Origin of the sequence: Stenotrophomonas sp. 2619, from assembly GCF_040548725.1 — a bacterium.
Taxonomy (GTDB): Bacteria; Pseudomonadota; Gammaproteobacteria; order Xanthomonadales; family Xanthomonadaceae; genus Stenotrophomonas; species Stenotrophomonas maltophilia_AP.
Genome location: NZ_JBEPSF010000021.1, coordinates 53,740 through 96,402, shown reverse-complemented (window position 1 = coordinate 96,402; position 42,663 = coordinate 53,740). Strand labels below are relative to the sequence as shown.

Here is a 42,663-nt window from a genome sequence, read left to right as displayed (position 1 = left end):
AGTGCCGAGCGAAGCTCGGCACCTCTCAAACCCAAAGCAGGCCGCTGCACCGCTCTTGATCTCCCATGCGCACCAGCCATGTCTGGAAGGGCTGGGGTGGGTGAGGTTGCGGGGCCCTCCACCGCATGGATGCGGTGGCGGAGCTTACACGGACGTACTTGCAGCGTGCCCCGCGGCCTCACCCACCCCAGCCCTCTCCAAGACAGCGACTGACTGCCCCGGCTCCATGCTTGCGCTCAAAAGCGGCCAAAACCCAACCGTCACATACGCGCCAGTACAGACGGAGGGCGGTATTCCCCCTTATCATTCGCCGTTCGATTTTTGCAGGCGGATGACCGCGTGACCGATTCCAATCTCGCATTCGTGTTCCCCGGCCAGGGCTCGCAGTCGCTGGGCATGCTCGCCGAACTGGCCGAGCTGCACCCGCAGGTCCGCGAGGCCTTCACCGAGGCCTCCGATGGCGCCGGCGTCGACCTGTGGGCGCTGTCGCAGGGCGGCCCCGAGGAAATGCTCAACCGCACCGAATTTACCCAGCCCGCCCTGCTGGCCGCCAGCATCGGCGTCTGGCGCGTCTGGAATGCCGTCGGCGGCGCCACCCCGGCCGTGCTGGCCGGCCACAGCCTGGGCGAGTACACCGCCCTCGTTGCCGCCGGCGCCCTGACCCTGCGCGACGGTGCCCACCTGGTGCGCCTGCGTGGCCAGCTCATGCAGGAAGCCGCCCCCGCCGGCGTCGGCGCCATGGCCGCCGTCCTCGGCGCCGAAGACGCCCTGGTCCAGGAAGTCTGCGAACAGGCCGCCGGCAGCCAGATCGTCGTGCCCGCCAATTACAACTCGCCCGGCCAGATCGTCATCGGCGGCGATGCCGGTGCCGTCGACCGCGCCCTGGCCCTGCTCGCCGAAAAGGGCGTGCGCAAGGCCGTCAAGCTCGCCGTCAGCGTCCCCTCGCACACCCCGCTCATGCGCGAAGCCGCCAACCGCCTGGCCGAAACCATGGCCGGCCTGGACTGGCGCGCCCCCGCGCTGCCGGTCGTGCAGAACGTCGACGCCCGCATCCACGACGGCGTCGAGGCCATCGCCCAGGCCCTGGTCCAGCAGCTCTACCTGCCCGTCCAGTGGACCGGGTGCGTGCAGGCGCTGGCCGCCCGTGGCGTCACCCGCGTTGCCGAGTGCGGCCCGGGCAAGGTCCTGACCGGATTGATCAAGCGCATCGACAAATCGCTGGACGCGCGCACACTGTCCACGCCCGCCGATTTTGAGGCAGCCCGCGAAACCTGGGCCGCCTGATCCTTTGACTGGCTTCGCGTCGCCCGGCCCCGGCCTGGCGCGTGGACCGGTCCCGTTCGAGGAACTACAGATGAGCAAGCCCCTTCAGGGTGAAATCGCACTGGTGACCGGCGCCAGCCGTGGCATCGGTGCCGCCATTGCCGACGCACTGGCCGCGCAGGGCGCGACCGTCATCGGCACCGCCACCACCGACGCCGGTGCCGCCGCGATCGGCGAACGCCTGGCCGCCGTGGGTGGCCACGGCCGCGCGCTGAACGTCACCGACGCCGCCGCGCTGGACGCCGTGCTGGACGGGATCGCCAAGGAGTTTGGCGCAATCAGCATCCTGGTCAACAACGCCGGCATCACCCGCGACAACCTGCTGCTGCGCATGAAGGACGAGGACTGGCAGGCCATTCTCGACACCAACCTGACCAGCGTGTTCCGCACCTCCAAGGCGGTCATCCGCGGCATGATGAAGGCCCGCAAGGGACGCATCATCAACATCGCCTCGGTGATCGGCGTCACCGGCAATGCCGGCCAGGCCAACTATGCTGCCGCCAAGGCCGGCATCATTGCCTTCTCCAAGTCGCTGGCCAAGGAAATCGGCTCGCGCGGCATTACCGTCAATGTGGTCGCCCCCGGCTTCATCGACACCGACATGACCAAGGCCCTGCCGGAAGAACAGCGCACCGGCCTGGTCAAGACGATCGCCCTGGAACGCCTGGGTGAACCGTCCGACATCGCCAACGCGGTGGCGTTCCTGGCCGGTCCCTCGGCCAGCTACATCACCGGCGAAACCCTCCATGTGAACGGCGGCATGTACATGCCGTAAGCATGTGGCGCACGGATTGCGCCGCAAGTGGTTGATCTGAAAGATGTTTTGTAGCAATGCAAGGCATCGCCGGTTTCCACTACACTATCCCACGGTCATCCGACATCGGATGGCGTCATTTTTGAACCACTACTCCATCTGGAGCGATATCCAATGAGCACCATCGAAGAACGCGTCAAGAAAATCGTCGTCGAACAGCTTGGCGTCAAGGAAGAAGAAGTCACCAACAGCGCATCGTTCGTCGATGACCTGGGCGCTGACTCGCTGGACACCGTTGAACTGGTGATGGCGCTGGAAGAAGAGTTCGAGTGCGAAATCCCGGACGAAGAAGCCGAGAAGATCAGCACCGTCCAGGCTGCAATCGACTACATCAACGCCCACGTCAAGGCTTGATGTCAGGCGGCTTGCGCGCGGCGGTGGCACCTGCCCCGGCCGCGCGCGGCAATCCCATGGGGCCGCACTTGCGGCCCTGTGCATTTGAGCGTTACACCGCGTCATACCCGTGAACCACGGGCCAGGAGAATCAGCAATGAAGCGTCGCGTCGTCGTCACCGGCATGGGCATGGTCTCGCCCCTTGGCAATGATCTGGACACCAGTTGGAAGGGCATCAGCGAAGGCCGTTCGGGCATCGCTGCGCTGACCAACGTTGCCGACAGCTACCTGGAACGGTTCACCACCAAAATTGCAGGTGAGGTCAAAGGATTTGACATCACCGCCGACAATGCACTGTTCGGCAAGTACCGGGTCAGCGGCAAGGATGCCAAGAAGATGGACCCGTTCATCCATTACGGGTTGGGCGCAGCGTTCATGGCCCTGCACGACTCTGGTCTGGAGATCACCGACGCCAATGCCGAGCGCATCGGCGCGATCGTCGGTGCCGGCATCGGCGGCCTGCTCGGCATCGAAGAGCAGACCATCGATTTCCATGAGGGCAAGAAGATCTCGCCCTTCTACGTGCCCAAGACCATCATCAACATGTTGCCCGGCCAGCTGAGCATCATCAGCGGCCTGAAGGGCCCGTCGTTCTCGGCGGTGTCGGCTTGCGCCACCTCCAACCATTCCATCGGCACCGCCATGCGCATGATCCAGTACGGCGATGCGGACGTGATGGTGGCCGGTGGTGCCGAGCGCGGCTCCTCGCCGACCGCCCTGGGCGGCTTCTGCGCGATGAAGGCCATGAGCACCCGCAACGATGATCCCGAAGCGGCCTCGCGGCCGTGGGACAAGGACCGCGACGGCTTCGTGCTGGGCGACGGTGCCGGCATCCTGATCCTGGAAGAGTACGAACACGCCAAGGCCCGTGGCGCCAAGATCTACTGCGAACTGGCCGGTTTCGGCGCCAGCTCCGACGCCTACCACATGACCGCGCCGAGCGAGAACGGTGAAGGCGCCGCGCGCTGCATGGTCATGGCCATGAAGGACGCCGGTGTGACCCCGGAGCAGATCGGCTACCTCAACGCGCATGGCACCTCGACCCCGCTGGGCGACCTCGGCGAGACCATGGCCATGAAGGCCGCCTTCGGCGACCACGCCTACAAGATGATGGTCAGCTCGACCAAGTCGATGACCGGCCACCTGCTCGGTGCCGCCGGCGGCGTCGAAGCGATCTTCTCGGTGCTGGCCCTGCGCGACAACGTGATTCCGCCGACCATCAACCTGCACCAGCCGGGCGAAGGCTGCGACCTGGATTACGTGCCCAACGAAGCACGCCAGGCCAAGGTCGACGTGGTGATGTCCAACGGCTTCGGCTTCGGCGGCACCAACGGCACGCTGGTGTTCAAGCGCGTCTGATCGCCGCGCTGCCGTACCCGCACCCGGGCCGCCATCTTGGCGGCCTTGGTGTATCTGGCCCTCCCGCACCTTCCGGTTCCCCGCCATGCTGCTGACCCATCCGCTGCCCGCCACCACCGACCTGCTCGCGCTGCAGCGCGTGGCGCCGTCGCGCTATCCGCTGCTGATGGAGTCCACCGCCTCGGGCACCGCGCAGGGCCGCTGGGACCTGTTGCTGATGGGTAACGGGCAATCGCTCGCGCTGCACGCCGATGGTGTTGTTCGCGATGCCGCAGGCGTTGCCCACCCGGGCGGCTTCCTCGACGGACTGGACGCGCAGTGGGCGGCGCTGCGCCAGCCGCGCGAAGAGATCCAGCTGCCGTTCCGCGGCGGCTGGGCGCTGATGCTGGATTACGAACTGGCCGGCCAGATCGAAACCGTGCTGCAGTTGCCCGCGCGCGCCGACGGGCTGCCCAGCGCATTGGCCCTGCGCTGCCCCGCGGCGGTGCTGCACGACCGCGTGCTGGGCCAGTACCACGCCGTGTGCGAAACCGACCACGCCGCACTGCTGCAGACCCTGCTGGCCGATCTGGACGCGGCCCGCGAGTTGCCGCCGCTGCCGGCCTGGCAGCCGCCGGCCGACGTGGGCGAGGACGCGCCCGCGCGCTTCACTGACGGCGTGGGCAAGGTCATCGATTACCTCCGCGCCGGCGATGTGTTCCAGGTGAACCTGTCGCGGCGCTGGAATGCCCAGTTCGCCAGCACGCTGTCGCCGCAGGCGCTGTACGCGCAGCTGCGGGTGGCCAACCCGGCGCCGTTCGCCGGGCTGTTCATGGCGCAGGGCAGGGCGGTGGTCAGTTCCTCGCCGGAACGGCTGGTGTCGGTGCATGGCGATGACGTGCAGACCCGCCCGATCGCCGGTACCCGCCCGCGCTTTGCCGGCGACGATGACGCCGCGCGCATCCAGGAGCTGGTCGGCCACCCCAAGGAGCGCGCCGAGCACGTGATGCTCATCGACCTGGAACGCAATGACCTGGGCCGCATCTGCACGCCCGGCAGCGTCGAGGTGGACGAGCTGATGACGGTGGAAAGCTACGCCCACGTGCACCACATCGTGAGCAACGTGCGTGGCCGCCTGCGCGCGGGCGTGAGCCCCGGCCAGGTGATCGCCGCCACCTTCCCGGGCGGCACCATCACCGGCTGTCCGAAGGTGCGCTGCATGCAGATCATCGCCGAGCTGGAGCAGACCGCACGGGGCGCCTACACCGGCGCGTTCGGCTGGCTCAACCGCGATGGCGACCTAGACCTGAACATCCTGATCCGCACCGCCGAAGTGGCCGCCGCCAGCGCCACCTTCCGCACCGGCGCCGGCATCGTGGTCGATTCGGACCCGGACAAGGAACTGGACGAAACCCGCGCCAAGGCGCGCGGCCTGATGCGCGCGCTGGGCCGGCATGACTGAGCCGTTTGGGCGTGTGCAGCGGTCGCGCGGTATGCTGCGCGGCGGCGAAAACCATTCGAGGTGACCATGGCGGGTGCGAAACGGGGATGTCTGGCCGTGCTGGCGGTGCTGCTATTGGGGGCATTGCTGCTGGCTGGTGCAGGGGCGTGGTTCTGGCACAGCCAGCGCGGCTTCGCCGATGCGCCGTTGACCCCGGACCAGCCCAGCGTGGTGATCGCCTCCGGCGACGGCCTGAGCACGGTGCTGGGCAAGCTGCGTGCCGCCGGCGTGGACGAAGGCAGCGACACCCAGTGGCAGCTGCTGGCGCGCCAATTGGATGCGGCGGGCAAGCTCAAGGTGGGTGAATACGCCCTGGACCCCAGCCTGACCCCGCGCGAGCTGCTGCTGCGCATGCGCCAAGGCCGGGTGCTGCAGCACCGGGTGACGATCGTGGAAGGGTGGAACATCCGCCAGGTCCGGGCCGCGCTCAAGCGCGCCGACCCGCTGGTGCACACCACCGACAGCCTCGACGACGCTGCCCTGATGAAGGCCATCGGCTTCCCCGGCGAACATCCGGAAGGCCGCTTCCTGCCCGAAACCTACGTGTACCAGCGCGGCGACAGCGACGTGGACGTGCTCAAGCGCGCGCACGCGGCAATGGAAAAGGAACTCACCGCCGCGTGGGACAGCCGCGCCGACGATCTGCCGCTGAACACGCCGTACGAACTGCTGACCCTGGCCTCGATCATCGAGAAGGAAACCGCGCTGCCCAGCGAGCGGCCGCAGATCGCCGGCGTATTCATGCGCCGGCTGAAGATCGGCATGCGCCTGCAGACCGACCCGACCGTGATCTACGGCATCGGCAGCAGCTACGACGGCAATATCCGCAAGCGCGACCTCACCACCGACACGCCGTACAACACCTACACCCGGGCCGGTCTGACCCCGACCCCGATCGCCATGCCCGGCCGCGACGCGCTGCAGGCCGCCGCACAGCCGGCGGCCGGCGATGCGCTGTACTTCGTGGCGGTGGGCGACGGCAGCGGCGCGCACGTGTTCTCGGCCAACTACACCGACCACAACGCCGCCGTGGCGCGCTACCTGCAGCAGCTGCGCCAGCAGCGCAGCCAGGCGGCACCGCAATGACCGCATCGCTGCTGCGCCACCCGCGTTTGGTCAGCCTGGAAGGCGGCGAAGGCGCGGGCAAGACCACCGCCATCAATGCCATCCGCCAGGCCCTGCACGCGCGCGGCCACGAGGTGCTGTTGACCCGCGAGCCCGGCGGCACGCCGTTGGCCGAGCGCATCCGCGCGCTGGTGCTTACCCCCGATGCGGAGATCGCCGCCGAGCCGCTGTCGGCCGAGGCCGAGCTGCTGCTGGTGTTCGCCGCGCGGGCCCAGCACGTGCGCCAGGTGATCGAGCCGGCGCTGCGCCGCGGCTGCTACGTCATCAGCGACCGCTTCACCGATTCCAGCTATGCCTACCAGGGCGGCGGCCGTGGCCTGGACCCGGCGTGGATCGGCGACCTCGAGCGCCGCGCGGTCGGGCTGCTGCCCGGACTGACCCTGCTGCTGGATGTGGATGTGGCGGTCGGCCGTGCCCGCGCCAATGGCCGCGACCTATGGCCGGACCGCATCGAGAGCGAGCAGGACGACTTCTTCCAGCGCGTGCGCGCGGTATTCCGCCAGCGCGCCAGCGCCGACCCCACCCGTTTCCGCCTGATCGACGCCAGCCAGGACCAGGCCGGCGTCGCCGCCTCGGTGGTGGCGGCCGTGGATGCCTGGCTGGCACCGGAGTCTGCTCATGAGTGACACCTTTTCCCCGTGGCAGCAGCGCGCCTATGACAAGACCGTGGCCGCGCTGGACGCCGGACGCCTGGGCCACGGCCTGCTGATCTGCGGCCCGGCCGGGCTGGGCAAGCGCGCCGTGGCACTGCGCATGGCCCAGCACATCCTGTGCGGGGGTGAGCCGGCGGCTGCCCAGCGCAGCGCGCAGCTGATCACCGCCGGCACCCACCCGGACCTGCAGCTGATCTCGTTCGTTCCAAACAAGTCCGGCGACAAGCTGCGTACCGAGATCGTGATCGAGCAGATCCGCGAGATCTCCCAGAAGCTGGCGCTGACCCCGCAGTACGGCATTGCCCAGGTGGTGATCGTCGACCCGGCCGACGCGATCAACCGCGCGGCCTGCAACGCGCTGCTCAAGACCCTGGAAGAGCCGCAGCCGGGTCGCTACCTGTGGCTGATCAGCAGCGACCCGGCGCGCCTGCCGGCGACCGTGCGCAGCCGCTGCCAGCGGCTGGAGTTCAAGCTGCCCCCGCGCGAAGAGGCACTGGCGTGGCTGCAGGCCCAGGGCCACAGCCCGCGCAGCGCTGAAGAGGCGCTGGACGCTGCGCGCGGCCACCCCGGGCAGGCCGACGACTGGCTGCGCGAGGATGGCCTGGCGCTGCGCAAGCAGGTCGCCACCGACCTGGACGCGCTGGTGGCCGGTCGCGCCGGCGCGGTGGAGCTGGCCCAGCGCTGGACCGCGGACGACAACGCGGCGCTGCGCCTGCGCCACGCCGCCGATCTGGCGCTGGCCCAGGCCAGTACGGGCGGCTTGACCGATCCGGACCGATTGCACAAGCTGGCGGCGTGGTTCGACGCCGCCAACCGTACCCGCGATCTGCTGCGCACCACCGTGCGCGCCGACCTTGCGGTGGTGGAATTGTTGTTGGCCTGGAACAAGGTCAACGAGCGGCAAGCAAAGGGGAATAGAGCATGAGTGCCACCAACGCCCGCCAGGGCATCCTGTCGCTGGCGGTCAAGGACAAGGCCGCGCTGTACAGCGCGTACATGCCGTTCGTGAAGAACGGCGGCGTCTTCGTCCCCACCCCCAAGCGCTACTTCCTGGGCGACGAGGTGTTCCTGCTGCTGACCCTGCCGGACTCCAGCGAGCGCCTGCCGGTGGCCGGCAAGGTGATCTGGGTGACCCCCGCCGGCGCCCAGGGCAACCGTGCGGCCGGCATCGGCGTGCAGCTGGCAGAAGGGGCTGAGGGCGAGAACGTGCGCAACAAGATCGAGACGCTGCTGGCCGGCATCCTGACCTCGGACAAGCCCACGCACACGATGTGAAGAAATTTCGGCGAAACCGTTGACGCCGAAAATTGCCGCCCTATAATGAGCGGCTCAGCAGCATCGGGCGGTTAGCTCAGCGGTAGAGCATTGCCTTCACACGGCAAGGGTCGCAGGTTCGAACCCTGCACCGCCCACCACGATTCAGTCAAAAAAGCCTCCGGAAACGGGGGCTTTTTTGTTGGCCGTTGCATGCGCCTCGGCTCCCGCGGGCCGGCCGACGTCGCCCGCGCTATCGTGCAGGTGCAGCGCCGCCCGCTGTCCCACCTACCGAGGAAGATGGCATGGACCCCAGTGGCACCGATCCCGCCGTTGGCACACCGGCCGATTACGGCGACACGCTGTACCGGGTGTACTTCGAAGTAGGCGAGTGGCAGGGCATCGCGCGCGACGCGATCACCGCCTTCCTGTTCGAGCGCCGCCAGGCCCATGCGAGCTTCAACGGCGCGCCTGCGGAACTACGGCTCCGACCTCATGGCTACGAGGTGGACCTGCCGATGCAGTTGATCCCGGAAGTGGTCCGCGTTCTGGCTGCGCACAACATCGCCGTCTATCAAGTGGTCCGAACCGAGCGGCGTTGAGGGCTGCAGTGCAGGACGGGCTCAACCCTGCGCGCACGCGACGCGTTCGGGGAGCGCCGATGGCATCGAACGAGGTCATCGACAGTGCCGCATGCGACAGCGCTCGCCGGTCACCCGTGGTGCCCTGCATGGCTTTCGGCGCACGCGACGTGGATCACCCCATGCGTGCTCGATGCTCCTTTATGATGCGGCCTACGCAGGGAAAGCCCGGGAACGGATATGGATGCGCGTCTCACGCGTGAGCAGGTGCTCGCGCTGGCGCCGGATGCGTCTTCAAGCAAGGCGGCCGGCGGGTTGGCAACGGATGGCAAATGGGGCCTGCTGGGCGCCGACGATGAAGCGGTGTGGGGCGAGTGCCAGGGCAGCGGCGCAAAGCCTTACCAGGCGCAGGTCGATCTGTCCGCGCTGGTCAGTCGTTGCTCCTGCCCCAGCCGCAAATTCCCCTGCAAGCACGGCCTTGCCCTGCTGCTGTTGTACGCGCAGGGCAACCCGCGCTTTTCGCCGCTGCCGCAGTCCCGGCCCGCTTGGGTGGACGAATGGCTGCGCGGTCGTCGCGAGCGCGCCGCGCGCCATGGACCGGCGGGTGAGGGCGCTGCCGCCGCACCCGTGGTTGCACCCGAGGCGGCCGCCGCAGCGGCGGCCAAGCGCGAAGCTACGCGCTGGAAGCGCATCACCCAAGGCTGCGCCGAGCTGGAGCGCTGGATCGCCGACACCTTCCGCCATGGGCTGGCCAACCTGGGGGACAGCCAGCGCGAGGATGCGATGACCATGGCTGCGCGCATGGTGGATGCGCAGGCCCCGGCGCTGGCCGGGCAGCTGCAGCTCGCGATGGACGCTGAACAGGTCGGCATGGCCGGCCTGTCCGACATGGGGGAGCGACTGGGCCTGCTGCAACTGCTGAACCAGGCCGTGCAGCGGCGTAGCACGCTCTCCCCGGCGCGGGTTGCGGACCTGCGCGCGGCACTGGGCTGGCCGCTGGACAAGGACGAGGTGTTGGCCACCGGCGAAACGCTGCACGATCGCTGGCACGTGCTGGGCCAGTGTGTCGTGGAGCTGCCGGGGCGACTGACCGAACGCCGGGTGTGGCTGCACGGGCTGGACAGCGGGCGCCCGGCCCTGCTGCAGGAATTCGCGCATGGCGGGCGCGGCTGGGATCGCGCCTGGCCCGCCAACCACGCGCTGGCTGCCACCCTGCATTTCTTCCCGGGCACCGTGCCGCTGCGCGCGCTGGCACCGGCTGCGACCGCGCTGGCAGACCGGCCCGCTGTACCGCTGTGCGATAGCAGCGTCGGCATCGACCAGGCCTCGGCACACTTCGCGACAAATCCCTGGTTGGCACAGGTTCCAATGCGTCTGCAGGGGCGTGTGCAGGTGACCGACGACACGTGGTTCCTGCATACCGACGCAGGCAGCCTGCCATTGCAGCTGGACACCGACGATGGCTGGGCCCTGATGGCCTTCGCCGGCGGTCATCCGTTATCCGTGATGGGGGAATGGGACGGCCGCGCGCTGCTCCCGTTGTCAGCCTGGACCACGCACGGGCAGTACTGGCAGAGGAGTGCGGCATGAGCGATGCGTGGTTGAAACCGGCCCTGCTCGGCATCGACCGCCCGCAGGTGATCCAGGCGGACGGCGCGCTTGGCACACTGCTGGAGCAGATCGGGTCGGGCGATGATGCCGCGCTGACCTACAGCCGCGGGGTCGGTGCCATCGCCGCCTGTGGCTTGGCCGCTGTGCGGGTGGGCGCCGTGGACGACGTGCTGCTCCCCGCGCCGGCGGCAGACGATGCGCAGGTAGTGCCCGATGCGCACCCGTGGACCGCGCTGTTGGCCGCCGTCTTCGCGCGCAGCGTGGTTGCCCAGGGACACGAGGTTCGGCTGCGCCACGAGGCCTGCCTGCGTCTTGCGGCACACCAGCGCACGCTGCCGCACGCCATTCTGCCGCAGGCGCTGGACGCAGGCGCCCGCAGCGTACCGCTGCGCACGCGCCTGCTACCGGTGCTGGGTGTGCGAGGCCATTGGCTGGCGAACTGCAATCCGGCGTGGGCGTTCGCCCATGCCGATGCCGTTGGCGAGGCCGCTATGCCGGCGCAGGAAACGGTGTTGGCGTGGGACGACGCGCGGCATGACACGCGTCTGGCCTGGTTCGCACACACCCGCCAGAGCGATCCGGCGCTGGCCCGCGAGCATTTGCAGGGCCACCTGAAAGCGATGTCGGCGCGCGAGCGTGCCGATTTCGTGGCCGCAATGAGCGCGCAGCTGGAACCGGCCGATGCGCCGCTGCTGGAGTCACTGCTGAAGGACCGCAGCCGCGAGGTACGCGCGCTGGTGGGGCCGTTGCTGGCGCAGTTGCCAGCGTCGACGCATGCGCAACGCATGGCCGGATGGATGCAGCCGCTGCTGGTCAAACGCAGTGGTCTGCTTCGCAGGACGAGCTGGGAATGCGAGGCACCCACGGCGGCTGCTCCGGAATGGGCCGACGCCGGTATCGAAACCAAGCGCCCGCAGTACGACGATCTGGGCGAGCGCGCGTGGTGGCTGTACCAGTTGGTGCGGCAGCTGCCGCTGGCCTGGTGGACCGGCCACACCTCGATGACCCCGGTGCAGCTGTTGGCCTTTGCACGGGGCACCGACTGGGAAGCCGCCCTGCAGCGCGGTTGGCTTGAACGCGTGGACGCCACGCAGCCGGCGTGGCTCGCGGCCATGCTGGACGACCGCAGCCTGCATGCACACACCCCCCGCCTGCTGGCGATGCTGCCGGTACAGCAGCGCGAACAGTACTGGCCAGGCACCCTGGACGAGCTGGCTGGCGAAGGCATGCTCAGCGACGTGCTGGGCTCCTGCGCACCTGGCGAAACCCTCACCGCGCATTACTCCGCGCGCCTGGTGCCGGGTGTGTGCGCGTGTTTCGCCACTGGCCGCCTGCGCCATGACTACGTACTGCGCCAGCAGCTGCTGGAGCTGGCCAGTCTGCTGCATCCCAGCGTGTTGTCCCACGTTGTGTTGCCGGCACAGCCCGATGACGCCACCGACAACATGCGCGCCTGCGCGCACGACCTGCTGCGCATCGTTGAAGTGCGCCACGCCCTGCATTCTTCCTTCTGACCTTTACCTGGAGCCACGATGAGCACTGCCGTCCTGCGCCAACACGCTGAACACCAATACGCCGAAGAACTGGATCAGCTGCGCCGCCTCGACCAGCGTCAACGACCTGCCAACTGGCAGCTCTCGCCCTGGGCGGTGGTGACCTACCTGATCGGTGGCACGCTCGACAACGGCTTCGTGGTCAGCCCCAAGTACATTGGTGAGCGGCGCCTGATGGAAATCGCGGTGGCCACCATCGCCACCGACCGCGCGCTGCTGCTGTTCGGTGTGCCGGGCACGGCCAAGTCGTGGGTATCGGAGCACATGACCGCGGCCATCAGCGGTGACTCCACCCTGCTGGTGCAGGGCACGGCCGGTACCAGCGAAGAACAGATCCGCTACGGCTGGAACTATGCACAGCTGCTGGCAAATGGTCCCAGCCAGGCTGCGCTCGTGCCCAGCCCGCTGATGAACGCGATGCGCCTGGGCAAGATTGCCCGCATCGAGGAACTCACCCGCATTCCCGCCGACGTACAGGACGCGCTGATCACCGTGTTGTCCGAGAAGACCCTGCCGATTCCGGAGTTGGGATCGGAAGTGCAGGCCACGCGCGGGTTCAGCGTGATTGCCACGGCCAACAACCGGGACAAGGGCGTCAATGAACTGTCGAGCGCGCTCAAGCGTCGCTTCAACACGGTGATCCTGCCGGTACCGTCCAGCGAGCAGGACGAGATCGCGATCGTGACCAAGCGCGTGGGCGAGATGGGCGTGGCCCTGGACCTTCCTGCCGAGCCGCCCGCGCTGCAGGAAGTGGCGCGGGTGGTCCGCATCTTCCGCGAACTTCGCAACGGCATGACCGAAGACGGCAAGGCCAAGCTGAAATCACCCACGGCCACGCTGTCCACGGCCGAGGTGATCTCGGTGATCAACAACGGCATGGCCCTGGCCGGGCATTTCGGCGATGGCGTGCTGCGCCCGGCCGACATGGCGGCCGGCATGATCGGTGCCATCGTCAAGGACCCCGTGCAGGACCAGGTGGTCTGGAACGAGTATCTGGAAACGGTGGTGAAGGAGCGCAGCGAGTGGAAGGATCTGTACCGCGCCTTCCGTGACCACGCCTAAGCCACGCCAATGAGCCAGAGCCTCTCCCTGTTTGGCGTCCGCCACCACGGTCCAGGCTGCGCACGCAGCCTGCTGGCCGCCCTGCACGCGCTGCAGCCGGACTGCGTGCTGATCGAAGGCCCGGCCGGTACCGAAGCGGTGCTCGCGCATGCAAGCGACCCGGCCATGGTGCCGCCGGTGGCGCTGCTGTCCTACAGCGTGGACGATCCGCAGCTGGCGGTGTTCCATCCTTATGCGCTGTTCTCACCGGAATGGCAGGCCCTGCAGTGGGCGCGCGAGGCGGGCGTGCCGGTGCAGTTCATCGATGTCCCCCCGGCGCTGTCGCTGGAGTGGCAGCAGCAGGCAAAGGCCGGGCAGGTGCCATCGATGGGAGAAGGAGAGGGCGAAAGCGACGCCGACACGGCGGCGCAGGACGCTGTCACCGACCCGGACCATTCGCCTGCAGTAGTGACCGATGCGCCGCACGCGGCGACCCCGGGCACCGACGAGGATTCCCCGCCGCCGACCGACCCGCTGGACTGGCTGGCGCGCGCGGCCGGCTATGGCGATGGCGAGGCGTGGTGGAACCACATGGTCGAAGAGCGTGGCGATGGCCAGGATCTGTTTGCCGCGATCGCCGAGGCGATGCATGAAGTGCGCGCGCACGCCCCGCCGCGGCCTTCCGCGCGGGCGGCGCAGGACGCCATCCGTGAGGCACACATGCGCGCCGGGCTCCGGGCCGCGCGCAGGCAGTACCAGCGCATCGCCGTTGTCTGCGGTGCCTGGCACGTGCCCGCGCTGGATGCAGCCGCGTTGGCGGCCCACAGCGTCACCGCTGACAACCGCCTCCTCAAGGGCATGCCCAAGCGCAGGACCCAGTCCACCTGGGTGCCATGGACCTACCGCCACCTCAGTGCCGGCAGTGGCTACGGCGCCGGCGTGGATGCGCCGGGCTGGTACGACCATCTCTGGCGCAACGCCGGCGCGCGCCATCAGCGCGCCATCGGCTGGTACGCGCGCGTGGCCGGCCTGCTGCGCGACAGCGGGCTCGACTGTTCATCCGCACACCTGATCGAGGCGGCGCGGTTGGCCGACACGCTTGCCGCGATGCGCGAGCGGCCGGCACCGGGCCTGGAAGAAATCAACGACGCCACCCGCAGCGTCATCTGCAATGGCGACGACACGCCCATGCAGCTGATCCGCGACCGGTTGTTGCTCGGCGACGCACTGGGCAGCGTGCCGCCCGCCGTGCCGGTAGTGCCGCTGCAGCGCGACCTGGAGGCGCAGCAGAAGCGCCTGCGGCTCAAACCCGAAGCGCTCGCCCGCACCGTCGACCTGGACCTGCGCGGTGACTCCGACCTGCAGCGCAGCCATCTGCTGCACCGCCTTGCCTTGCTGGACATTCCGTGGGGCCAGTTGACCCATGCGGGCAGCTCGGCACGCGGTACCTTCCACGAATACTGGCAGCTGGCCTGGCAACCCCATTTCCAGGTCGACCTGATCGATGCCAGCCGGCTTGGCCAGACCCTGGCCGCCGCCGCCAGCCAGCGTGCGCTGGACCAGGCCCGCAACGCCACGCAGCTCCCGGTGCTGTCGGCGCTGGTCGACCGCGTGCTGCTGGCCAACCTGCCCGAGGCCGTCAGTGCCATCGCCAGCGAGCTGGAAGCACGCGCTGCCACCGATGCCGATCCACTGACGCTGCTGGACGCCTTGCCGGCCCTGGCCAACGTGTACCGCTACGGCAATGTGCGCCGCACCGAAGGCGAGCAGGTGGCGCATCTCTTCGACGGCATGCTGCAGCGCGCCTGCATCGGCCTGGCGATTGCCCTGTCCGACCTGGATGACGGACGTGCCGAACAGGCGCGCGAGACCCTGTTGGCCGCTGACCGTGCGATTGCCCTGCGCGGCGACGAAGCGGGCCAGCAGGTCTGGCGGCGCAGCCTGGCTTACGTTGCGTTGTCCACCACCACCAGTGCGCTGGTGGCCGGCGCGGGCACGCGCCTGCTGCTCGATGCGGGCTACCTGGATGGCACGCAGGTGGAGTTGCAGTTGCAGCGGGCGTTGTCGGCCGGTGCCGAGCCGCTGCCGGCTGCCCAGTGGCTGGATGGCTTCCTCAACCGCAACGCGACCGTGCTGCTGCACGATGATGCGGTATGGCACCTGATCGACGCGTGGGTCTGTGGGCTGACCGATGAGCACCTGGTGCAGGTGCTGCCGCTGGTACGGCGCACGTTCGCCGCGTTCGAAGCCGCCGAGCGCCGCGACCTCGGTGAGCGCGTGAAGCGCGGCGTGGGGGCGGCCCCGGCACCGGTGGTCGAATCCACCTGGAACACCGCGCGCGCCGAGCGCGCGCTGCCGATGCTGCGCGAACTGTTTGGAGTGGATGCATGAGCGAGCTCACCGATCCGGCCGCCCCGGCTGTCCCGACCACGCGTGCCGAGCGCTGGCGCCTGATCCTGGGCCAGGAAAGCAGCGCCAGCTGCGGCGCCCTGAGTGCACGGCTGCAGGGCGTGGATGCCGCCTTGGGCGCGCTTTACGAGCCGCACGGTCCCAATGGCCTGGCCCGTCGCGGCGGGCGGGGCGGTTCGGCCCCGAACGTAGCGCGCTGGCTGGGTGACATCCGCCGCTATTTCCCGGCGTCGGTGGTCCAGGTTATGCAGCGCGACGCGCTGCAACGGCTGGAGCTGCGCCAGATGCTGCTGGAAAAGGAAATGCTGGAGCACATCCAGCCAGACGTGCACATGGTGGCCAACCTGGTGGCGCTGTCCGGGGTCATCCCGGCCGAGACCAAGGAGACCGCACGCCTGGTGGTACGCAGCGTGGTAAACGACCTGCTGCGTCGACTCGAGGAGCCGATGCGCTCGGCAGTGAGCGGGGCGTTGGATCGCGCGCGCCGCAACCGTCGGCCCCGCCATGCGGAAATCGACTGGAACCGCACCATCCGCGCCAACCTGCGGCACTGGCAACCCACGCTGCGCACGGTGGTGCCGGAGACGTTGATCGGCTATGGGCGCAAGGCACGAAAGCCGCAGCGCGAGGTGCTGCTGTGCATCGACCAGAGCGGTTCGATGGCCGCATCGGTGGTCTACTCCAGCATCTTCGGTGCCGTCATGGCGTCCTTGCCGGCGGTGTCGACCAAGCTGGTGGTGTTTGACACCGAAGTGGTGGACATGAGCGAGAAGCTGGATGACCCGGTGGATCTGCTGTTCGGTGTGCAGCTGGGCGGCGGCACCGACATCCACCGCGCCGTCACCTACTGCCAGGCCCAGATCCGCGAGCCACACAGTGCCATCCTGGTGCTGATCTCGGATCTGTACGAGGGCGGCGTGGAGAAGAAGCTGCTGGCGCGCGCGCTGGAACTGGTGGAGGCGGGCGTGCAGTTCATCGTGCTCCTTGCGCTCAGCGACGAGGGAGCGCCCGCCTACGACCAGCACCTGGCGGGCCAGCTGGCCGCGCTCGGGGTACCGTCATTCGCATGCACGCCCGACGCCTTCCCCGGACTGATGGCGGCGGCCATCCGCCGTGATGACATCCACCAATGGGCGGCCGGCAACGGACTGGTCACCACGCGCCCGATCCGATGAGGGCAGGGATGCACCGTGGCCGTGCGACATGCTCAAATGGGCGCGACGCGAACATGCCTGGGGGCAAGGATGAACATCGGGGGGCAACGGGGCGCTGGCACATCCGCGCGTTCGCTGGGGCTGGGGCTCGCGCTGGCACCCATGCCCGCGATGGCGTCTGACTTCCCGGGCATGCTGACGGTGTTCGTCGGATTGCCGTTGCTGCTTGTGGCAACGCTGGTGCTGACCGTGCTGCTCATCTTCCGCCGCCACGGTTGGGCGCGCGCACTCGGCATACTGTGTGGCGTGCCTGTGCTGCTCGGTGGCGTGTACATCGCCTGCGTGGACACGTGGCGATTCTGGCCCAGCGTGGGGCACAACGAGTTCGGCTTCAGACTGGTCATCATCCTAGGCTGTGGGCTGTTGTGGCTGTGCGTGCTTGCCCTCCTATGGCTGTTCTGGAAGAACCCACCACGCCGGACCACGCCCCAGTACCTCTGACCCATATTCTCAGTGGAGACAACAATGGCTGATCCTTACAACAGCGGACCTCGGAGTCCGCCCGCACTGCGGCTCGACGATTCGATGGTCACCACGGCAATGGAACTGCCGGGCTTCCGGGTTGTGCGCAGCTTGGGCGTGGTACGCGGCATCACGGTGCGCTCGCGCTCCATCGTGGGCAATTTTCTGGGCGGATTGCAGACGATCTTCGGTGGCAACATCACCATCTACACCGAACTGTGCGAACAGGCCCGGGAAGAGACCTACCGCGACATGGCCAAGCATGCGCGGATGCTGGGGGCGAACGCGATCATCGCGATGCGCTATGACGCTACCGATGTGATGACCGGTCTTACCGAGGTGCTGTGTTACGGCACGGCGGTGGTGGTGGAGCCGGTGCGGTTGTAGCACTGGATAGAAGTGCGACGGATCGGCAATCGATCCGCCGCTGTCATTTCATGGATGCTCCCCGTGCAGTGCACGAATCTGATTCGAGGTAACTACTCGACGACAGGTTGCTTGGGTCTTCCAATCTCTTCCGCCAGCTTGGCGAACGTCTCGTACTCGTTGTAGCCCTGACGGTTGTGCATGATCGTCCATGCCTCGCCCTCCGGGCTGGTCGATGCCGTGTCCAGGAGTGCGAACAGGTCGTAGTCGAGCGGGCCCTCTGAGATCTGGATCGTGTCGCCGATGCGGCAAGCAAAGTCGTCCTCGTCGGCAAGGTTGGGGTCCTCTTCCAGCAGCGCATTCCAAAGCTCCACAATGTCAGGGTTGTCATCGCCGAATCGCCTGACCAGATCAACCGGTAGCAGTACGCAGCAGAACGAGCCTGGAATCAGGAAGCCATTGGAAGCAAGGAGGAACTGGCGATAGCTGTCGGGGAATCTGACACCAAGACGAGCCTCTGCAGTTCGAATCTGTTCCGGCGAGGCCCCCTTCTGCCCAAGCCAACGGATATCTTCCTTTCCTACGCGTGATGCCAGTTGCGCCAGCGGTGAGTTTGGGAACTTCTGGATGAACGAGGTCAGGCCGAGGTCTTCGATCGGCTCATTTTTTGCGAGTTGGATATTCTTCAGGCCTTCTACATTCATGTCGTTAAGTAGCTTGGTCCACATATCTGCCTCCTCAGTTCAGTCAACAACCTTCACCCAGAATTCCTCGCCGTCCAAAACCCGGGCGTTGTTGCACAAGAAGGTCCCAAGCCGGCCGCCCACCTTTTGGTTGTCCGCGCCTAAAATGAACTTGACCGACATCGAGGTTTCCGGGACCAAGGACGCGCCTTGGTTCGTCGCCGCGAAAGGGTACTCATCGCAGTTGAGGCCTGTACCCACTTGGTCTGGGAATCGCGCTGCACATAGCCTCTTCGACTCTGCGCGATTTTTTGTGTTTACGTTGTCGTTTATGAGCCGTGTCAGCGCTTTCCCGCGAGACGCGGGATCTTCATTCCAACGTCCAATCATTCCCGGCAGGATCTCCTGGGCGACCTTGATGTGTGCTGCCGATTCGTCTGTTTCCGAATCGCTCAAGCTGACGTCGAACACCGCCGGATAGCCTGAGAATCTGCAGCCGGAAGTTCTCTTCTTCGATAGCTTGTCGCACCGCAGTTGGGGTGCACTCGCCTGTAGGAGGGATTGATCCGTGTTGAAGCGTGACAGCACCAGCTGGGTTTCCTCTCCTACTTTTCCATCATCCGTGTCCAAGCCCATCGCCACCGCGAAGTCGTACGTACCGGGTCCCGCAAGTGTCTGAGGCTCAAACTGCTGTTTTTCGGTGCAGCTCCCGCAGAAGATCTCGGGCGCGACGATCAGGCCTGCCATCGCGTTTCCTTCGACAGCCTCGAACACGACGCGAAGTCGATGGTTCCATCGGGTTCCTTTCTGCTGCACGGAAACATAGTCATACAGCGTGACGTTGGCCGACTCGGTGGTTCCCGTTTCCGGATTCGCTGAGCGGTACACTGCTGTCCGCTTCACGCAGTAATGCATCCGAGAGCCAGTGGCTTCTTCCTCATCCTTATCCGTCGCATCCTTGCAAGCTTCTTCGAACGACATCTCCGGATTCTGCAGGCTGTACTCGTACTTCCGCAGCTCGTCCAGCGACATGCTGGCGACCATCTCCGCATCGGTGGGACAGCCTTCTTCATCCTGCGCATAGGCGGGAAATGCAGACAACGCGACAGCCAAGGCCAACGGGGTGAGCTTCATGTACTGATCCTGGAAATTGGATGCGTGGATGCATCCGGTTTCCCGGTGTTACGCCCGTCGAAGGATCTTCGATGTAGGGAAACTGCACTGCGTGCGCGAAGCGTGACACGCCATCGGCAGCGGCTGTGGCGTACTGCACGCTTGTCAGCGTGGAAGAGAGTTTCGAGGTGCGACGGCATGACGTGCCGTCGCTGTCAGCGTGTGTCGCGATCAGCTGCTTCATCTGCGTTTCAGTGAGAATCGCAGGTATGGACATGCATGCCGACACCGTGACACTCCCCGCCGCCGCCCGCGTTGAAACCGACCGCCATCTATCCGATAGTGTCCCGGCCACGCACCGGATTCGGGCGCGGTGGACATTCTCCAAACGGACGAGGTGGAATGCATGCGGTCGTTGATGGTTATCGGAATTGCAGTCCTGCTGCTGGTCTCACCGGCGTCCCGTGCCAAGCCGCCTGAGCCGGAACAGGGCACGGCCCAGAAAGCACTCACGGCGTGGCTGGCCGCCTTCAACGACGCCGATGGCGATGCGCTGCAGGCGGTACGTGAAAAGTACGGCATGCGCCCCAATCGTGTGGCCGATCTCGAATTCCGCAAGGACACCGGTGCCCTGAAGATACTCGAGGCCAGGTCCGGCACCCCCGGCACCGCGCAGGTACTGGTGCTGCCGTCGGTGAATGACCGCGCGATGCTGGTCACCGCGTCCGTCGACCCGACATCCGGCGCAACCGCGCTCCAGTTCGAGGGCGCCGAAACGCCACCCCGGTTTGCGCCCAAGCGTGTGCCGGAAGCCACCCTCCTGGCCGACGCCAAGGCGCGGCTCGACGCACTGCAGGCGTCGGACGACGTGGCCGGTGCCTTCCTGGTCGCCAGGAGCGGCGAGGTGCGGATGCAGTGGCAGGGTGGTCGGGCCGACCGCGAGCGTGCGCTGGCCGTGTCCGCCGACACCCGGTTCCGCCTGGCATCGTTGAACAAGATGTTCACTGCCGTGGCCATCCTGCAGTTGGAGCAGGCGGGCAAGCTGTCCCTGGACGACTCCCTGGGCAAGCACCTGCCTACCTATCCGAACCGTGCGGTGGCCGATGCGGTCACGCTGCGCCAGCTGCTGAACCACACCAGCGGGCTGGGCGACATCTTCGGCGAGAAGGCCAGTAGTAATCCAGGTGCGCTACGCACGCTGCACGACTACTGGGCGGTGTTCGCCGACGACCCATTGGCCTTCCCGCCGGGCAGCAAGGACCAGTATTCCAACTACGCCTACGTTCTGTTGGGCTCGGTGATCGAGGCGGTGTCGGGCCAGTCGTACTACGACTATGTGGATACCCACGTCTACCGGGTAGCGGGCATGACCGCGACCGGATCCCTGCCGGAGTCCACACCGGTCCAGGCCCGGGCGAACGCGTACACGCGGGTCGATGGGAAATGGGCGTTGGAAACGGCGTCTTTGCCCTGGCGCGGCACCTCGGCCGGGGGTGGTTACAGCACCGTGGGCGACATGCTGAAGTTCGGTGAGGCACTGCGCACGGGAAAGCTGCTGGCTCCGGGGGCATTGGCCGCAGCCACCGCGCCACAGAACACCATGGGCTGGTATGGCTATGGCTTCATGGTGCGTGGTCAGGGCCGGGAGCGTCTGTATGGGCACGAGGGCGGAGCGCCCGGCGCGAACGCGGTGTTCTATGTGCTTCCCGAGCAGGGCTATGTGCTGGTGGGGTTGAGCAATGTGGACCCGGAGGCGATGGGCAACGTGGTCAATTTCGTGGCCAATCGGCTTCCACTGTGAACGTGCACGGGCAGGGCAAAGGTGCTGACAGCATGAGCGCACACGCGGCGGGTCCATGCCGGAGCCGGCACTTCGCACGGTTGTACGCCGGCGCACTGGCCTGCCTGCCACTGCCGGCGCTGGCGTCGGATTTCACCGGCCTGCTTACCGGCATGACCCTGCTGCTGCTCGCAGTCACCCTGGTGGTGCTGCTGCCCCTGCTGCTGGTCCGCCGGCATGCCTGGGTGCGGTGGCTGGGTACGTTCGTGGGCGTGGGCGTATTGCTCATTGGCCTTGGCACCGCGGGCGTGGATACCTGGCGGCTGGTGGCCCGGACCAGGGCGGAGGACGTGCTGTCGGTGGGCACCGGCCTGCTTCTGCTCTACCTGCTGCTATGGCTGGCCATTGCCTACACGACGTACCGCCTTCAGCGCGGGCCGGCCGCACCTGGCCCACGCGGGCGCTGACGATACCTGCAGCGTCTCACCACGGCACGCAACAGGTATTGGCGGGGCACCCCGTCGCTGCCCGATGCTGTGCGGATGACGACTTCGCATCACGTTTCCTTCGAGGGCCAGGTGGGCCTGGTGACCGGCGCGGCCAGCGGGCTGGGTCTGGCCTATAGCCGACTGCTGGCCCAGCGCGGCGCACAGGTGGTGATGCACGACGTGGGTGCCGGGCTGGACGGCACGGGCCACGACCCGCAGCGGATTGCCCGCACGGTCGCACTGCTGCGTGAGGGCGGGCGGGGCGTGCATGCGGCACACGGCAGCATCGACACCCGCGCCGACTGCCAGGCCCTGGTCGCCGGCATCGTGCAGCGCCACGGCCGGCTGGATTTCATCATCCACAACGCCGGGTGGGTGGACTACCAGCCCATCGAGGCACTGGACGATGACCACTTCGACCGCATGATGACCCTCGCCGCCAAGACACCGCTGTGGCTGGCCGAGGCCGCGTGGCCCTCGATGCAGGCCAACCGCCACGGTCGCGTCGTACTCACCACCTCCGACCGTGCGTTGTACCCGCAGTACGTGCAGAAGGGGCTGGCAGCCTATGCCGCAGCCAAGCTGGCGGCGGTGGGCATCGTCAACGTGCTGGCTGCCGAGGGCGCGCCGCATGGCATCGTGGTCAACGCGGTGTCGCCGGTAGCCAAGACCCGCATGTGGGGCGTGGAAGGCGAGCCGGACGAGCTGCATCCGGATGCGGTGGCGCCGGGCGTGGCATTCCTGGTGTCCCCGGCGTGCGTGGACGGCGGCTGGATCCTGCGGGCCAGTAACGGCCAGTTCCATGCCACGCGCAGCACCGAGGCCGAAGGCGTGGCCTACCCGCGCGATCTGCGCGCGGTGCGTGCCGGCAGCATCGAAGACATCGCCGGGCAGTGGCCGTCCATTGCACCGACGGTGGCGGAATCGCGCTGACGTCCGCGCTGTGGCGAGATTCTTCACCGGTCCATCGAGGGTGACGGCGCGCGCTTCGCACTCCAGCTGTGGATGCGCGACGCGACGCGCTTACAGATAGGCGCGCAGGTGCTGGATCGTGCGGAACACATCGGTGATGGTCTCCAGCGCGTCACCGCGCATCAGGCGTCTGTTGTCCGGGGCGTCGGCACCGCTGGCAAGCAGCACGAACTGGTTGGCGGGGTCCGGCTGGTGGACCAGCCCGTAGAGTGCGCGCCGGTCCAGGTAGCTGTTTTCCGGGGTGCGCGAGGTGCCGCGCTCCGGCACGTTGGCCAGCCGTTCCAGGGTGGGCGGAGTGCGGTCCAGGTAGTCGTAGAACGCCACGACCGGCGCACCGTCGCTGATCTCCAGCACGTAGAGCGCGTGGTAGTGGTCATCCACCTGCATGGACGCAACGTCACCGGCGCGCCAGCGCGTGAGTGATTTCTGCAGGCCCGGGCGTCGCACCGGCATCACCGGTGCGCTTTTGAGCAGGCGGACGATGTCCGGGCTTTTGCGGTAGAAGTGGTCACTCAGTGCCACGGCCTTGTTCAAGGCCTTGATCGCGGCAAGCGCCTTGGCCGTCAACGCAGGGGACTGGATGCCCTGTTGATGCAGGGCGGTGGCCAAGGCCAGCGCAGTGGTGTGGCGGTACAGCGGCGTGGCGACCGTGTCGTCGCTGTCCAGGATGTGGTGCCAGCGCATCAACAGCGCGTCGACGACGCCCTCACCGATGGTCGCCTGGCTGTGCGCGGCAGGATCGGGACCGGAGCGCGCGCGCCGCACGCAGTGCTTCACGTCGCGTTCGATGGCATCCACAAGATCGCCGCCGGCGAGCTGCTGGAGAATGCTGCGATGAGTGATCGACATGAACGGCTCCGGTCCGTGGAAGGCCGGACAGCATAGCCCGCGCGCTGACCGGCGATGCTATGCGGTTCAGCGGTACGCACGTAGCCAATGGAGGGTGCGGAACACGTCGCTGACGGTGTACAGCCCGTCGCGCCGAAGCAGGTGGCGGTTGTCCGGCCCTTCGGCGCCGCTGGCGAGCAGAACGAACTGGTTCGCCGGATCCGGTTGGTGGACCAGGCCGTACAGGGCCAGACGATGCAGGTAGTTGTCCTTCGGATCCGGCGAGGTGCCGCGCGCCGGTAGCGTCGCCAGCACGTCCAGGGTGGGCGCGACAGGGCCGAGGTAGTCATAGAACTCGACCACCGGTGCGCCCTGGTTGGCGCTCAGCACGTAGAAGGCATGGTACTGGCCGTCCACGTGCACCGAGGCGATGTCACCGGCGCGCCATTGGGTGAAGGACTTCTGCATGCCCGGGCGGCGCGCTGGCATCACCGGTTCGCTTTCCAACAGGCTGGCGATCTGCGCGCTCTTGCGGCGGAAGTGATCGCTCAAGGCCCCCGCCTCGCTCAAGGCGCTGATCGCCGCGATGGCCTGGCCGGTCAGCGCGGCGGATGCGAACCCCTGCTGGTGCACTGCGGTGGCCAGCGCCAGTGCGGTGGTGTGGCGGTACAGCGGGGTGGCGATGCTGTCGTCGCTGTCCAGGATGCACTGCCAGCGCAGCATCAGGGTGGCAATGACCTCCGCACCGATCTCGGCCGGATCACGCGCAGCCTTGTCGGGGGAAAGGCGCGCCCACAACGCGCAGCGCTTCACGTCAGATTCGATCGCCTCTACCCGTTCGCCGCCGGCCAAGAGGTTGAGCACGCTGCGGTGGGTGAGGGTCATGGCGGCCGTTCGGTATGCAGGCCGGACAGTTTAACGGGTGCGTTTGACCCAGGCGCGCACCGCCAGCGCCACCAGACCGGCGAAGATCAGCCACGACACCGCATCGAAGATGCCATCGCCGAGCAACGCGCTGACCAGCCCCAGCAGGCTGGCTGCGGCGATCCAGGCCGGGGCGACGAACGGGCTGCGCGGGGCAGGCGAGGGCCGGCTCATTCGGCAACTCCGGTACGTGCAGCGCGTTCGATCTCACTCACGCGCGCTTCGGTGCTGCCGCGCTTGAACCACAGGTACAGGCCGCTGATGAGCACGCCAATGGTGAGCAGGTCCAGCAGCGCCCAAAGGATCTTCAATGGCAGCTTGCCGTAATCACCGAAGTGCAGCGGCTGGCTGAGCAGCAGTACGCTCATGTAGAGCGGCAGCTGCGGCTGCGCGGTGAGCGCGCCGGTCTGCGCGTCGATCAGCACCGGGCGGTAGAGGCGTTCGGTGAGTGCGCTGTTGCCCTGCATGAACACACCATAGTGGTGGTTGCCGCTGTAGCCGGTGCCGGGGAAGCTGACGAACGCCGGGCGCATGCCCGGTTCCGCATCGCGCGCGGTGTCCACCGCCGCCTGCAGCGAGGCCAGCGTGGTGGGGCGTGGCTGGCCGGCGTAGCGTGCGGCGAATTCGCCCAGCTGCTCGCCTTGCCACGCCTGTTCGAGCGGCTTGGCCACGGTGTTGATCGCCCCGGTGATACCCACCACCAGCGCCCAGCCCAGGGTGACGACGCCCAGCACGTTGTGCAGGTCCAACCAGGCCAGACGACGGCTGCGCCCGGTGCGCAGGGTGCCGAACGGCTGCTTGCGCATGAACGGGCCGTAGAGCACCAGGCCGGAGATGATCGCCACGGCGAACAGCAGGCCCATCACGCCCATGAACAGCATGCCGGGCAGGCCCAGGAACAGATCGGTGTGCAGGCGGTACAGGAAGTACATCACCCCTTCGTTGAACTGCGCGGCCGGCAGCACCTCGCCGCTGATCGCATGCAGCAGCGCGGTCTGCATCTGCGGGGGTGGGGTGTCGGCGCGGGCACCGGTGTTGACGTACACGGTAGGCGCGTCCGGGTCCCAGCCGACGAACAGCGGCACGTTGCCCGGGTACTGCGCCAGCGCGGTGCGCACCTGTGCGTCCAGATCGCGCGGGGCGGCATCGGTGGCCGGTGCGTCCACGTGCGGTTCGGCCAGGTGGGCGATCTCTTCGCCGAACACGAGCGGCAGGCCGGTCAGGCACAACAGCAGCAGGAACACGGTGCAGACCAGACTGGTCCACTTGTGCACGAGGAACCAGGCGTTGAGGGTGGATCGTTGCATTCGGCTGGCGCAGGGCTGGCAGGGATGCGGGCGATGGTACGTGATGCGGCCGGAGCGGTCAGCGCCGCGCGCGTGCAGCAGGCGGCGACGGTGCGGCGCTGAACAGGTGCTCAGCCATGAAGTCGATGAACACCCGCAGGCGCGCACTGGGCTGCCGCGTGCCCGGCCACAGCAGTGAGAACTGGCCGGGCTGCCGCGGGTGGTCGGGCAGCAGCGCCTGCAGCCGGCCGTCGGCCAGCGCGTCGGCGGCCAGGAAGTCGGGCATCCACGCCACGCCCAGCCCCCCGATCGCGGCGGCGAGCAGGGCTTCCATGTTGTTGCAGGTCATCACCGTGGCCAGCGCGGCGCCGGCATCGCCATCGTGCCCGGGCAGCAACCACGGCTGCAGCTTGCCAGTGGTGGGGTAGCGGAAGCGCACCGCTGGATGCGTTGCCAGCTGCGCCAGCGTGGTCGGTTCTGCGTGCGCGTGCAGGTGCGCCGGCGCGGCGCACAGCACGAAGTGGAACGGTCCCAGGCGGCGCGCCATCAGGCTGGAGTCGGCCAGTTCACCGCTGCGGATCACCACGTCCAGCCCTTCGCTGACCACATCGACCAGGCGGTCGTTGAAGTCCAGCTCCAGCTGCACGTCCGGGTAGCGTTGCCGGAACAGCGGCAACAGCGGCAGCAGGAAGCGGTAGCCGATGGTGGGCAGGCCCACCCGCAGCAGACCGCGGGGCGACTGCTGGCGCTGGGCCAGGTCGGCTTGCACATCGGACAGCTCATCCAACGCGCGTCGGCAGCGCTGCAGCAGCAGCTCGCCTTCTTCGGTGAGGTGCACCCGCCGCGTGGTGCGCTGGAACAGGCGCACGCCCAGCTGCTGCTCCAGGCGTGCAATGCGCTTGCCCACCGTGGAAGGCGACAGCCCGAGGCTGCGGGCAGCGCCGACGAAGCTGGCGGTTTCGGCGGTGCGGACGAAGGCGAGCAGGGCGGTCAGCGAATCCATGGGGCGATGATTGCGGAACAAACGTCCGTAATCAAATGCCATCGCGGGCGTTTTTGCTGGATAGACGCCGCTGTATCGTCAATTTCCCTTGGTGTCTGGATCCCCCATGTCTGTGTTGTCCTGTGATGAGCTGCGCCGCGATCCGCGCTGGGGCGTGCTGGCGGTATGCCTGGTGGCGCTCGCGCTGCCGTTGTCCTTCTCGGCCGGTGCGGTGGCGGTGCCAGCGCTGGCCGGCCGGTTCCAGGGCGCGCCGAGCGCGCTGGCGTGGGTCACCAACGCCTTCATGCTCAGTTTCGGCAGCCTGTTGCTGGCCGCCGGGGGACTGGCCGACCGGTTCGGTCGTCGCCGGCTGTTCCTGTGCGGCAGCGCGGGCTTCGTGCTGGCAACGTTGGCGGTGTGCCTGGCCGCGGACCTGCGCGCGCTGGACCTGGCGCGCGGCCTGCAGGGTGTGGCTGCCGCCGCCGCATTGGCGTCGGGCAGTGCGGCGTTGGCGCAGCGTTTCCAAGGCCATGCGCGTACGCGGGTGTTCGCGCTGATGGGCACGATGTTCGGGGTGGGGCTGGCGCTGGGGCCGCTGCTGGCCGGCCTGCTGCTGCAGACGCTGGGCTGGCGCGCGGTGTTTGCCAGTGGTGGGGTGCTGGCGCTGGCAGGCTGGGCGCTGGCCTTGCGCCACCTGGACGAAAGCCGCGGCCCGCCGGCGCGTCTGGACGTGGCTGGCATGCTGTGCTTCAGCCTGATGCTGGCCGCGCTGACGGTGATGCTGCTGGTACTGGCCGAACACGGCGCGGGGTCGCCGCAGGTGATCGGCGCGGCGCTGGCCACGCTGCTGTTGCTGGTGCTGTTCGTGCGGGTGGAAGCGCGGGCGCGGCCGCCGCTGCTGGATCTGTCGCTGTTCGCGCAGCGCCGTTTCCTCGGCGTGCAGTTGCTGCCGGTGGCCACCTGCCTGGGGTACGTGGTGCTGCTGGTGGTGCTGCCACTCCACCTGCTCGGGGTGCAGGGGCAGTCGCCGACCCGGGTGGGCCTGCAGATGCTGGCGTTGTCGGCACCGATGCTGGTGCTGCCGATGCTGGCAGCCCGCTGGTCGCGGCAGGTGGGGGCGGCGCGGTTGTGTGTGGTGGGGCTGCTGGTCTGTGCGGCGGGCTTGTACTTGCTGTCCCGCCAGGTGCTGCACGCACCGCCCGCGCAGTGGTGGCCGGCATTGCTCCTGATCGGCGCGGGCACGGCGCTGCCGTGGGGGCTGATGGACGGGTTGTCGGTGAGCGTGGTGCCGGTGCAGCGCGCCGGCATGGCGGCGGGGATCTTCGGCACGGTGCGGGTGGCCGGCGAGGGCATTGCGCTGGCTGCGGTCACCGCGTTGCTGGCGATGCTGGTGGCGCAGCGGTTGGGTGTGGACGGCCGCTTGCCGGCCGCCACGCTTTCGCGGGCCGGTGCCTACCTGGCCACCGGGTCGTTGACCCAGGCCACCGCGCTGCTGCCGGGCCTGCCGCCGCAGGTGCTGCAGCAGGCCAGCAGCGAGGCGCTGGTGGCACTGCTGCGCGGGCTGGCCGTGCTCACCGCCGCCAGCGCGCTGCTGGTGCATGCGCTGCTGGGGCGGTCGCCGGCACCGGCGGCGGTCAGAACCGGTAGCTGATCGTGCCGGTGACCGTGCGCGGGTTGCCGGTGAAGCAGTCGCCGAAATTGCGGCACGGCGCGAAGTACTTCTTGTCGGTGAGGTTGGTGATGTTCAGCGCCATAGTCCAGTCGGTAACCTGCACTTCGAACAGGCCGTCGATCAGCGTGTAGCTCGGCGTGCGGATGAAACCGCCGTAGCCGAGCGACTGGGTGTTGCCGACATAGCGGCCACCCACGCCCACGCGCAGGCGCGCGTCGGCATCGAGCTGGACGCCCTTGGAGATCCACAGCGAGGTCAGCTCCTGCGGGGTGTCGTTGAGGCGCTGGTCCACTTCCATGGCGAAGTTGCTCTTGGTGACTTCGGCCTTGTTGCGCGCGTAGGCGGCGGTGACGGTGAGGTCGTTGGCGAAGGAAAACTGGCCTTCCAGCTCGACGCCCTTGGACTGGATTTCACCGGTCTGGATGACGTTGAGCACGTTGTCCGGATCGTTGGTCTGCCGGTTGGTTTCGGTGATGCGGTAGACCGAGGCGGTGACCAGCATGGTGCGCGCCGGCTGCCACTTCACGCCGGCTTCGGTCTGGTGGCCCTGCATCGGCTTGAACGCGCGGCCGTACAGGTCCTGGCCGTTGACCGGCAGGAACGACTCGCTGTAGCTGATATACGGCGAGACGCCCGCGCCGATGTCGCCGATCAGGCCGGCGCGGTAGGTGGTGGCGTTGTCGGTCTGGCTGGGCAGGCCTTCGGTCTTGCTGCGCGCATGGTCACGGCGCGCGCCGAGCACCAGCGAGACGCGGTCGGCCCAACGGATCTGGTCCTGCACGTAGACGCCCAGTTGGGTGGTGCGCTGGTTGGGCAGGCGGTTCCAGCCGTTGATGGTGACGCCGGTGGAAACCGGTGCGTAGATGTCGATCGGCGTGGGCGTGGCATCCAGGCTCAGCGATTCTTCGCGGTAGTCGGTGTAGTCCACGCCAGCCAGCAGCAGGTGCTGGAACGCGCCGGTGGCCACGTCGAACTGCAGCGCGGTGTCGCTGGTCAGCACGCGCACGTCCGGGCGCACGCCGTAGGCGTTGCGGTTGACCACGCGCTTGTCGGCATCGATGAACGGGTCGGTCGGGTTGGTGTAGGTGTCCGGGTACAGCTCGCGGAACTCGGTCTTGCCGTCCAGGTAGCGCACCGAGGAGCGCAGGCTGACGGTGTCGCTGAAGGCGTGGTCGAACAGCGCGGTGAGGCTGTACACGCGCGAATCGAGCATGTCGAAGTCGTGGTCGCCGAGGAAGGTCGACGGGTCCAGGCGCGGCCGACCGGCCGGTGCGTTCAAGGTGGCCACCACCGGCAGGAACTGCTGGCTGGAGGCGGTCTTGTCGTGCTGGTAGCTGGCCAGCAGGGTGAGGTTGCTGCGCTCGCCGCGCCAGCTGATGGAGGGGGCGATGTACAGACGGTCGTCGTCGACGCCGTCGGTCTGCATGCCCGCATTGCGGACCAGGCCGACCACGCGGCCGGCCACGGTGCCGGTGTCGTTGAGGCTGCCGCCGATGTCGCCCTGGAACTGCTTGCGGTCGAAGTTGCCCAGCTGCACGCCCAGTTCGCCGCCGATGTCGGTGAAGGTGGGGCGCTTGGTCATGGCGTTGATGATGCCGCCGGTGGCGCCGGCGCCGTACAGCACCGACGACGGGCCGCGCAGCACTTCCACCCGCTCCAGGCCATACACCTCGGTGCGTGCCATCGGGTTGAAGCCGTAGCTGCGGCGCAGGCCGTCCAGGTACTGCACCGGGTCCAGGCCGCGCACGGTGCTGCCGTCGCTGCGGGTATCCAGGCCGTAGGCGTCGGCGGTGACGCCGGCGCTGTAGCGCAGGGTTTCCTGCAGGTTGTGCGCGCCGCGGTCGCTGAACAGCTCGCGCGTCACCACGCTGATCGCCTGCGGGGTCTGGGTGAGCGGGGTGTCGGTCTTGGTGGCGGTGCTGGCGCGCTCGGCCACCACGGTCACCGCATCCAGGGTACGTGCAGCGCTGTTGTCCTGGGCCTGGGCGATGGCCGAAGCCAGCAGGGTGGGGGTGGCCAGCGACAACAGCAGCAGGGTGCGGGAACGGGGCAGGGCAGGCATCGGGGCGGTCCGGGCAGGCAGGTGGCGACGGATTATCCGGATGGCCTATTGCGAATACAAATGATTCTCAAACTGAACGGATTGGGCCCCTTCAGTGGAGGGCGTCGGCCACGCAGCGGATGCTCAGCCAGGCACCGCCGTCCGGGCTGGCGTCGGTGCGCAGGCGGAACCCGTGCAGGCCGACGATCGCTGCCACGATCGACAGGCCCAGCCCGAAGCCTTCGCCATGCCCGGCCTCGGCGCCGCCGCGGAAGAAGCGCTGGTAGACCAGGGCGCGGTCCTGCGGGGCGATGCCCGGGCCGTTGTCGATGACATCGATGCGGGTGGCGCCGCCGTCGTCCACCGCCCGCAGCAGGATGCGGCCATGTTCGGGGGTGAAGCGCAGCGCGTTGGACAGCAGGTTGGCCAGTGCTTCGAACAGCAGCTCGCGGTCGCCGCTGACCGGCGCCAGCGACGGCGCGATCTCCAGCGCCAGCACCTGCTGCTTTTCTTCGGCCAGCGGCAGGTAGAACTGATGCACTTCCTGCAGCAGGTCGGCCACGTCGATATCGACGAATGCCGAGCGGCGTTGGTGGCTTTCCAGTTCCGACACGCGCAGCAGAGCGGCGAAGCGTGCCATCAGCAGGTCGGTCTCGAGCAGCGCCTTGTCGATCTGGCTTGCGTGCGGGTCGTGCTCGTCCAGCGCTACCCGGGTGCGGTAGAGGTGGGCGCGAAGTCGGGTAAGCGGCGTGCGCAGGTCGTGCGCGATGCTGTCGCACACCCCTTTGACCTCGGTCATCAGCTGTTCGATGCGCTCGAGCATGGCGTTGACGATGCTGGACAGGCGGTCGATCTCGTCGCGCCGGTCCGACACGGGCAGGCGCTGCCCCAGATCACCGGCGACGATGCGATTGGTGGCCGCCTCGATCTGCTGGATGCGCTTCAACGGACGCCGTCGCAGGATGTGCCAGCCGGCCAGCCCGGGAATGACGGTCAGCGACACGCCCCACAGCAGGGCGTCGAGGATGATGCTGTTGACCGCGGTGAGCTTGCCGTTCTGGCGGACGAACACCAGCACCCGGCCGTCGTGGGTGGCCACGCCGAGCGCACTGCCCGGTTCATCGCGCTTGCCGGTGGCCAGTACCCAGCCATCCACCGGATGCGAGCGGCCGTCGACCGGCAGCCCGGCCGGCACCGCCACCAACGGACCCGCCAGCGGTTGCCCGGCGGCCGTGAACAGGCCGTAGGCGTACACCTGGTGCAGGTCGTAGCGGAGGCTGTCGCGCAGGGCGTCATCCAGCGCCGCGCCTTCGAAGGTCATGAACAGGTGCGCGCGCTGCTGCAGGCCCGATTCGGACAGGTCGCTGAGATAGTCGGAGATGCGCCAGTACATCACCCCGAGCAGCATGCTCGACCAGGCCACGAACAGGATGCAGTACAGGCCCAGCAGGCGGCTGCTGGACGAGCGCCATTGCTCAGGGGTGTGGGTCGAGGACATAGCCGGTTCCGCGGACGGTCTTGATCGGCTGCTCGCGGCCGGGGTGTTCGATGCGCTTGCGCACGCGCCCGATGTGCACGTCGATCAGGTTGGTGCCAGGGTCGAAGTGGTAGCCCCACACTTCCTGGAACAGCATGCTGCGGGTGACCACCTGGCCCGCGTTTCGGACCAGGAATTCCAGCAGTTTGAATTCGGTGGGCAGCAGCGCGATCTCCTGCCCGGCGCGGCGCACCGAGCGGGTCATCAGGTCCAGTTCCAGATCGCCGGCGCGCAGGACGTTGTCGGCGACGCTGGCCTGGCCATGGCGGCGGATCAGCACTTCCACGCGCGCCGACATTTCATCGGAGGCGAACGGCTTGGTCAGGTAGTCGTCGCCGCCGGCGCGCAGCCCGCGCACGCGTTCGTCCACGTCGGACAACGCGCTGATCATCAGTACCGGGGTGGTGATGCCGTCGCGCCGCAAGGCGGTGACCAGGGCCAGGCCGTCGATGCCGGGCAACATGCGGTCCAGGGTGATCACCGCGTAGTCGCCGCGCCGCGCCATTGCCAAGCCGGTGTCGCCGTCGGCCACCAGGTCCACCTCGAAGCCGTGGCTGCGCAGTTCGGTGGCGATTTCCTCGGCGGTGACAAGGTCGTCCTCGATGGTGAGTACGCGCGGCATGGGCCACTTTGAAGGCGGGGTCCCGTGCATCGTCGCAACCAGGCGCAGCCAGGGCAAATGAAAAATGTTTCATGCGTTCTTCGCTGGATCGCGCCGCTGCGTCTTCTATATTCGGCCCCGTGGAACCCCGCTGCGGCCCTGGCCGCGCGCGTCCACACAGGACGTCTGCCTTGGGTATCGACGTCTCCGGGCCGTGCGCCGTTCCTTTGGCGGCACGCCCAGCGCTTCCCCCACGCCTGGAACCCCGCAACCGATGACCCCCACGTATTCCTCCTTCCCGGCCCGTGCCCGGCCGTCGCCCCTGGCCTGGCGCGCGCCCTGGCTCGCCTTGGGCATGGCCACCCTGCTGGCGGCCTGCGGCAAGGACGCGCCCAAGGCGGCACCGGCCGCGCCGGAGGTGAGCGTGCTGACCCTGCAGGCCCAGCCGCTGGCACTGGAGCAGGAGCTGCCGGGGCGCACCGTGGCCTCGCAGGAATCGGAAGTGCGCCCACAGGTGGACGGGGTACTGGTGGCGCGGTTGTTCGAGCAGGGCCAGATGGTGCGGGCCGGGCAACCGTTGTTCCAGATCGAACCGGCGCTGTACCAGGCCGCGCTGAACGAGGCGCAGGCCAACCTGAAGACCGCCGAGGCCACGGCGGTGGCCGCGCGCCTGCGCGCGCAGCGGCTGCAGGCGCTGGGCAAGGACCAGCTGGCCGCGCGCCAGGACGTGGACGACGCCATTGCCAGTGGTCAGCAGGCGGCCGCGGCCGTGCAGGCCGCGCAGGCCGCCCGCGATACCGCACGCACCCGGCTGGGCTTTGCCACGGTTACCGCGCCGATCGCCGGCCGCATCGGCCGCGCGCTGTTCACCCCGGGCGCGCTGGTCACCTCCGGCCAGGCCGAACCGCTGGCGCGGATCCAGCAGGTGGACCCGATGAACGTGGACATCACCCAGTCCAGCAACGAATACCTGGCGCTGCGCCGGGCGATCGCCGAGGGCGGCGTGCAGGCCAGTACTGCGCCGGTGCGGCTGCGCCTGTCCGACGGCACCGAGTACCCGCTGCCGGGCACGCTGGAATTTGCCGACATCGATGTCGAACAGGCCACCGGCAGCATCACCCTGCGCGCGCAGTTCCCCAATCCGGACGGGCAGCTGCTGCCGGGCATGTACGTACGCGGCCAGGTGGGCCAGGGCATCCGCCAGCAGGCGCTGCTGGTGCCGCAGGCGGCGGTGGATCGCAGCCCCAAGGGCGAGGCGCAGGCGTGGGTGGTGGACGCCGACGGCAAGGCGCGGTTGCGCGTGTTCCGCACCGCCCGCGCGGTGGGCAACCAATGGCTGGTGCTGGATGGCATCGCGGCCGGCGAACGGGTGGTGGTGGCCGGCGCACAGGGCCTGGCCGACGGCATGCCGGTGCGGGTGAAGCCTGCCGCCGCCCCCGCCGGGAAGGGCTGAGCGCATGCTGCCGCGTTTCTTCATCCATCGCCCGGTGTTCGCCTGGGTGCTGGCGATCTGCATCATGGCGCTGGGCGCGATTGCGGTGACCCAGCTGCCGGTGGAGCAGTACCCGGACATCGCCCCACCGCAGGTCAACATCACCGCCAACTACACCGGTGCCTCGGCGCAGACCGTGGAAGACAGCGTCACCCAGGTGATCGAACAGCAGATCAAAGGCATCGACCACCTGCTGTATTTCTCCTCCACCAGTTCGTCTTCGGGCCAGGCGCGGATCACGGTCACCTTCGACCAGCGCGCCAACCCGGACATCGCCCAGGTGCAGGTGCAGAACAGCGTCAACCAGGCCATCAACCGGCTGCCGCAGGAAGTGCAGCAGCAGGGCGTGACCGTGGCCAAGTCGCAGGGCGATGCGTTGATGGTGGTGTCGCTGTACGACACCAGCCGGCGCATGGAGCGCGTGGATGTATCCGACTTCCTGGTCAGCAACGTACAGGACCCGATCAGCCGCATTCCGGGCGTGGGCGAGATCAATGTGTTCGGTGCGCAGTACGCCATGCGCATCTGGCTGGACCCGCACAAGCTGCGTGCCTTCAATTTGATGCCCGCCGATGTGCGCAGCGCCATCGAAGCGCAGAACACGCAGGTGACTGCCGGTGAACTCGGCGCGTTGCCGGCCGCGCCCACGCAGAGCCTCACGGCCACGGTCACCGCGCAGTCGCGGTTGCAGACCCCCGAACAGTTCCGCACGATCATCCTGCGCACGCTGCCCAGTGGTGCGGCGGTGCACCTGGCCGATGTGGCACGGGTGGAGATCGGCGCGGAGAATTACCAGACCAGCAGCTACCTCAACGGCTACCCGGCGGCGGGTTTTTCGGTAACGCTGGCCTCCGGCGCGAACGCGCTGGAAACCGCCGACGCGGTACGCGCCACCATCGAGAAACTGCGCCCGGGCTTCCCGCCTGGCGTGCAGGTGGCGTACCCGCGTGACAGCACGCCGTTCGTGCGGGTCTCCATCGAAGGGGTGATCCACACGCTCATCGAGGCCATCGTGCTGGTGGTGATCGTGATGTTCCTGTTCCTGCAGAACGTGCGCGCCACGCTGATCCCGGCGATCACCGTGCCGGTGGTGCTGCTGGGCACGTTCGGGGTGCTGGCGGTGGCCGGGTTCACCATCAACACGCTCACCCTGTTTGCGATGGTGCTGGCGATCGGGTTGCTGGTGGACGATGCCATCGTGGTGGTGGAGAACGTGGAACGCATCATCCACGAGGAACACCTGCCGCCGCGCGAAGCCACCGAAAAATCCATGGGCGAGATCACCGGCGCGCTGGTCGGCATCACCGTGGTGCTGGGCGCGGTGTTCCTGCCGATGGCGTTGTTCGGCGGTTCCACCGGCATCATCTACCGGCAGTTCTCGATCACCATTGCTTCGGCGATGGCGCTGTCGGCGCTGGTCGCGCTGACCTTGACGCCGGCGCTGTGCGCCACGCTGCTCAAACCCTCCGCCGCGCAGAAACCCCCTGGCCGTTTCTTTGCCTGGTTCAACCGCGGCGTGGAGCGCAGCCAGGACGGTTACCGGCGGCGGCTGGGCGGCGTGGTGGCCGCGCCCAAGCGCTGGATGGCGTTCTACCTGCTGGTGATCGTGGCCATGGTGGCCCTGTATGCCCGCATGCCCACCGGCTTCCTGCCGGTGGAAGACCAGGGGCAGGTGATGTTCCAGTTTTCCACCCCGGAAGGCACGCCGATGGCGCGCACCGAGGCGCTGGGCGCGCAGATCAGCCAGTACTTCCTGCAGAACGAACAGCAGAACCTGGAGGCCGCGTTCGTGGTGGTGGGGCGCAACAACGCCGGCACCGGGCAGAACGCCGGGCAGGGCTTCCTGGCGCTCAAGCCCTGGGGCGAGCGGGATGGTGACAACACCGCCGCGGCGATCATCGCGCGCGCCAACGCGCATTTCCGCGGGCTGGCCGATGCCAAGGTCAACGTGCTGGCGCCGCCGGCGGTGCGCGGGCTGGGCCAGTCCAGCGGCTTTGAACTGTGGCTGCAGGACAGCAGCGCGTCCGGACGCGCTGCGCTGCAGGCGGCGCAGCAGCGGGTGGTGGGCGCGGCCAACCAGGACGACGGGCTCAGCTCGGTGCGCTTGAACGGGCTGGGCGACAAGGCCGAACTGCACCTGGACATCGACCATGCCCAGGCCAGTGCGTTGGGGCTGGCGCAGGCCGACATCAACAGCACCCTGGCGGCGGCCTGGGGCGGTACCTACGTCAACGACTTCCTCGACCGGGGCCGGGTCAAGCGCGTCTACCTGCAGGGCGACCAGCCCTACCGCAGCGTGCCCGACGACATCGGCCAGTGGTACGTGCGCGGCAGCGACGGGCAGATGGCCTCCTTCGCCAGTTTCGCCAGCAGCCACTGGGCACGCGGCCCGCAACTGCAGCAGCGCTTCAACGGCCTGCCGGCGAGGGAGATCCAGGGTAGCGCTGCCGAAGGACGCAGTTCCGGCGAGGCGATGCAGCGCATGCAGGCGCTGGTGGCCGCCGAGCCCGGCTTCGAACTGCAATGGAGCGGGCTGTCGTACCAGGAGCAGCTGTCGAGCAACCAGACGCTGTGGCTGTATGCGGCGTCGATCGCCTTCATCTTCCTGTGCCTGGCCGCGCTCTACGAGAGCTGGACGGTGCCGGTGGCCGTGCTGCTGGTGATTCCGTTGGGCGTGCTGGGCACCGTGCTGGCCACCACGGCGGCCGGGTTCGTCAATGACATCTACTTCCAGGTGGGCCTGCTCACCACCATCGGGTTGTCGGCCAAGAACGCCATTCTGATCGTGGAGTTTGCCGAAGCCCGGTACCGTGCCGGCAGTTCGGCGGTGGACGCGGCGCTGCAGGGCGCGCGCCTGCGCCTGCGCCCGATCGTGATGACCTCGCTGGCCTTCATCGCCGGCGTCATCCCGCTGGCCCTGGCCACCGGCGCGGGCGCGGTCAGCCGCCGCGAGATCGGCATGAGCGTGATCGGCGGTATGCTGTCGGGCACGCTGTTGGCGATCGTGCTGGTGCCGCTGTTCTTCGTGCTGGTGCGGCGGCTGGGCAGGGCCGCGCCGGCGGTGTGATCGGCGCAGCGTGGCCGTCACATGACTGTCGTGCGGACCTCACCCGGCGTATGCCGGGGCGCCGGTAACGTGACACGTCCCCGTCCCCCACGGAGACACGCCATGTGGTTGCTTGACCGACTCTGGCCCGCACGCCCGGCCCGCGAGGCCGTGACGCCCCCGCCGTTGCCCGATGCCGCGCAGCGCAGGCTGCTGCTCAAGCGGCCTGCACGCGCGGGACGCACCTCGATGGCACCCTGGCAGAAGGTCGCCGCGCCGACGCGGCGGCGCAGTCACTGAGCCGGCTGCCGGTCCGAGGGGTGATTGACCCCGTCGCTGACCGGCACCTCGCCCAGCGCATACGGATTGATGCCGTCCAGGCAGCCCAGGTTGTAGCCGTATTCGTCCGGCGATGAGCGCCGCTGGTGGTGGGTGTAGATGCCGCAGGTGCCACAGAACCAGTGTTTGGCCACGTGCGTGTTGAACTGGTACAGCCGAAGCGCGTGCTCGCCCTCGATGACCTCCAGGTCGTCCAGCTTCACCGACCCCACGATCGCGCCCTTGCGCCGGCACAGCGAGCAGTCGCACCGGCGCGGCGACAGCACGCCGTCGGGCAGGTGCAGGCGCAGGACCACCGCGCCGCAATGGCAGCGGGCCAGGTGGTGGCGCTGGATCGGCACCCCGCCGATGGAATGAAGACCGGGCATTGCAAGCGCCTCCTGTGCGCATGGGGACGCCGCCAGTATGCCGCCGGCCCAAGCTGAACAGGCGGACATGTTCCCCACACCGCGGTTGTGGCTAACTAGCGCCCCCGAACCAACGATGGAACGACGCGTGAAGAAGGCAGGACGATGGGGGCTGGCGCTGTTGATGCTGGTCGCAGCGCTGTGGGTGACCGGCCTGTTGGCCTATCAGCTGCCCGGGCCGGGCTGGCTGCGCTGGGTTGCCATCGCAGGGTGGGCGGCGTTTGCAGTGACCACCGCGCTGGGCGTGGCGCGTGCACGGGCCGGGCGCTGGCCGGGCGCGGTGTATATGGGCGCGCTGGTGCTGTGCGGCGTCTGGTGGTTGCTGCTCACCCCACGCCAGGACCGGGTCTGGGCCGACGACGTGGCGCAACGGCTGAAGGTGGTCGAATTCGACGGCACCCACGTGGTGCTCGACAACGTGCGCGACTTCACCTGGCGCAGCGAGGACGACCACGACGTGCGCTGGGTGCGTCGTAGCTATGACCTGGACCAGCTGCGCTCGGCCGACCTGGTGATGTCGTACTGGATGGGGCCGATGATCGCCCACACGCTGATCTCCTTCGGCTTCGCCGACGGTCGCCAGCTGGTGTTCTCGCTGGAGATCCGCAAGGAGCGCGGCGAGTCGTTCTCGGCGCTGGGCGGGTTCTTCCGCAAGTTCGAAATGACCCTGGTGGCTGCCGAAGAGACCGACATCATCCGCGTGCGCAGCAACGTGCGTGGCGAAGATGTGTACCTGTACCGCCTGCACGGCATGACCCGCGAACAACTCAAGGGGCTGTTCGTGTCCTACCTGGGCGAGGCGCGCAAGCTGGACGCGGCACCGGCGTTCTACAACACCCTGACCAGCAACTGCACCACCATCGTCTACGAGCTGGCCAAGCAGATCGCCCCCGGCCTGCCGCTGGACTACCGGCTGCTGGTGTCGGGGTATTTCGCCGAATACGCACGCGACCTGGGCGTGCTCACCCCCGGCGTGGATTTCGCCACGCTGAAGGCGCGGGGCCGCATCACCGACCGCGCACGCGCCGCCGGCAACGACCCGGCCTTCTCGCAGGTGATCCGCCAGGGCGTGCCGGGCATGCAACAAGGAACCGCACCATGACCGTGCCCCACACCTTCCCCCGCCGCCTGCTGCCGCTGCTGGCGGTGGTGCTGTCGCTGCTGCTGTCCAGCGGCTGCGCCATGGTCACCATGAAACAGGTGGCGCCCACCGACTACCTGGCCAACAAGCGCGGCGACGTGCTCACCTCGGGCAAGCTCAGCGCGGCATCGCAGGAAACCCTGAGCGTGGTCGGACTGGACGAGGACCTGTGCGCCAAGGACGTGGCCACCTGCCAGAAGACCCTGGAAGACACCGCCGTGCTGCCGGAAGAACAGCGCCTGTCGGCACTGTCGGAGTTGTGGGTGAAGACCGCACTGGGCCTGAGCCCCAAGCCGAAGGACCGTGACAAGCACCCGATGAGCGACGCGGCGCTGGATGCGTGGCTGGAAGCGGCGCGTTACGCCTATGCCTACCTGTTCTTCAGTGGGCGCACGCCGTCGGACCGAGCCTTCGAAGACCGCCAGACCCAGGTGCGCGACTACTACAACTACGCCGCCGAGCAGACCGCGGCGGTGGTGTTCAAGCGCGCCCGCGAGAGTGCGCTGGAGGGCGAGGACTACAACGCCCCGGTGGCCGGCGAGCGCTGGACGCTGACCTCGGACTTCGACGAACTGCGCATGCCCAGCATTCCCACCCGCATGGTGTCGGCCTCGTCGGTGAGCTTTGCCGGCCTGCGCAGCACCTACCGGCGCGATGGCTTCGGTGCCGAGCTGGTGGTGGTGATGGACCCGCCCAAGCTGGTGGCCGCGGCGGACGGGACCAAGGCGGAGATTCCGCAGTACAGCGAGATGTCGGCGATCAACGCCACCGCGCTGCTGCGCTTCAAGGGCGACAGCCTGCAGCAGGTGCTCGACACCACCCAGGTGCTGTTCGACGTGTATTCGCCCGAGTCCACCGAGCGCGTGGATCTGCACGGCGAAAAGGTGCCGTTGGCCGGCAACTTCACCGCCGCCTACGGCATGTGGCTGGCGCAGTCGGGGTTTGCCACGCAGTCGCTGCGCACGCTGTTTGGCCTGAGCGAAGGCATCGGCGAACCGCACATGTACCTGATGCAGCCGTGGGACCCGAACCGCCGCATCATCTTCATGCTGCACGGCCTGGGCAGCAGCCCCGAGGCGTGGGTGAACGTGGCCAACGAGATCATGGGTGATCCGGAGCTGCGCAAGCACTTCCAGGTGTGGCAGGTCTATTACCCGACCAACGCGCCGATTGCGTTGAACCGCTTCGAGATCGACGCGGCGTTCGACAACACGCTCAAGCATTTCGACCCGACCGGCAGCAGCCCGGCGTCGAAGGACATGGTGTTCATCGGCCATAGCATGGGCGGGGTGCTGGCCCGCTTGTTGGTGACGTCCTCCGGTGACGTGCTGTGGAACGACCTGCTGGCCAACTACGACCTCAAGGGCGAGCGCCTGAAGCGGGTGCAGGCCAAGCTGGGGCCGCTGCTGCATTTCAACGCCGAACCGAACGTGGAACGCGCGATCTTCATCGCCGCCCCGCACAAGGGCACCGACATCGCCGGCAACCGGCTGGGGCGGTTGATCGGGCGCCTGGTGCGCCTGCCGATCACCATCCTGGGCAAGTTCGATGATGTCTTCCAGACCCTGCAACAGTCCGAGAGTCAGTCGGCGCAGCCGACCAAACTGCAGATTCCCAACAGCATCGACAACCTCAAGGCCAGCGACCCGTTCGTGAAGGCGGCCGGCGCGTTGCCGATCATGCCGGGGCTGAAGTACCACTCGATCATTGCCCAGCGCAAACCCGACGTGCCGCTGCAGCAGTCCGACGATGGGCTGGTGCCGTACTGGAGCGCGCACCTGGACGGCGCGGTGTCGGAGAAGGTGATCATCTCCGGGCACAGCGTGCAGGAAACCCCGCAGGCCGTGCTGGAAATCCGCCGCATCCTGCGCGAAGACCTGAAGGACGTGGGCGACACGCACCCGTGACCCGGGCCTGATCGGCGTCGTGCACCGCCATGTACGCACCCGTAGAGCGGGGCTCTGCCCCGCTGCCCGTCAGGCGGTAAAGCGCAGCCGCGTAGAGCGGGGCTCTGCCCCGCTGAGCTTCGCACGGGAAGCAGCCGCGTAGAGCGGGGCTCTGCCCCGCTGACCTTCGCACGGGAAGTAGCCGCGTAGAGCGGGGCTCTGCCCCGCTGACCTTCGCGCCGGAAGCAGCCGGGCAGAGCCCGGCGCTACGGTTTCGGACGGCAGCCGGGCAGCGCCCGGCGCTACGGGGCGCGGGATTCAGATCCGCCGTGCAACGACCACGCTGCTTACGGCCAGCACCAGCATGATGGCGTAGGTGAGCAGGTAGCCCAGCATCACGTTGCCCTGCAGGAACAGCGCGAACAACGAGCCGGAGATCGCCAGCGTGGTGGCCACGCCCAGCGCTTCGCTCAGCTGCAGCGCCGAGGTGTTGGCGCCCTGCTGCGCCGGCGGCGACAGCGACAGGGTCAGCACCGACAGGCTGGGGTAGATCAGGCCCATGCCGAAGCCGGTGAGTGTCCAGCCGGCCAGGGCGAACCACAACGGCGTGGCCGGCTGGATCGCCAGCGAGGTGGCGACGATGCCCACGCACATCAGCAACGCGCCGGTCACCAGCAGCTGCGGGCGCGTCCAGCCGCGCTGCTGGTGGCCCTGCAGCCAGGAGCCGCTGAACCAGCCCAGCGCGCCCAGGCTCAACGCCACCCCGGCCAGCAGCGGGCTCAGCCCACGTTCGCGCTGCAGCAGCAGTGGCAGGAAGGCTTCGCAGCCGAAGAAGGCGGACGCGGCGATGCCGCGCAGCGCGATCACGCTGGGCAGGCCCCGGCGCAACCGCAACGTGCCGGTGGGCAGCAGTTTCCAGCTGCACAGCGCCAGCAGTGCCAGCGCCGGCGCCAGCAGCGCCAGGGCGGTCCAGCCCTGTTGCTGGCCGCCGATGTACAGCAGCAGCGCGCCCGCAGCAGCCCCGATCGCCCAGCGGATGACGCGGTCATCGCTCCGTGCCGATGGCGGCGGCGCGCCCACGTCGCGCAGCGCCGGGCGCAGCAGCAGGGCCGCCGGCACCGCCAGCAGCGGCACGATCAGGAACACCCAGCGCCAGCCCAGGTGCTGCACGATCAGCCCGCTGATGCCGGGGCCGATCAGCGAGGGCACCACCCAGCCGGCCGAGAACGCCGCGAAAACCCGCGGGCGCATGGCCTCGGGAAAGGTGCGCCCGACCATCACGTACAGCGACACCGAGACCGCACCCGCCCCCAGCCCCTGCAGCAGCCGGCCCACCACCAGCTGCGGCATGGTGTGCGCGAAACCGGCCAGCAGCAGCCCGGCGATGAAACAGACCAGACCGAGCCACAGCGGGCGCGCCGGCCCCAGCCGGTCGCTCCAGCGCCCGGCCAGGGTCATGCCGATCACGCTGGTGGCCAGGGTTCCGCCGAATGCCAGCGCGTACAGGCGCAGGCCGTCCAGGTCGTGGGCCACCGTGGGCATCGCGGCGGCCACGGCCAGCGCTTCGAAGCCGTACAGCGAGACCAGCGCGACCATGCCGATGGTGGTAGCGCGGTAGCGGGGTGACAGGATCGACGGCGTTGGCACGTCGGCGGGGGCCGCGGCGGCGGCGGTTACATCGGAAGACATGCGGGGTACCAGGCAGCGGACGGGCAGGGCGTGCTTGCAGCGCATCCCCGCGTCACGCAGGATGCCACCTGAACCATGGTTGAGGTCAAGCAGTGATCGCGCAGGAACTGAGTGTGG

38 protein-coding genes and 1 tRNA gene (1 of these 39 only partly in view) are annotated in these 42,663 nt (G+C 68.2%); 27 read left to right on the top strand and 12 right to left on the bottom strand.

What is annotated here, in order from left to right; genetic code table 11:
- Nucleotides 1–339 precede the first annotated feature (339 nt).
- The 18 genes from fabD to ABIA71_RS18585 all read left to right on the top strand — a co-directional run bounded on the left by fabD (nt 340) and on the right by ABIA71_RS18585 (nt 17,660).
- A complete protein-coding gene (gene fabD / locus ABIA71_RS18670) occupies nt 340–1,284 on the top strand; it encodes an ACP S-malonyltransferase (protein ID WP_354287220.1) in 945 nt (314 codons plus the stop codon).
- A 70-nt stretch (nt 1,285–1,354) separates the two neighbouring features.
- Nucleotides 1,355–2,098, top strand: a complete 744-nt coding sequence (gene fabG, locus ABIA71_RS18665; RefSeq protein WP_038690081.1) for a 3-oxoacyl-ACP reductase FabG — start codon at nt 1,355–1,357, stop codon at nt 2,096–2,098.
- 153 nt (nt 2,099–2,251) lie between these two features.
- Entirely contained in the window at nt 2,252–2,491 is a 240-nt protein-coding gene (gene acpP / locus ABIA71_RS18660) for an acyl carrier protein (RefSeq protein ID WP_017357544.1), read from the top strand.
- Between the two features lie 136 nt (nt 2,492–2,627).
- The gene (gene fabF / locus ABIA71_RS18655) at nt 2,628–3,890 is read left to right on the top strand and encodes a beta-ketoacyl-ACP synthase II (RefSeq protein WP_354287218.1); all 1,263 of its coding nucleotides are present in this window, start codon (nt 2,628–2,630) and stop codon (nt 3,888–3,890) included.
- A gap of 85 nt (nt 3,891–3,975) precedes the next feature.
- Nucleotides 3,976–5,331, top strand: coding sequence for an aminodeoxychorismate synthase component I (locus ABIA71_RS18650; protein WP_354287216.1), 1,356 nt, complete (start codon nt 3,976–3,978; stop codon nt 5,329–5,331).
- A gap of 66 nt (nt 5,332–5,397) precedes the next feature.
- Complete coding sequence (mltG, locus tag ABIA71_RS18645; RefSeq protein WP_354287214.1) at nt 5,398–6,456, top strand: endolytic transglycosylase MltG; 1,059 nt, start codon at nt 5,398–5,400, stop codon at nt 6,454–6,456.
- Nucleotides 6,453–7,121 (top strand): dTMP kinase, encoded by a 669-nt coding sequence (gene tmk, locus ABIA71_RS18640; RefSeq protein ID WP_354287212.1) that lies wholly within the window; start codon nt 6,453–6,455, stop codon nt 7,119–7,121. Before mltG ends, tmk begins: the two co-directional genes overlap by 4 nt.
- Nucleotides 7,114–8,073, top strand: coding sequence for a DNA polymerase III subunit delta' (locus tag ABIA71_RS18635; protein ID WP_354287210.1), 960 nt, complete (start codon nt 7,114–7,116; stop codon nt 8,071–8,073). Before tmk ends, ABIA71_RS18635 begins: the two co-directional genes overlap by 8 nt.
- Nucleotides 8,070–8,423: a PilZ domain-containing protein gene (locus ABIA71_RS18630; protein WP_038690068.1), complete on the top strand. Its 354-nt coding sequence runs from the start codon at nt 8,070–8,072 to the stop codon at nt 8,421–8,423. The genes ABIA71_RS18635 and ABIA71_RS18630 overlap by 4 nt, the downstream gene beginning before the upstream one ends.
- A 65-nt stretch (nt 8,424–8,488) precedes the next feature.
- Nucleotides 8,489–8,563, top strand: a tRNA-Val gene (locus ABIA71_RS18625).
- Nucleotides 8,564–8,707: 144 nt separating this feature from the next.
- Entirely contained in the window at nt 8,708–9,004 is a 297-nt protein-coding gene (locus ABIA71_RS18620) for a hypothetical protein (protein WP_354287208.1), read from the top strand.
- A 219-nt stretch (nt 9,005–9,223) separates the two neighbouring features.
- On the top strand, nt 9,224–10,573 hold the full coding sequence (locus tag ABIA71_RS18615) for an SWIM zinc finger family protein (RefSeq protein WP_354287206.1): 1,350 nt from the start codon (nt 9,224–9,226) through the stop codon (nt 10,571–10,573).
- Nucleotides 10,570–12,108, top strand: a complete 1,539-nt coding sequence (locus tag ABIA71_RS18610; RefSeq protein ID WP_354287204.1) for a DUF5691 domain-containing protein — start codon at nt 10,570–10,572, stop codon at nt 12,106–12,108. Before ABIA71_RS18615 ends, ABIA71_RS18610 begins: the two co-directional genes overlap by 4 nt.
- Before the next feature lie 18 nt (nt 12,109–12,126).
- A complete protein-coding gene (locus ABIA71_RS18605; protein ID WP_354287202.1) occupies nt 12,127–13,209 on the top strand; it encodes an ATP-binding protein in 1,083 nt (360 codons plus the stop codon).
- Between the two features lie 9 nt (nt 13,210–13,218).
- Nucleotides 13,219–15,579, top strand: coding sequence for a DUF5682 family protein (locus ABIA71_RS18600; RefSeq protein ID WP_354287200.1), 2,361 nt, complete (start codon nt 13,219–13,221; stop codon nt 15,577–15,579).
- Entirely contained in the window at nt 15,576–16,772 is a 1,197-nt protein-coding gene (locus ABIA71_RS18595) for a VWA domain-containing protein (protein ID WP_354287199.1), read from the top strand. Before ABIA71_RS18600 ends, ABIA71_RS18595 begins: the two co-directional genes overlap by 4 nt.
- A gap of 69 nt (nt 16,773–16,841) precedes the next feature.
- On the top strand, nt 16,842–17,252 hold the full coding sequence (locus tag ABIA71_RS18590; RefSeq protein ID WP_354287197.1) for a hypothetical protein: 411 nt from the start codon (nt 16,842–16,844) through the stop codon (nt 17,250–17,252).
- A 24-nt stretch (nt 17,253–17,276) separates the two neighbouring features.
- Nucleotides 17,277–17,660 carry a YbjQ family protein gene (locus ABIA71_RS18585; RefSeq protein WP_038690053.1) on the top strand — a complete coding sequence of 128 codons (384 nt, stop codon included), beginning with the start codon at nt 17,277–17,279 and terminating at the stop codon, nt 17,658–17,660.
- A 92-nt stretch (nt 17,661–17,752) separates the two neighbouring features.
- On the opposite strand, the gene ABIA71_RS18580 is transcribed toward ABIA71_RS18585, so the two are convergent.
- Both ABIA71_RS18580 and ABIA71_RS18575 read right to left on the bottom strand, forming a co-directional pair.
- Complete coding sequence (locus ABIA71_RS18580; protein ID WP_354287196.1) at nt 17,753–18,367, bottom strand: SMI1/KNR4 family protein; 615 nt, start codon at nt 18,365–18,367, stop codon at nt 17,753–17,755.
- 15 nt (nt 18,368–18,382) lie between these two features.
- Nucleotides 18,383–19,456, bottom strand: coding sequence for a NucA/NucB deoxyribonuclease domain-containing protein (locus ABIA71_RS18575; RefSeq protein ID WP_354287194.1), 1,074 nt, complete (start codon nt 19,454–19,456; stop codon nt 18,383–18,385).
- Between the two features lie 397 nt (nt 19,457–19,853).
- Here ABIA71_RS18575 and ABIA71_RS18570 point away from each other — a divergent pair, with 397 nt between their 5' ends.
- The 3 genes from ABIA71_RS18570 to ABIA71_RS18560 all read left to right on the top strand — a co-directional run bounded on the left by ABIA71_RS18570 (nt 19,854) and on the right by ABIA71_RS18560 (nt 22,636).
- Nucleotides 19,854–21,236 (top strand): serine hydrolase domain-containing protein, encoded by a 1,383-nt coding sequence (locus ABIA71_RS18570; protein WP_354287193.1) that lies wholly within the window; start codon nt 19,854–19,856, stop codon nt 21,234–21,236.
- Nucleotides 21,237–21,268: 32 nt separating this feature from the next.
- The gene (locus tag ABIA71_RS18565) at nt 21,269–21,682 is read left to right on the top strand and encodes a hypothetical protein (protein WP_354287191.1); all 414 of its coding nucleotides are present in this window, start codon (nt 21,269–21,271) and stop codon (nt 21,680–21,682) included.
- A 75-nt stretch (nt 21,683–21,757) separates the two neighbouring features.
- Complete coding sequence (locus ABIA71_RS18560; protein ID WP_354287189.1) at nt 21,758–22,636, top strand: SDR family NAD(P)-dependent oxidoreductase; 879 nt, start codon at nt 21,758–21,760, stop codon at nt 22,634–22,636.
- Between the two features lie 90 nt (nt 22,637–22,726).
- Here the strand turns inward: ABIA71_RS18560 and ABIA71_RS18555 are convergent, their stop codons facing one another.
- The 5 genes from ABIA71_RS18555 to ABIA71_RS18535 form a co-directional block, all read right to left on the bottom strand.
- The gene (locus ABIA71_RS18555) at nt 22,727–23,524 is read right to left on the bottom strand and encodes a hypothetical protein (protein ID WP_354287187.1); all 798 of its coding nucleotides are present in this window, start codon (nt 23,522–23,524) and stop codon (nt 22,727–22,729) included.
- Between the two features lie 66 nt (nt 23,525–23,590).
- Entirely contained in the window at nt 23,591–24,388 is a 798-nt protein-coding gene (locus ABIA71_RS18550) for a hypothetical protein (protein ID WP_354287185.1), read from the bottom strand.
- 30 nt (nt 24,389–24,418) lie between these two features.
- A complete protein-coding gene (locus ABIA71_RS18545) occupies nt 24,419–24,601 on the bottom strand; it encodes a hypothetical protein (RefSeq protein ID WP_354287183.1) in 183 nt (60 codons plus the stop codon).
- A complete protein-coding gene (locus ABIA71_RS18540; protein ID WP_354287181.1) occupies nt 24,598–25,734 on the bottom strand; it encodes a PepSY-associated TM helix domain-containing protein in 1,137 nt (378 codons plus the stop codon). The genes ABIA71_RS18545 and ABIA71_RS18540 overlap by 4 nt, the downstream gene beginning before the upstream one ends.
- Before the next feature lie 58 nt (nt 25,735–25,792).
- Nucleotides 25,793–26,716, bottom strand: coding sequence for a LysR family transcriptional regulator (locus ABIA71_RS18535; protein WP_354287179.1), 924 nt, complete (start codon nt 26,714–26,716; stop codon nt 25,793–25,795).
- 106 nt (nt 26,717–26,822) lie between these two features.
- Here ABIA71_RS18535 and ABIA71_RS18530 point away from each other — a divergent pair, with 106 nt between their 5' ends.
- A complete protein-coding gene (locus ABIA71_RS18530) occupies nt 26,823–28,346 on the top strand; it encodes an MFS transporter (RefSeq protein ID WP_354287177.1) in 1,524 nt (507 codons plus the stop codon).
- Here ABIA71_RS18530 and ABIA71_RS18525 read toward each other — a convergent pair.
- The 3 genes from ABIA71_RS18525 to ABIA71_RS18515 form a co-directional block, all read right to left on the bottom strand.
- Entirely contained in the window at nt 28,330–30,429 is a 2,100-nt protein-coding gene (locus tag ABIA71_RS18525; protein WP_354287175.1) for a TonB-dependent siderophore receptor, read from the bottom strand. The genes ABIA71_RS18530 and ABIA71_RS18525 overlap by 17 nt on opposite strands.
- 91 nt (nt 30,430–30,520) lie before the next feature.
- A complete protein-coding gene (locus ABIA71_RS18520; RefSeq protein WP_354287173.1) occupies nt 30,521–31,906 on the bottom strand; it encodes a sensor histidine kinase in 1,386 nt (461 codons plus the stop codon).
- The gene (locus tag ABIA71_RS18515) at nt 31,884–32,567 is read right to left on the bottom strand and encodes a response regulator transcription factor (RefSeq protein WP_354287172.1); all 684 of its coding nucleotides are present in this window, start codon (nt 32,565–32,567) and stop codon (nt 31,884–31,886) included. Before ABIA71_RS18515 ends, ABIA71_RS18520 begins: the two co-directional genes overlap by 23 nt.
- A 253-nt stretch (nt 32,568–32,820) precedes the next feature.
- On the opposite strand from ABIA71_RS18515, the gene ABIA71_RS18510 reads away from it, so the two are divergent.
- Together ABIA71_RS18510 and ABIA71_RS18505 are read left to right on the top strand one after the other, a co-directional pair.
- Nucleotides 32,821–33,999 carry an efflux RND transporter periplasmic adaptor subunit gene (locus ABIA71_RS18510; protein WP_502961281.1) on the top strand — a complete coding sequence of 393 codons (1,179 nt, stop codon included), beginning with the start codon at nt 32,821–32,823 and terminating at the stop codon, nt 33,997–33,999.
- 4 nt (nt 34,000–34,003) lie between these two features.
- On the top strand, nt 34,004–37,105 hold the full coding sequence (locus tag ABIA71_RS18505) for an efflux RND transporter permease subunit (protein WP_354287170.1): 3,102 nt from the start codon (nt 34,004–34,006) through the stop codon (nt 37,103–37,105).
- A 272-nt stretch (nt 37,106–37,377) separates the two neighbouring features.
- On the opposite strand, the gene ABIA71_RS18500 is transcribed toward ABIA71_RS18505, so the two are convergent.
- A complete protein-coding gene (locus tag ABIA71_RS18500) occupies nt 37,378–37,791 on the bottom strand; it encodes a GFA family protein (RefSeq protein ID WP_354287168.1) in 414 nt (137 codons plus the stop codon).
- Nucleotides 37,792–37,954: 163 nt separating this feature from the next.
- Here ABIA71_RS18500 and ABIA71_RS18495 point away from each other — a divergent pair, with 163 nt between their 5' ends.
- On the top strand, nt 37,955–38,932 hold the full coding sequence (locus ABIA71_RS18495; protein WP_354287228.1) for an Lnb N-terminal periplasmic domain-containing protein: 978 nt from the start codon (nt 37,955–37,957) through the stop codon (nt 38,930–38,932).
- Entirely contained in the window at nt 38,929–40,878 is a 1,950-nt protein-coding gene (locus ABIA71_RS18490; protein WP_354287166.1) for an esterase/lipase family protein, read from the top strand. Before ABIA71_RS18495 ends, ABIA71_RS18490 begins: the two co-directional genes overlap by 4 nt.
- A gap of 297 nt (nt 40,879–41,175) precedes the next feature.
- On the opposite strand, the gene ABIA71_RS18485 is transcribed toward ABIA71_RS18490, so the two are convergent.
- Entirely contained in the window at nt 41,176–42,546 is a 1,371-nt protein-coding gene (locus tag ABIA71_RS18485) for an MFS transporter (protein WP_354287164.1), read from the bottom strand.
- A 92-nt stretch (nt 42,547–42,638) separates the two neighbouring features.
- On the opposite strand from ABIA71_RS18485, the gene soxR reads away from it, so the two are divergent.
- Nucleotides 42,639–42,663, top strand: partial view of a redox-sensitive transcriptional activator SoxR gene (soxR, locus tag ABIA71_RS18480; protein ID WP_181393942.1) — the 5' end (the start) only. The gene runs 410 nt beyond the window's last position; 25 of the gene's 435 nt are visible here — the first part of the coding sequence; its start codon is at nt 42,639–42,641; its stop codon lies beyond the right edge, outside the window.

What these genes read in the sequence shown, in the direction of transcription:
- fabG (WP_038690081.1), top strand. Translation starts at nt 1,355, where the DNA reads ATGAGCAAGCCCCTTCAGGGTGAAATCGCACTGGTGACCGGCGCCAGC.
- acpP (WP_017357544.1), top strand. Translation starts at nt 2,252, where the DNA reads ATGAGCACCATCGAAGAACGCGTCAAGAAAATCGTCGTCGAACAGCTT.
- fabF (WP_354287218.1), top strand. Translation starts at nt 2,628, where the DNA reads ATGAAGCGTCGCGTCGTCGTCACCGGCATGGGCATGGTCTCGCCCCTT.
- ABIA71_RS18650 (WP_354287216.1), top strand. Translation starts at nt 3,976, where the DNA reads ATGCTGCTGACCCATCCGCTGCCCGCCACCACCGACCTGCTCGCGCTG.
- mltG (WP_354287214.1), top strand. Translation starts at nt 5,398, where the DNA reads ATGGCGGGTGCGAAACGGGGATGTCTGGCCGTGCTGGCGGTGCTGCTA.
- tmk (WP_354287212.1), top strand. Translation starts at nt 6,453, where the DNA reads ATGACCGCATCGCTGCTGCGCCACCCGCGTTTGGTCAGCCTGGAAGGC.
- ABIA71_RS18635 (WP_354287210.1), top strand. Translation starts at nt 7,114, where the DNA reads ATGAGTGACACCTTTTCCCCGTGGCAGCAGCGCGCCTATGACAAGACC.
- ABIA71_RS18630 (WP_038690068.1), top strand. Translation starts at nt 8,070, where the DNA reads ATGAGTGCCACCAACGCCCGCCAGGGCATCCTGTCGCTGGCGGTCAAG.
- ABIA71_RS18620 (WP_354287208.1), top strand. Translation starts at nt 8,708, where the DNA reads ATGGACCCCAGTGGCACCGATCCCGCCGTTGGCACACCGGCCGATTAC.
- ABIA71_RS18615 (WP_354287206.1), top strand. Translation starts at nt 9,224, where the DNA reads ATGGATGCGCGTCTCACGCGTGAGCAGGTGCTCGCGCTGGCGCCGGAT.
- ABIA71_RS18610 (WP_354287204.1), top strand. Translation starts at nt 10,570, where the DNA reads ATGAGCGATGCGTGGTTGAAACCGGCCCTGCTCGGCATCGACCGCCCG.
- ABIA71_RS18605 (WP_354287202.1), top strand. Translation starts at nt 12,127, where the DNA reads ATGAGCACTGCCGTCCTGCGCCAACACGCTGAACACCAATACGCCGAA.
- ABIA71_RS18600 (WP_354287200.1), top strand. Translation starts at nt 13,219, where the DNA reads ATGAGCCAGAGCCTCTCCCTGTTTGGCGTCCGCCACCACGGTCCAGGC.
- ABIA71_RS18595 (WP_354287199.1), top strand. Translation starts at nt 15,576, where the DNA reads ATGAGCGAGCTCACCGATCCGGCCGCCCCGGCTGTCCCGACCACGCGT.
- ABIA71_RS18590 (WP_354287197.1), top strand. Translation starts at nt 16,842, where the DNA reads ATGAACATCGGGGGGCAACGGGGCGCTGGCACATCCGCGCGTTCGCTG.
- ABIA71_RS18585 (WP_038690053.1), top strand. Translation starts at nt 17,277, where the DNA reads ATGGCTGATCCTTACAACAGCGGACCTCGGAGTCCGCCCGCACTGCGG.
- ABIA71_RS18580 (WP_354287196.1), bottom strand. Translation starts at nt 18,367, where the DNA reads ATGTGGACCAAGCTACTTAACGACATGAATGTAGAAGGCCTGAAGAAT.
- ABIA71_RS18575 (WP_354287194.1), bottom strand. Translation starts at nt 19,456, where the DNA reads ATGAAGCTCACCCCGTTGGCCTTGGCTGTCGCGTTGTCTGCATTTCCC.
- ABIA71_RS18570 (WP_354287193.1), top strand. Translation starts at nt 19,854, where the DNA reads ATGGTTATCGGAATTGCAGTCCTGCTGCTGGTCTCACCGGCGTCCCGT.
- ABIA71_RS18565 (WP_354287191.1), top strand. Translation starts at nt 21,269, where the DNA reads ATGAGCGCACACGCGGCGGGTCCATGCCGGAGCCGGCACTTCGCACGG.
- ABIA71_RS18560 (WP_354287189.1), top strand. Translation starts at nt 21,758, where the DNA reads ATGACGACTTCGCATCACGTTTCCTTCGAGGGCCAGGTGGGCCTGGTG.
- ABIA71_RS18555 (WP_354287187.1), bottom strand. Translation starts at nt 23,524, where the DNA reads ATGTCGATCACTCATCGCAGCATTCTCCAGCAGCTCGCCGGCGGCGAT.
- ABIA71_RS18550 (WP_354287185.1), bottom strand. Translation starts at nt 24,388, where the DNA reads ATGACCCTCACCCACCGCAGCGTGCTCAACCTCTTGGCCGGCGGCGAA.
- ABIA71_RS18545 (WP_354287183.1), bottom strand. Translation starts at nt 24,601, where the DNA reads ATGAGCCGGCCCTCGCCTGCCCCGCGCAGCCCGTTCGTCGCCCCGGCC.
- ABIA71_RS18540 (WP_354287181.1), bottom strand. Translation starts at nt 25,734, where the DNA reads ATGCAACGATCCACCCTCAACGCCTGGTTCCTCGTGCACAAGTGGACC.
- ABIA71_RS18535 (WP_354287179.1), bottom strand. Translation starts at nt 26,716, where the DNA reads ATGGATTCGCTGACCGCCCTGCTCGCCTTCGTCCGCACCGCCGAAACC.
- ABIA71_RS18530 (WP_354287177.1), top strand. Translation starts at nt 26,823, where the DNA reads ATGTCTGTGTTGTCCTGTGATGAGCTGCGCCGCGATCCGCGCTGGGGC.
- ABIA71_RS18525 (WP_354287175.1), bottom strand. Translation starts at nt 30,429, where the DNA reads ATGCCTGCCCTGCCCCGTTCCCGCACCCTGCTGCTGTTGTCGCTGGCC.
- ABIA71_RS18520 (WP_354287173.1), bottom strand. Translation starts at nt 31,906, where the DNA reads ATGTCCTCGACCCACACCCCTGAGCAATGGCGCTCGTCCAGCAGCCGC.
- ABIA71_RS18515 (WP_354287172.1), bottom strand. Translation starts at nt 32,567, where the DNA reads ATGCCGCGCGTACTCACCATCGAGGACGACCTTGTCACCGCCGAGGAA.
- ABIA71_RS18510 (WP_502961281.1), top strand. Translation starts at nt 32,821, where the DNA reads ATGACCCCCACGTATTCCTCCTTCCCGGCCCGTGCCCGGCCGTCGCCC.
- ABIA71_RS18505 (WP_354287170.1), top strand. Translation starts at nt 34,004, where the DNA reads ATGCTGCCGCGTTTCTTCATCCATCGCCCGGTGTTCGCCTGGGTGCTG.
- ABIA71_RS18500 (WP_354287168.1), bottom strand. Translation starts at nt 37,791, where the DNA reads ATGCCCGGTCTTCATTCCATCGGCGGGGTGCCGATCCAGCGCCACCAC.
- ABIA71_RS18495 (WP_354287228.1), top strand. Translation starts at nt 37,955, where the DNA reads ATGCTGGTCGCAGCGCTGTGGGTGACCGGCCTGTTGGCCTATCAGCTG.
- ABIA71_RS18490 (WP_354287166.1), top strand. Translation starts at nt 38,929, where the DNA reads ATGACCGTGCCCCACACCTTCCCCCGCCGCCTGCTGCCGCTGCTGGCG.
- ABIA71_RS18485 (WP_354287164.1), bottom strand. Translation starts at nt 42,546, where the DNA reads ATGTCTTCCGATGTAACCGCCGCCGCCGCGGCCCCCGCCGACGTGCCA.